Source organism: Mucilaginibacter sp. KACC 22773, from assembly GCF_028736215.1.
In the GTDB taxonomy this organism is placed as follows: domain Bacteria; phylum Bacteroidota; class Bacteroidia; order Sphingobacteriales; family Sphingobacteriaceae; genus Mucilaginibacter.
The window spans coordinates 4,267,694-4,325,364 of the sequence record NZ_CP117883.1 but is presented as its reverse complement, the minus strand read 5'-3'; the positions used below and the strand labels follow the sequence as shown (position 1 = coordinate 4,325,364).

Annotated in this window: 46 protein-coding genes (2 of these 46 running past the window's edge); 43 read left to right on the top strand and 3 right to left on the bottom strand. The window is 40.0% G+C overall.

What is annotated here, in order from left to right; genetic code table 11:
* The 11 genes from PQ469_RS17580 to PQ469_RS17530 all read left to right on the top strand — a co-directional run.
* Positions 1 to 224: the 3' end of a SusC/RagA family TonB-linked outer membrane protein gene (locus PQ469_RS17580; protein ID WP_274208839.1), read on the top strand. Its footprint begins 3,142 nt before the window's first position; only the last 224 of its 3,366 coding nucleotides appear in the window; its start codon lies beyond the left edge, outside the window; its stop codon occupies positions 222 to 224.
* A gap of 11 nt (positions 225 to 235) precedes the next feature.
* Complete coding sequence (locus PQ469_RS17575) at positions 236 to 1,945, top strand: RagB/SusD family nutrient uptake outer membrane protein (RefSeq protein WP_274208838.1); 1,710 nt, start codon at positions 236 to 238, stop codon at positions 1,943 to 1,945.
* A gap of 174 nt (positions 1,946 to 2,119) precedes the next feature.
* A complete protein-coding gene (locus PQ469_RS17570; protein WP_274208837.1) occupies positions 2,120 to 3,676 on the top strand; it encodes a rhamnogalacturonidase in 1,557 nt (518 codons plus the stop codon).
* 16 nt (positions 3,677 to 3,692) lie between these two features.
* On the top strand, positions 3,693 to 4,976 hold the full coding sequence (locus PQ469_RS17565) for a PQQ-dependent sugar dehydrogenase (protein ID WP_274208836.1): 1,284 nt from the start codon (positions 3,693 to 3,695) through the stop codon (positions 4,974 to 4,976).
* 8 nt (positions 4,977 to 4,984) lie between these two features.
* Positions 4,985 to 5,428 (top strand): c-type cytochrome, encoded by a 444-nt coding sequence (locus tag PQ469_RS17560; RefSeq protein ID WP_274208835.1) that lies wholly within the window; start codon positions 4,985 to 4,987, stop codon positions 5,426 to 5,428.
* Positions 5,429 to 5,454: 26 nt separating this feature from the next.
* Positions 5,455 to 6,675, top strand: coding sequence for a glycoside hydrolase family 88/105 protein (locus tag PQ469_RS17555; protein WP_274208834.1), 1,221 nt, complete (start codon positions 5,455 to 5,457; stop codon positions 6,673 to 6,675).
* A gap of 146 nt (positions 6,676 to 6,821) precedes the next feature.
* Positions 6,822 to 8,495: a glycoside hydrolase family 28 protein gene (locus PQ469_RS17550; protein ID WP_274208833.1), complete on the top strand. Its 1,674-nt coding sequence runs from the start codon at positions 6,822 to 6,824 to the stop codon at positions 8,493 to 8,495.
* Between the two features lie 26 nt (positions 8,496 to 8,521).
* Positions 8,522 to 10,576 (top strand): glucosidase family protein, encoded by a 2,055-nt coding sequence (locus PQ469_RS17545; RefSeq protein WP_274208832.1) that lies wholly within the window; start codon positions 8,522 to 8,524, stop codon positions 10,574 to 10,576.
* 28 nt (positions 10,577 to 10,604) lie between these two features.
* Positions 10,605 to 11,450: an SMP-30/gluconolactonase/LRE family protein gene (locus tag PQ469_RS17540; protein ID WP_274208831.1), complete on the top strand. Its 846-nt coding sequence runs from the start codon at positions 10,605 to 10,607 to the stop codon at positions 11,448 to 11,450.
* 1 nt (position 11,451) lies between these two features.
* Positions 11,452 to 14,031, top strand: coding sequence for a glycoside hydrolase family 95 protein (locus PQ469_RS17535; RefSeq protein WP_274208830.1), 2,580 nt, complete (start codon positions 11,452 to 11,454; stop codon positions 14,029 to 14,031).
* 1 nt (position 14,032) lies between these two features.
* Positions 14,033 to 16,186: a glycoside hydrolase family 31 protein gene (locus PQ469_RS17530; RefSeq protein ID WP_274208829.1), complete on the top strand. Its 2,154-nt coding sequence runs from the start codon at positions 14,033 to 14,035 to the stop codon at positions 16,184 to 16,186.
* Between the two features lie 287 nt (positions 16,187 to 16,473).
* Here the strand turns inward: PQ469_RS17530 and PQ469_RS17525 are convergent, their stop codons facing one another.
* The 3 genes from PQ469_RS17525 to PQ469_RS17515 form a co-directional block, all read right to left on the bottom strand.
* Positions 16,474 to 17,277 carry a phytanoyl-CoA dioxygenase family protein gene (locus PQ469_RS17525; RefSeq protein WP_274208828.1) on the bottom strand — a complete coding sequence of 268 codons (804 nt, stop codon included), beginning with the start codon at positions 17,275 to 17,277 and terminating at the stop codon, positions 16,474 to 16,476.
* Positions 17,278 to 17,298: 21 nt separating this feature from the next.
* On the bottom strand, positions 17,299 to 18,375 hold the full coding sequence (locus tag PQ469_RS17520) for a GNAT family N-acetyltransferase (RefSeq protein ID WP_274208827.1): 1,077 nt from the start codon (positions 18,373 to 18,375) through the stop codon (positions 17,299 to 17,301).
* A 627-nt stretch (positions 18,376 to 19,002) separates the two neighbouring features.
* A complete protein-coding gene (locus PQ469_RS17515; protein ID WP_090652513.1) occupies positions 19,003 to 19,860 on the bottom strand; it encodes a glycosyltransferase family 2 protein in 858 nt (285 codons plus the stop codon).
* A 678-nt stretch (positions 19,861 to 20,538) separates the two neighbouring features.
* On the opposite strand from PQ469_RS17515, the gene glmS reads away from it, so the two are divergent.
* The 32 genes from glmS to PQ469_RS17355 all read left to right on the top strand — a co-directional run.
* Entirely contained in the window at positions 20,539 to 22,377 is a 1,839-nt protein-coding gene (gene glmS / locus PQ469_RS17510) for a glutamine--fructose-6-phosphate transaminase (isomerizing) (RefSeq protein ID WP_274208826.1), read from the top strand.
* A gap of 484 nt (positions 22,378 to 22,861) precedes the next feature.
* Positions 22,862 to 23,608 (top strand): polysaccharide biosynthesis/export family protein, encoded by a 747-nt coding sequence (locus PQ469_RS17505; RefSeq protein WP_255369918.1) that lies wholly within the window; start codon positions 22,862 to 22,864, stop codon positions 23,606 to 23,608.
* An 18-nt stretch (positions 23,609 to 23,626) separates the two neighbouring features.
* Positions 23,627 to 25,954, top strand: a complete 2,328-nt coding sequence (locus tag PQ469_RS17500; protein WP_274208824.1) for a GumC family protein — start codon at positions 23,627 to 23,629, stop codon at positions 25,952 to 25,954.
* 285 nt (positions 25,955 to 26,239) lie between these two features.
* Positions 26,240 to 26,803, top strand: coding sequence for a UpxY family transcription antiterminator (locus tag PQ469_RS17495; protein WP_090652509.1), 564 nt, complete (start codon positions 26,240 to 26,242; stop codon positions 26,801 to 26,803).
* Complete coding sequence (locus PQ469_RS17490; protein ID WP_274208823.1) at positions 26,793 to 28,091, top strand: nucleotide sugar dehydrogenase; 1,299 nt, start codon at positions 26,793 to 26,795, stop codon at positions 28,089 to 28,091. Before PQ469_RS17495 ends, PQ469_RS17490 begins: the two co-directional genes overlap by 11 nt.
* Positions 28,092 to 28,101: 10 nt before the next feature.
* Positions 28,102 to 29,541: a lipopolysaccharide biosynthesis protein gene (locus tag PQ469_RS17485; protein WP_090652507.1), complete on the top strand. Its 1,440-nt coding sequence runs from the start codon at positions 28,102 to 28,104 to the stop codon at positions 29,539 to 29,541.
* On the top strand, positions 29,538 to 30,707 hold the full coding sequence (locus PQ469_RS17480) for a DegT/DnrJ/EryC1/StrS family aminotransferase (RefSeq protein ID WP_274208822.1): 1,170 nt from the start codon (positions 29,538 to 29,540) through the stop codon (positions 30,705 to 30,707). Before PQ469_RS17485 ends, PQ469_RS17480 begins: the two co-directional genes overlap by 4 nt.
* Positions 30,704 to 31,561 carry a glycosyltransferase family 2 protein gene (locus PQ469_RS17475; protein ID WP_274208820.1) on the top strand — a complete coding sequence of 286 codons (858 nt, stop codon included), beginning with the start codon at positions 30,704 to 30,706 and terminating at the stop codon, positions 31,559 to 31,561. Before PQ469_RS17480 ends, PQ469_RS17475 begins: the two co-directional genes overlap by 4 nt.
* A gap of 24 nt (positions 31,562 to 31,585) precedes the next feature.
* Positions 31,586 to 32,728 (top strand): glycosyltransferase, encoded by a 1,143-nt coding sequence (locus tag PQ469_RS17470; protein ID WP_274208819.1) that lies wholly within the window; start codon positions 31,586 to 31,588, stop codon positions 32,726 to 32,728.
* Positions 32,729 to 32,737: 9 nt separating this feature from the next.
* On the top strand, positions 32,738 to 33,541 hold the full coding sequence (locus PQ469_RS17465) for a DUF2334 domain-containing protein (protein WP_337993739.1): 804 nt from the start codon (positions 32,738 to 32,740) through the stop codon (positions 33,539 to 33,541).
* Between the two features lie 67 nt (positions 33,542 to 33,608).
* A complete protein-coding gene (locus PQ469_RS17460) occupies positions 33,609 to 34,853 on the top strand; it encodes a DegT/DnrJ/EryC1/StrS family aminotransferase (RefSeq protein WP_090652502.1) in 1,245 nt (414 codons plus the stop codon).
* A 1-nt stretch (position 34,854) separates the two neighbouring features.
* A complete protein-coding gene (locus tag PQ469_RS17455) occupies positions 34,855 to 35,448 on the top strand; it encodes a sugar transferase (RefSeq protein ID WP_274208817.1) in 594 nt (197 codons plus the stop codon).
* A gap of 13 nt (positions 35,449 to 35,461) precedes the next feature.
* Positions 35,462 to 36,673 (top strand): O-antigen ligase family protein, encoded by a 1,212-nt coding sequence (locus tag PQ469_RS17450; protein ID WP_274208816.1) that lies wholly within the window; start codon positions 35,462 to 35,464, stop codon positions 36,671 to 36,673.
* A gap of 35 nt (positions 36,674 to 36,708) precedes the next feature.
* Positions 36,709 to 37,770 carry a glycosyltransferase gene (locus PQ469_RS17445; RefSeq protein ID WP_274208815.1) on the top strand — a complete coding sequence of 354 codons (1,062 nt, stop codon included), beginning with the start codon at positions 36,709 to 36,711 and terminating at the stop codon, positions 37,768 to 37,770.
* Positions 37,771 to 37,802: 32 nt separating this feature from the next.
* On the top strand, positions 37,803 to 39,644 hold the full coding sequence (gene asnB, locus PQ469_RS17440; protein WP_274208814.1) for an asparagine synthase (glutamine-hydrolyzing): 1,842 nt from the start codon (positions 37,803 to 37,805) through the stop codon (positions 39,642 to 39,644).
* Positions 39,645 to 39,659: 15 nt separating this feature from the next.
* Positions 39,660 to 40,391: a hypothetical protein gene (locus tag PQ469_RS17435; RefSeq protein WP_090652497.1), complete on the top strand. Its 732-nt coding sequence runs from the start codon at positions 39,660 to 39,662 to the stop codon at positions 40,389 to 40,391.
* Complete coding sequence (locus PQ469_RS17430) at positions 40,388 to 41,323, top strand: glucosamine inositolphosphorylceramide transferase family protein (protein WP_274208813.1); 936 nt, start codon at positions 40,388 to 40,390, stop codon at positions 41,321 to 41,323. Before PQ469_RS17435 ends, PQ469_RS17430 begins: the two co-directional genes overlap by 4 nt.
* Positions 41,299 to 42,372, top strand: coding sequence for a glycosyltransferase (locus PQ469_RS17425; protein ID WP_090652495.1), 1,074 nt, complete (start codon positions 41,299 to 41,301; stop codon positions 42,370 to 42,372). Before PQ469_RS17430 ends, PQ469_RS17425 begins: the two co-directional genes overlap by 25 nt.
* Positions 42,373 to 42,413: 41 nt before the next feature.
* Positions 42,414 to 42,890 carry a hypothetical protein gene (locus PQ469_RS17420; RefSeq protein ID WP_090652494.1) on the top strand — a complete coding sequence of 159 codons (477 nt, stop codon included), beginning with the start codon at positions 42,414 to 42,416 and terminating at the stop codon, positions 42,888 to 42,890.
* 233 nt (positions 42,891 to 43,123) lie between these two features.
* Entirely contained in the window at positions 43,124 to 44,206 is a 1,083-nt protein-coding gene (locus PQ469_RS17415) for an NAD-dependent epimerase (protein ID WP_090652493.1), read from the top strand.
* A gap of 205 nt (positions 44,207 to 44,411) precedes the next feature.
* On the top strand, positions 44,412 to 45,842 hold the full coding sequence (locus PQ469_RS17410; RefSeq protein ID WP_090652492.1) for a pectate lyase family protein: 1,431 nt from the start codon (positions 44,412 to 44,414) through the stop codon (positions 45,840 to 45,842).
* A 189-nt stretch (positions 45,843 to 46,031) separates the two neighbouring features.
* The gene (locus PQ469_RS17405; protein ID WP_274208812.1) at positions 46,032 to 47,186 is read left to right on the top strand and encodes a glycosyltransferase family 4 protein; all 1,155 of its coding nucleotides are present in this window, start codon (positions 46,032 to 46,034) and stop codon (positions 47,184 to 47,186) included.
* Between the two features lie 16 nt (positions 47,187 to 47,202).
* Positions 47,203 to 48,006 (top strand): phytanoyl-CoA dioxygenase family protein, encoded by an 804-nt coding sequence (locus tag PQ469_RS17400; protein WP_090652490.1) that lies wholly within the window; start codon positions 47,203 to 47,205, stop codon positions 48,004 to 48,006.
* A 31-nt stretch (positions 48,007 to 48,037) separates the two neighbouring features.
* Positions 48,038 to 49,009, top strand: coding sequence for a hypothetical protein (locus PQ469_RS17395; protein ID WP_090652489.1), 972 nt, complete (start codon positions 48,038 to 48,040; stop codon positions 49,007 to 49,009).
* Positions 49,006 to 49,512 carry a GNAT family N-acetyltransferase gene (locus tag PQ469_RS17390; protein WP_090652488.1) on the top strand — a complete coding sequence of 169 codons (507 nt, stop codon included), beginning with the start codon at positions 49,006 to 49,008 and terminating at the stop codon, positions 49,510 to 49,512. The genes PQ469_RS17395 and PQ469_RS17390 overlap by 4 nt, the downstream gene beginning before the upstream one ends.
* Positions 49,513 to 49,538: 26 nt before the next feature.
* Positions 49,539 to 50,576 (top strand): GNAT family N-acetyltransferase, encoded by a 1,038-nt coding sequence (locus tag PQ469_RS17385; protein WP_090652487.1) that lies wholly within the window; start codon positions 49,539 to 49,541, stop codon positions 50,574 to 50,576.
* A gap of 26 nt (positions 50,577 to 50,602) precedes the next feature.
* Positions 50,603 to 52,558 carry a polysaccharide biosynthesis protein gene (locus tag PQ469_RS17380; RefSeq protein WP_274208811.1) on the top strand — a complete coding sequence of 652 codons (1,956 nt, stop codon included), beginning with the start codon at positions 50,603 to 50,605 and terminating at the stop codon, positions 52,556 to 52,558.
* Between the two features lie 150 nt (positions 52,559 to 52,708).
* Complete coding sequence (locus PQ469_RS17375; RefSeq protein WP_274208810.1) at positions 52,709 to 54,184, top strand: PAS domain-containing protein; 1,476 nt, start codon at positions 52,709 to 52,711, stop codon at positions 54,182 to 54,184.
* 64 nt (positions 54,185 to 54,248) lie between these two features.
* Positions 54,249 to 54,629: a response regulator gene (locus tag PQ469_RS17370; RefSeq protein WP_274208809.1), complete on the top strand. Its 381-nt coding sequence runs from the start codon at positions 54,249 to 54,251 to the stop codon at positions 54,627 to 54,629.
* Between the two features lie 315 nt (positions 54,630 to 54,944).
* A complete protein-coding gene (locus tag PQ469_RS17365) occupies positions 54,945 to 55,373 on the top strand; it encodes a helix-turn-helix domain-containing protein (RefSeq protein WP_177183913.1) in 429 nt (142 codons plus the stop codon).
* A 581-nt stretch (positions 55,374 to 55,954) separates the two neighbouring features.
* Complete coding sequence (locus PQ469_RS17360; RefSeq protein ID WP_274208808.1) at positions 55,955 to 57,235, top strand: MBOAT family O-acyltransferase; 1,281 nt, start codon at positions 55,955 to 55,957, stop codon at positions 57,233 to 57,235.
* 3 nt (positions 57,236 to 57,238) lie between these two features.
* Positions 57,239 to 57,671 carry the 5' end (the start) of a hypothetical protein gene (locus tag PQ469_RS17355; RefSeq protein ID WP_274208807.1) on the top strand. The gene runs 527 nt beyond the window's last position, so only the first 433 of its 960 coding nucleotides appear in the window; its start codon is at positions 57,239 to 57,241; its stop codon lies beyond the right edge, outside the window.

Below are 57,671 nucleotides of genomic sequence, written 5' to 3'. Positions count from 1 at the left end.
TTAAAATAAGGAGCGCTACACTGGGTTATTATATGCCCGAATCAATAACAAAGCGTATTAAGGCAAAGTCATTAAGAATATATGCAACGGCGCAAAATCCATTTATACTTTTTTCGCCGTATCGCAATACTTTTCACGGTCTTGACCCTGAAACAGCCGGAAGCTTAGCCATTGATACTCCTCCCACAAAGTCATTTATATTCGGTATTAACATGACACTTTAAATTAAAATAAGATGAAAAGAATATCTATATATTTATACAGCTGTTTATTTTTAGGTCTGATTGTTACCTCGTGTAAAAAAACATTGGTAGAAGCTCCTAAATCAACCTTAACCCCAGCTTTTTTTACAACAACACAGGGTTTCATGTCGGGGCTTACGGCAGCCTATGCCGGTTTCAGGACCATTTGGGGACCTGATACCTATTTTGAAATGACCGTGCCCGGTACCGACGAATTTATTGCCGGTAACGATGGCAATAACGGCCTGGTTAAATACAACAGTAACTTCAATACCGCCGATGGCATAGTAGCCGGCATTTGGAAAAACTGTTACACCTATATCAATACCTGTAACGGGCTAATTGATAATGCTCCGGCCGGGCTGGATGATGCAACAAAAGCAAGTTTAATTGGCGAGGCTAAGTTTCTGCGCGCCAACTATTACTTTATATTAGTTCAGTTTTGGGGCGATGTTACTTTAAACAAAAGTTTTCAGGCAACCCCAACAACTTCTGCCACGCGCGCGCCGATGGCCGATGTATATGCTTTTATAATTCAGGATCTTAAAGATGCCATAGCTGCTTTGCCTGTGGGGCCGTTAACCAATGGCGTACAGCCGGGCAGGGCTACCAAAGCAGCTGCAGAGCATATGCTTGCAAAAGTTTACTTAACAAGGGCGGGCTCATCGGTCAAACAAGCTGATGATTATAAAAACGCCTATACCAACGCTATTGATTTAATTACCAATATTGCTCCTGGTGCCGGCATTAAGCTGCAACAGGATTTTGGAAAAGTATTTGCCGAAGGCAATGAAAGCAACAGCGAAATATTATGGACAGTACAGCACACTACAACACTGGCCTACAATGGTTCGCCAACTCAAAATAATAGCGGCCCCGATAATTTACTGTGCCATTTATTTGCGCCAAAATATGAAGTGCAGCCAGGTATGCAGCGCAGCACCCTTTATGGCCGCCCTTATATACGTGCTGTACCTACCCATTGGCTTACCGATACTGTGTTTAAAGAAAGGATAAACGACCAGCGGTATAATAAAACATTTCAAACCATGTGGTTGTGTAACAATGCTGCATCTATACCAAACTGGCCCAATCCTTTACCGGCAGGCGCTCCGGCAGGCGCACAACCGGGTGCACCTAAATTTACTGTAGGCGATACAGCTATATGGATGCCAGGCTACGCCATGACCTCCAGTCAAATTGCAGGTTACCGTTACCAGGTTATTCCGCCCAGCAAATACAGTATTGCCCTGTCGCCGGCCATGATCAAATATTTTGATACCAAACGGCCCGATCAAAATTCACCATCCAGCAGGCCTATCATCATATACAGGCTGGCCGAAACCTATTTAATTGCCGCCGAGGCGTTATATATGGATGGCCGGGCGGCTGATGCGGTACCGTATATCAATGCGGTGCGCGAAAGAGCTGCTTACCCATCGGGCAATGCGGCTGCAATGGATATCACTGCTGATAAAATCACACTGGATTTTATTTTGGATGAGCGCTCAAGAGAGCTATGCGGCGAACTGGTACGCTGGCTTGACCTGGCCCGCACAGGTAAGTTACTGGAAAGGGTAAAGCTGCATAACACCGATGGTAAAAGTAACATTAAGCCATTTCACGTGCTGCGCCCAATTCCGCAAACACAAATTGATGCCACTATTACCGGCACCCCTTATCCTCAAAACCCTGGTTGGTAAGTTAGTGTCTTGTCATACTTAAATTGTCGGTTAGTCTTAAGTCGAAAGTCTTAAGTTCTGAGTAAGAAACAAGCAAAATACGACTTGAGACTACCGACTAAAAACTGGTGACTTAATACAGGGTTCACTTAACATCTATTTATAACAAACAGAACGCAATAATTAAAACTATATATGAAAAAGCATAACCCGGCTCCTGGTATTCTTTTTACTTTTCTTTTGTTTTTTTATGGCCTTACAGCTTTTGCCGGCGTTTATCCGGCACCCGAAACATCACCCTATAACGTAAAACTCTACGGGGTAAAAGGGGATGGTAAAACCATTGATACCAAAGGGATTAATAAAGCAATAGATGCAGCGGCAACAGCTGGTGGGGGCACTGTTTACTTTCCGGCAGGCAATTACTTATGCGGATCTATCCATCTTCAAAGCAATATCTCTTTATATATTGATCAGGGGGCCACTATCATTGCGGCCCCCATTACCGATGAATCCGGTTATGATTTACCCGAGGATAAGATCGACAACAAATACCAGGATTTTGGGCACAGGCATTGGCATAACAGTTTGATATGGGGCGAAAACCTGCATGATATTTCCATATTAGGTCCTGGCACCCTTTGGGGAAAAGACCTGGTACGGAGTAATAAAGGAGAGGACGACAAGCGCCCGAACAAAACAATCAGCCTTTATTTATGCCGCAATGTAATCATTAAAGACATATCCATATTGCATGGCGGCTGGTTTGGCATCCTGGCTACCGGGATAGATAACTTTACTATTGATAATGTGAAGATGGATACCAACCGCGACGGGATGGATATTGACTGTTGCCGTAATGTGCGTATTTCTAACTGCAGCGTTAACTCTCCCTATGATGATGGTATATGTTTGAAAAGCACCTTTGGCCTTGGCTTTGCCCGCGCTACAGAAAACGTTACCATTACCAACTGCCAGGTAAGCGGTTATGATGAAGGTTCGTTTTTAGACGGCACTTTTAAACGGAACGAAAAGAAATACTCCGATGGTAATCCTACAGGCCGTATAAAAATGGGCACCGAATCAAATGGCGGATTTAAGAATGTCACTATTTCAAATTGCGTATTTGATTATTGCCGTGGCTTGGCTCTTGAAACTGTTGATGGCGCGCTTTTAGAAGATGTTACCATTACTAACATTACTATGCGCGATATTGTAAACGCACCCATTTTTGTTCGCCTTGGGGCACGTATGCGCGGACCCGAAGGTACACCTGTTGGCGCACTCAGACGGGTTATCATCAGTAATGTGGTATGTTATAATGCTGATAATAAGCATGGCGCAATCATAAGCGGAATCCCCGGCCATGATATTGAAGACTTACGGTTAAGCAATATCCGGATCTATTATAAAGGCGGCGGTACTAAAGAGCAATCAACACGTGAAGTGCCTGATTTAGAAAAAGAGTATCCCGAACCATATCGTTTTGGTACAATGCCGTCCTACGGTTTCTTTATTCGTAATGTTAAAGGTCTTAAAATGAACGATGTGGAGGTAAGTTATATTGATGAGGATCTTCGCCCCGCATTTATACTTGACCATGTAACCGGTGCCGATTTTCAGCACATCAAAGCGCAGAAAGCAGCCAATGCACCGGCATTTGTTTTAAATGAAGTAAAAGATTTTAACATATATAACAGCCTGCCGATTGCAAACACCAGGATGGCAGATGTGAATAAAAAGGAACTTTAATAAAATAAATAATTGCATGAAAAGTAAACTATCCAGGTCAATAATAATACTTACAGCACTTGCTGTAAGCGTAACACTTTATGCCCTAAAACCGGCAGCCGATGTAGTACCCGATGCCGATAATGCCGGTTTAAAATTGCCCGCCGGATTTGGCGCCTTAAAAGTTGCCGAAACAGGTGCCAAGGCAAGGCACTTGGTGGTTACACCCCAAGGCGATATTTATGTAAAGCTGGCAAAGATCAACAAAGAAGGTAAAGGTATTTTAGTATTTCATGAGGGCCCAAACGGCAAGGCCGAACTTAAATCGGGCTTTGGTACTTACGGTGGTACCGAAGTTTATTTAAAAAACGGTTACCTGTATGCTTCATCCAATACCGAGGTATTCAGGTATAAGGTGAATGATAAAAATGAAGTTATTAACCCCGATCAGCCCGAAAAAATAGTTACCGGTTTAAAGGCGGGCCGCCAGCACGAAACCAAATCGTTTGCATTGGATAACGATGGCAATATTTATGTAAACATAGGCGCCTGGTTTAATGCATGCCAGGAAAAAGACCGTGGGTTACATTCACCCGGAATACCGGGCTGCCCTATTCTTGATTCGATGGGTGGGGTGTGGCAGTTTAAGGCCGACAAATTAAACCAAACCTATGGCGATGGTGTGCGGTATGCGACCGGGCTAAGAAATATGGTTGGTATGGACTGGAACCAGCAGGACAACCAGCTTTTTGTAATGCAACATGGCAGGGATAACCTCAACAGCTCGTGGCCCGAACTATATACCACCAAACAATCTGCTGAGTTACCAGCCGAATGTTTATACGTTCTTAAAAAGGGTGACAATGCAGGCTGGCCGTTTATGTACTATGACCAGATTCAGCATAAGAAGATACAAGCCCCTGAGTATGGCGGCGATGGAAAAAAAGAAGCTGATGCTAAATTTCTCGATCCGGCTGCCGCCTATCCTGGCCATATGGCGCCCAATGGTTTGCTGTTTTATACCGGCAATCAATTTCCGGCAAAGTATAAAAACGGGGCTTTTATAGCATTTCATGGTTCATGGAACAGGGCTCCCGAACCACAGGCCGGATACTTCGTAGTTTTTCAGCCATTTAAAAATGGAAAGCCCGACGGTGATTGGGAAGTATTTGCAGATGGTTTTTCGGGCTCGCCGGAAAAAACGGCGGCTGGTCGTGCCGATCATCGCCCCTGCGGGCTTGCCCAGGGTGCCGATGGCTCTTTGTATGTAACTGATGATTCAAAAGGTACCATATACCGTATTATCTACACTAAAAAGTAATTGCCACAATGAGAAAATATTTGATAGTTATAACTCTTGTTTTTAGCTGCTTTCAGTTAATAGCCCAGGTTAAAACTCCGGCAAAAGCCAGGGTTAAACCCCGGACAGACTTAGCTAACCCGGTGGTTGATGGTAAAGTGGTATACACAAAATATTGCTTAACCTGCCACCAGGCTGATGGGGGCGGGGTACCTAATATGAATCCACCGTTAATCAAAACATCTTATGTGCTGGGCGATAAAAGCCGCCTGATTAAAGTAGTACTTAACGGGTTTTCGGAAAACGTTGATATTGATGGTGAATCATACTCAAACGTGATGCCTGCACATGATTTTTTGAAAGACCAGGAAATTGCAGCGGTGTTAACCTATGTCAGGAAAAACTTTACCAATAAAGCGGGCGCAATAAGTACGGCGCAGGTAAAGGCCGTAAGGGCAGTAAATAAAAAATAAATCCTTTTTAAAACAGATACCTCAATATGATGAAATCATTTTTATACTTATTACTAATGGTTTGCCCGGCGATAGCATTTGGGCAGGAGACCAATACCGAGGCAGTTGTTCGCAAAGTTGCCGACAATATAATTCAGAACACCTCTTTTAAATTTATCAATTCCACTACCAAAGAAAAATACGATTCTACCAAAGGGCTGGCATCATCGGCTGATATTAAAGCTGATAGCAAATACAACAAATGGGCCTATGTAAACGGTGTTTTAGCCATTGGTATGGTGCAAACTGCCGATGTGCTTAATGATAAAAAGTACTCGAAGTATTCCCAGCACAATTTTGCGTTCATTTTTGATAATCTTAATTATTTTGAAACGCTTCAAAAAGCTAAAACACCAAGGGTAGAATATGGGTCTGTATTTAACATCACCAACCTTGATGCTTGCGGGGCAATGTCGGCAGGGTTGTTTGATGTAAATGCGCTGGCACAAAGAAAAGATTACCAGGCCTATTTAGAAAGATCCGCAGCTTATATTTTAACTAAACAGATGCGTTTGTCTGATGGCACACTTGCACGCCCGCAACCACGTTTTGGTACCCTTTGGGCCGATGATATGTTTATGAGTATCCCGTTTTTAGCGCGTATGGGAAAACTTACCGGCGACAGCAAATATTTTGATGACGCTATAAAACAGGTGGAGAATTTTAACAAATATTTGTATGATCCGGCCACCGGTCTTTTCTTTCACAATTATTATTCTGACGATCAAACCAATGGTGTAGGTCATTGGGGGCGCAGCAATGGCTGGATAGCCATGGCACAGGTTGAGTTGTTAAACAATTTGCCGGCAAACCATCCCAAACGCCCCGAACTGATCAAATTGCTGTTGAGGCAAATTGTAGGTTACTCCCGCTACCAGGACCCAACCGGTTTATGGCACCAGTTATTGGATAAACCCGATTCGTACCTGGAAACATCAGTTACTGCTATGTACACATATGCTGTAGCCCGTGCAGTAAATGAGGGCTGGATCAATGAAAAATATTTAGCTATAGCCCGAGAAGGATGGGATGGGTTAAAAACCAAAATTACAGCCGCCGGCGAATTGCAGGATGTTTGCATTGGTACCAACATGGATACCGACATTAAATTTTACTACACCAGGCCAACTGAGCTAAACGATACGCATGGCTTAGGCGCACTGTTACTGGCTGGAACCGAAATGCTTAAAGCAGAAAGGAAAAAATAACCATGTACAAGCTAACCAGGCTATTGCTCAGGGAAATCAGTTTTAAAATCAAGAAAAAAACAAGAGGTACCTACGGAGCCAAAAAACGAGACATGGTTCACTATAAACACATAATTCTGTTGGAGTTGAAAATAGTCGGTGAATCCATGACTCCAGCGGAGTCACGTGTTTATAGCAAAGGAAACCTAAAAGCCAGGCTCCGTAGGTGCCTCCTCTTTAAAAGCGATTTCGCCGGGCTATTTCTGGGTATTATTCTTACAGCGGCGTGTAATTTAAGTTTGTTTGCTGCCAATGTGGATATCACGGCTTACGGTGCCGTAGGTAACGGCACCATTTTAAACACCAACGCTATTCAAAAAGCAATTGACGCTTGTTATAAAAGCGGTGGTGGTAAAGTTATTATTCCTTCGGGAGTGTTTTTAACAGGCACAATCGCACTGAATGATAACATTACCCTGCAGCTAAACAAAGGCGCTGTTTTATTAGGCAGCACCGATGTTAACGATTATAAAAATCTTGATCCGTTTGTAGATGGGCTGGGCATAAGTGTTGGCTGGGCCCTGGTTGTAGCCGTTGATAAAAAAAATATAGGAATAGCGGGCGAGGGTACCATTGATGGCCAGGGATCAAAACTCAAAGCGCAGCAAATATTAACTGATATACGCGCCGAATCGCAACGCTGGGGCAGGCGTCCATTTTTATTGCGTATTGTGCGCTGCCAAAACGTTGCTTTAAATGGTGTTACCCTAAATTATGCCGCAGCCTGGACATCTCATTACTTTCAATGCAAACAGGTAAGCATTAAAAATGTAAAAATTGTAAGCAGGGGCGTAGCGCACAATGATGGTATGGATATAGATGGCTGCCAGGATGTTACTATTAAAAATTGTGATGTAGAAAGCGGCGATGACGCTTTGTGTTTTAAAACAACATCAAGCAAAATGGCCTGTAAAAACATTGTTGTTTCGGGCCTGCGGTTAAAAAGCGGCCAGGGAGCTATCAAAATCGGAACGGAATCCATGGCGGCATTTGAGAACATCAACATATCGCAATGTTATATTTACGATACAGCCAATGGCGGTATAAAGCTGCTTTCGGTTGACGGTGCAAATATCAGGAACGTCCAAATCAGCGATATTACCATGGTTGAGGTAAAAACGCCTATACTCATTCGTTTAGGTGCCAGGTTAAGTGTATTCCGTAAAGATCAGGATAGTAAGCAACCTATAGGGACGCTTGAGAACGTAATCATCAAAAATGTAAAAGCAAAAGCGGCCGATAACGCACAGCTGATGCCGCCATCGGGTGTCCTGATAACAGGTATCCCTGGGCATAACATTAAAAACCTGGTATTAGAAAACATAGAGATAAACCTTGCAGGCGGCGGAAATAATGAAAATGCCAGGCAGGTTGTACCCGAGGCCATTGATAAATATCCCGAAGTAAAAACATTTGGTCCGCTGGTGCCGGCCTACGGTGTTTGGGCCAGGCATGTGGATGGACTAAAGGTGAGCAATGTAAAATTTACCCTAAGCCATAATGATCTTCGGCCAGCCATTATCTGCGAAGATGGGAAAAATATAGCGCTTAATTCCTGCATCATTCCAGAGACTACCGGCGCCCAGGCTGTAATAAGGTTAAAGAATGTTGCCGGGGCGCGCGTAACGAACACTACTGCAACCGGGTCTGCAGATTCATTTGTGCGTGTTGAAGGCAATGCAAGCCGTGATGTACATATCCTGGAAAATAAAATCCCTGGCATACAAAAAAAGCTTGAACTATCTGCCGATCTGAAAGCCGGAGCAGCTGTTTTGGATTAGAATAACACATTGATGATCAATATAAAATGAAGGCAAATGTTTGCAAAGTATTTTTAGGCTTAGTTTTTCTGCTGCCCTGCAGGCTTTATGCCCAGCAGAGCGCTTTACCAAAACAAACCGACCGTTGGGCCATACAACCAGATGGAAGTATCAAATGGACTATTAATGGCAGGTTACCGCATACAGATCATATAGAAATGTCGGGAGAGAAAGTATCGGTTTGGGTTCAGTATGGGTTAGATAGCGCTGGCAGATCATCTGTTTTGCGAACGGTAGTGTTCCCCACATTCAGGATGCTGCCCGATGGTACCCGTACCCATATTGATTATTCTTTTCAGGATAGCGGACTGCCACGGTTTTATATTAATAATCGTCAGCTGAAAACCGATTTAGCAAACGGGAAAAAATCGGGCGATCTTTCGTACAATATCAAAAGCATCAGCCACAAAGGCATTATGCGGATTGAGGCGACAACAAGCAATCCGGCGCCGGTAAAAATTGAACGGAGTATTTTTCCATCGGTGGATAAACCGATGGTTATTGAAAAGTTTGTATTTACTAATATTACCGATAAGCCGGTCACCATTTCCATGGAGTATTTGCGGCATGAGGTGAGGACGGATAGTCTTAAAAGTAAAGTAAGGCCCCATTCCATTATCATGGGATCTGCCAATAGTGGCAGCCGTATAGTGCAAGCCGGTGAGCATACAACTTTCGCGGTTTATTATTTGGCAACAGATTTTCCTGGTCAGCCTATTATGGTTAACGCAGATGCGGAAGAAAAAGCCCGCGAAAACCGTGTAAATACAATCTTATCACCGCTGCAATTAAAAACACCCGATACTTTATTAAATACTGCGTTCGCCTTTGCCAAAATCAGGGGGACAGAGAGTATTTACAAAACCAAAGCAGGCTACCTGCATGGGCCGGGCGGGCTGGCATACTATGCTGCGATCTGGGCAAATGACCAGGCCGAGTATATTAGTCCCTTCTTCGCGTTTTCGGGAGATAGTATCGGTAACCTGTCGGCCATGACGTGCTACCGCTTATTTGCCAGGTATATGAACCCGGAGTACAAACCCATACCCAGCTCCATAGTTGCCGAAGGCGACGCCGTATGGAAAGGCGCGGGTGACCGTGGCGACCAGGCCATGATTGCCTATGGCGCTTCGCGGTATGCATTAACCTATGGTCACCCCGATTCTGCAAAAGTATTGTGGCCACTCATTACCTGGTGCCTGGAATATAGTCACCGGAAACTAAACGACCGGGGCGTGGTTACTTCAGATCATGATGAGTTGGAAGGTCGCTTTCCATCTGGTAAAGCCAACCTGTCAACCAATAGCCTTTATTATGATGCGTTGATATCGGCGGCTTACCTTGGCAAACAATTGCATCAGCCAAAAGCACAAACAGACGAATATTTAAAACAAGCGGCAACGCTTAAAAGTAATATCGAAAAATACTTCGGGACAACCATAGAAGGCTTTAAAACCTACAAATACTACGAAACCAATGATGTACTGCGTGCCTGGATCTGCCTGCCCCTTACCATGGGTATTTTAGATAGGAGCGAAGGAACCATCCAAGCCCTGTTTTCGCCCCGCTTATGGACGGCTGATGGATTGGCTACCGAGGCAGGCAAAGAAACTTTTTGGGACCGCTCAACCCTGTATGCACTTCGCGGTGTATTGCAGGCTGGTAAAACAGAAAAAGCAATGGAATACCTGCGCTATTATTCGCGCAGGCGACTATTGGGAGAGCATGTGCCCTACCCGGTAGAAGCCTATCCCGAAGGTAACCAAAGACATCTATCTGCCGAGAGCGGACTTTACTGCAGAATATTCACCGAAGGCTTATTTGGTATGCGGCCAACAGGCTTTAATAGCTTTGATTGCACGCCAAGGCTGCCAAATGGCTGGAATGAAATGGCATTGAATAACATCCATTCCTTCGGGCACGTGTTCAACCTTAAAATATCGAGGGTGAATAAGGAGAAGTTAAATATTACCATAACCGAGGGTAGCAAAACCATCAAATACAAAGTAAATGACGGGGGTACACAAGCGGTCAGTTTATAAGTATCAATACCAAACAAATAATATAACTATGAAGAGCAAACTTTTTAAATACATATTGCCTGTTTTAATGGTAGTTACTGTTTATGACAGTAATGCCCAAACACATCAACTGGAAAAGCTTTGGGAAACGGATACAGTTATAAGGGTTCCCGAATCAGTTTTGCCGGATTTTAAAAAAGGTATATTATATGTATCAGAGATAGATGGAAACCCCAACGCTGTTGATGGTAAAGGTGGCGTAGCCAAAATTACTATTGACGGAAAGATCATTAACCTTGATTTTACAACCGGTTTAAATGCACCTAAAGGACTGGGGCGGTTTGGTAATGAGTTATACGCCGCAGATCTGTCGGACGTGGTAGTTATTGATATGAATACGGGTAAGGTTAAAAATAAGATTGCTATTGATAGTGCCAAAGCCTTAAATGACATTACTGTTAATGATAAAGGCGTTGTTTATGTATCAGATAGTAAAACAAAAAAAATACACCGTATTGAAAACGGTCATGCAAGCACGTTTTTAACAAACGTAAGCGGTGTAAACGGGCTTAAAGCTATCGGTACCGATCTTTATATACTGGGTGGCCAAAAATTTATGAAAGCAGATAGCCAGGGTAATTTAACACAAATAACCATGCTAAGCTGCGGAGGCGATGGCCTTGAGCCTGTTGGTAACGGCGATTTCCTGATCACCTGCTGGTCGGGACATATATTTTATGTAACCGCCGATGGTAAAATAGAAACCCTGCTTGATACACAGGAGCAAAAAGTAAATACCGCCGACCTGGCCTATGATACCGTGAAACACATTTTGTATGTGCCTACCTTTTGGGCTAAAAAGGTAATAGCCTTTAAGTTAACAACAGTTAAATAATATGAGGTTTTGTAAAATACGTTTTCCAAAAATATATTTGGTTGTTGCAGGTTTGGTAAGTACTCAACTTGCAACAGCGCAAACACACAACACCGATGCCTATTTAAAACTGTGGTATACCAAACCGGCTGTTACCTGGGAAGAGGCCTTGCCCCTGGGTAATGCCACCACCGGAGCTATGGTATTTGGCGGTATTAACCACGAGCATTACCAGCTTAACGACCATAACCTGTGGTCGGGCTACCCCGAAGCCGGGAATAACCCACAGGCATCAGCGCATTTGCCCGAAGTACGAAAGGCTGTGTTTGATAACGATTTTGATAAGGCGGCGGAGATATGGAAAAAGTATTTACAAGGGCCATACACAGCCAGGTATCTGCCCTTGGGCGATCTGCTGCTTAACTTTAACCTGAAAGATAGTATTCATTACTACCGCGACCTGAACTTAAATAACGCGGTTGCTACCGTGCGGTTTGAGGCTGGCGGCGTGCATTATCAACGGGAAACATTTATAAGCTACCCGGATAAAGTAATGGTGGTACGCATCACCGCGGATAAAAAAGGCGCTATTAATTTCACAGCCAATTTGCAAAGCAAGCTGCACTTCGGCATCGAAATGGATGGTAGCAATAAGCTGATTTTAAAGGGTAAAGCCCCAAGTTATGTGGCCAACCGGGAATCCGAGCCACGGCAGGTAATTTATGATGAGCCCAAAGGCGAGGGCATGAGTTTCCAGATCAACCTCAAAATAAAAAATAATGGCGGGCGGGTGATGGCCGATAACAACGCATTACAAGTTACAGGCGCTAACCAGGTTATACTTTATTTAACCGAGGCAACCAGCTTTAACGGTTTTAATAAATCGCCGGGTCTGCGGGGGAAAGATCCGGCCGTTGAAGCTAATGCCAGCCTTTTTGCCGCATTGCAAAAAACGTACGAACAGCTCAAACAAAGGCACATTGCCGATTATCAACGCCTTTTTAAACGGGTCGATTTTAATTTGGGTGCAGATACGGTGATGGTAAAACAACCTACGGACGAACGGCTCAGGAGTTTCAGTGTAGCTAATCCCGATAAGCAATTACAAACCCTGTATTACCAGTTTGGGCGTTATTTGCTGATTGCCAGTTCAAGGCCTGGCAGCGCGCCTGCCAACCTGCAGGGCATCTGGAACGACCAGGTGATACCGCCATGGGGCAGTAATTATACTACCAACATCAATATCGAAATGAATTACTGGCTGGCCGAAAACACCAATCTTTCGGAGTGCCACCAACCTTTATTTGATTTTCTGAAAGAGCTTGCCGTGAACGGCGCAATTACAGCCAAAGTAAATTATAACATTGATGAAGGCTGGGTACAACATCATAACACCGATATCTGGGCTAAAACATCAACCGTTGGTAATTTTGACCACGACCCCAGGAGCGCGGTGCGCTGGACAGCCTGGCCAATGGGCGGCGCCTGGATGAGTCTTCATTTATATGATCATTACCTTTTTACCGGCGATAAGTTTTTTTTGAGCAAAACCGCGTACCCTATTATTAAAGGCGCTGCACAGTTTATGCTGCACTGGCTGGTAACCGATCCTAAAACAGGTTACCTGGTAACAAACCCCTCCACCTCGCCCGAAAATACTATTAAAATCAGTGGTAAGGAATACCAGGTAAGTATGGCTTCTACTATGGATATGTCTATCATCCGCGAGTTGTTCCAGGATTGTATAAGCAGCGCGGAGATATTGGGTACCGATAAAATGTTTGCAGCCGAGGTAAAAGCCGCTTATGATAAGCTTTATCCATTTCATATAGGTAAACATGGACAGATACAGGAGTGGTTCCAGGATTGGGACGATACCACGGATACACACCGGCATATATCGCATTTGTTTAGTTTGTTTCCAGGCAGGCAGATCTCTGTGTTTAATACGTCCCAGTTGGCTGCCGCGGCAAAACAATCAATGATTTACAGGGGCGATGTAAGCACAGGCTGGTCAATGGCCTGGAAAGTGAACTGGTGGTCGAGGATGCACGATGGCAACCATGCCTATAAAATATTGGGCGCTGCATTTAACTATATGGACCCATTGCAAAAAAAAGGACAAATGAGCGGCGGTGGCACTTATCCTAATTTGTTTGACGCCCATCCGCCCTTCCAGATCGACGGAAATTTTGGAGGAACGGCCGGTATGACCGAAATGCTGTTGCAAAGCCAGGATGGTGAAATAGAATTGTTACCCGCCCTGCCCGATGCCTGGGCCGATGGCAGCATTAAAGGCATCAAAGCCCGTGGAAACTTTGAGGTAGCGATTAACTGGAAAAAGGGAAAGTTGAGTAAAGCGCTGATCAAGTCAATTGTTGGGGGCAATTGCCGCTTACGAACCCCGATACCTGTAAAAGTGGTTGAGGTAGGCAGCAAAGCGGCTACAGGTATCAACAAAAATATTTTAGATACACAGCCGGTAACACCGGTTTACCAGCAGGCAGATGATGCCAAACTACCGGATGTATCCTTTAATAAAGGTTATATAATTGACTTTGCTACAGAAAAAGGTAAAACCTATACCATTATACCTAACTAACATGATGAAAAAATTGAAATGCTTTTGGCTGATTTGTTTGTTTGGGAGTTTCATCGCGGAGCTTCACGCGCAATCCATCGCCTGGACGGAAATAGAACCCGGAATATGGAAAGGCATTATAGGTAAGCCCGAAGAATTTGACTTACTGAAAGTGGCCGGGGTACAACCCTATCATGCCGGTTTAGCGCAAATGCCAGGGGCCGCCTTCCCTTTGCCACAGCAGGAGATCACCGGTAGTGTACAGGGTGGTAAAACTTACCTGCGCTTTCCATTGGAAAAAAAAGAGCAGTTGTTTGGTTTCGGTTTAAATTTCCAGACAGTATTTCAGCGCGGCAAAGTGCTTACGCTGCATGTTGACAATTATGCCGGTAAGGATAATGGGCGCACCCATGCACCCACACCTTTTTATGTATCATCAAATGGTTATGGTGTGTTTATCAACTCGGCCAGGTATATCGACGTATATGCCGGTACAGCAGTAAGGCGCGACAGTAAAGTACCTCCCGAAGTAAAAGACAGGAATCTTGATAAAACATGGAGCTCGCACCCATATTCAGATGGTGTGGAAATGCTGGTGCCCGCTTCCGGGGTAGAGATCTATGTATTTGCTGGTCCAACTACTTTAGATGCCGTACGGCGTTATAATTTGCTAAACGGCGGCGGTTGTTTACCACCACGCTGGGGCCTGGGCTTTACACAGCGTATGCAGCGTTTAACCGATGCGCAGGGTGTTGCAGCCGAAGCAAAGGCATTTGAGGAAAAGGGTTATCCATTGGATTTTATCGGGCTTGAGCCAGGCTGGCAAAGTAAATCATACCCCTGTACTTTTGAGTGGGATGCAAGCCGGTTCCCTGATCCTAAAGGTTTTATACAGGATATGCTGAAAAAGAATATCAGGCTCAATTTATGGACTAATCCTTATGTATCTCCGGAGGCACCTGTTTATAAAAGTATTTTACCTTACAGTGGTACGCATACGGTTTGGAACGGCATTGTACCTGATATAAGTATGCCCGCAGCACGTAAGATCTTTTTTGGCGAACTGGAAAAAGGCAAAATAGATATTGGCATCAGCGGCTATAAAATGGATGAGGTTGATGGCGGGGATAATTATTTATGGCCCGACGTAGCAACTTTCCCGTCAGGCCACGATGCCGAACAAATGCGTCAGACGTATGGCTTGATGATGCAACGTTACACCAGCCAAATTTACCATGAACGTAATCAACGTACATTTGGCCTGGTTCGCGCCTCAAATGGCGGTGGTTCATCGTTCCCTTATGTTATCTATAACGACTATTACGATCACCGCGATTTTATAACAGCATTGGTAAACAGTGGTTTTGCAGGTGTGTTATGGACGCCCGAGGTACGTTCCTCCAAAACCGGCGAGGAATGGTTACGCCGGTTTCAGTCGAATGTTTTTTCGCCTATGGCGATGATTAATGCCTGGGCCAGCGGTACCAAGCCATGGTCGTTCCCGGAGGTTGCAGAGCAGGTAAAAACAATGGCCAACCTGCGCATGCAGATGATGCCTTACTGGTATAGCGAATTTGCCAAATATCACTTTGAAGGCATCCCGCCTTTCCGGGCCATGTACCTGGAAGATGGCTTTGTTGGAGGGGAAGCTAAAAATGAAAACAGAAAAGTAAACCTGGAGGAAAATCCTTATGAAGAGGCCATAACCAAAGAGGTTAAAGACCAGTACATGGCCGGCGAATATTTGCTGGTAGCACCAATATTTGCCGGGCAAACCAGCAGAAAAGTGATCTTGCCAAAGGGTAAATGGTACGATTTTTACACAGGGAAGTACGCAGGTGACGGAGAAGTCATCAACGTTACGCCGGGCCTGGATAAAATACCGGTTTATGTAAAGGACGGCGGTATTATCCCCATGATGCCCGTAATGCTGCACGCGCCCAAAGTAGGGCAGAAGGTTGACCTGGAGCTGAGGTATTATGGCAGCAAACCGGGTACTTATTCTTTATATGATGATGACGGAGAAACATATGATTATGAAAAGGGTAATTACAGCTTCCGGAAGATCATGGTGAGCAAAGTAAACGGGAAATTAAAAGGCACAATTACCCCGGCATTAAAAGGGAAACCAGATAATGTTGGTAAGGTAACTTTCAAAGCAATGACAGAGCTATAGCTTTGGTATCAAGCCCCCATTTTTTATAAAGGTTGTTGGTAACTGTTTCTTTTAGAAAATATCGACCGCAACTATATTTCGCATTTCATCACCGGATTGTGATTTTATTAGCACATTATAGGAGATACATATTTGGCTGTAATTCTCCTTCATAATTGACAATTACAACGTTATCTTAAATAGTGGAGTGTAATTTTCTATGAATCCATTTTTTATAACATTGTGCTTCAAACGCCCTTCCGATTATATTGGTTTTGAAGCTGGGTTACTTATAAGAAAACTATCAATTAACCCTGACCTGGTTGGTACATTCTTTTTTCTACAGGTTGATAATATTCATCCAGGTTTTCTGGTGTTCGTGCGTTATAACCTAAAACCTGTCGCAAACTTTCATTTAATCCTTCACCAAATGTGTAGCCTAATGCCCGGGGGTAATCCAATTGCTGTTTAAAAAATGGCCGCGTAAAAGCCATGGTAAGCGTACGCCTTTGTCCATTGGTATGGTTTTTTCCGCTGGCGTGCCACAGGTTGGAGTCAAATAAAATAATACTTCCTTTTTTTACAATCGCACGGTCAGAGTTTTTGTAAAAAAAGTCGGCTTCGGGTTTTTCTTTAGAATGGTGCGAGCCCGAAAGAAAATGAGTTGCTCCGTTTTCGAGGGTAAAATCATCCAGGATAACCATCATCTGAATCATTAGCTTAAAATTGCCGGTATAACTTCGAATATCCCGATGAATGTTTTGAACATAGGGGTTGTCGCCTTTTAAATTAATTACTGCGCCCAGGGAATTGAGGATATAGTTGCCGTCTAAAAAATGCCTTATTTGGCTGTCACAATATTTTTGATCCAGAAATTTTAGGGAGAATGCATCTTTTTCAACAAGATGATGTAATGTGCCGTTCATGACTGCCGCAATACCATTTTTTACCTGGATTTTTCTTCGCTCATCATAAGCATTAACTAACGAATTGGCAATCTCATCAACAAAATCCACATCCAACGCGTCTTCGTAAACAATCCAGCCGCAGTCAGCCATAATGGTGTCAAAAGTTGCCAGATCGGCTTCAGAATAATTAAATTTATTTTTCATAATATTTATTTTATCGAGGAATTAAATAATGGTTGTATTGATAATTGGGACTACTGTCTCTGCTTTAGGAGCCGGGCGGCGATACAACGGAAAATATGCCGACCCTGAACCGGCTTCCGACGAATTTTTTGCTACAAGGGCGTTATATGCTTCATGGTCGTTAACATAACACCATATCCGGTCGGTTATTTGTAAATCCGAAAAATACCTTTTGAATTCAAATAACGAATCTTCTTTTCCGCCTACTCCGCCACCCAGGTGAAAGATTTTTTTGCCAAGCCTGCGCCCAATCATACTTATCTCGTCGGTAAGTAATTTACTTGGCGATTCTTTTAAATAATCGGGCGACGTGGCTGAAAGATGATTTCTGATGATGTTTTCTGAAAGCAATAAAACCGCGCCGCAAATGAGTTCTGTGCCGTCATATATCAGGATAAGCTTGTTTTCATAGCCTTCCATGTTAATAATGTCAGAAAAGTATTTTTCGTCGAAGTAATAATTTGGCGAGGCATTTACCCGATCCATATTTTTATAGTACATATCTATAAAATATTTCACATCGTCGGGGCTGTTATTATCTTTTATGATATAGCCTTTTTCGCGCATTTTTCTTATTTGCCGGGAAAGTCTTTTTTCGTATTTATTTCTCTGATCCTCAATGGATATCGACAGATCGATGTATAAGGTTGTACCATTGCTTTTTAAGCCGCCAATGCTGTCAAGTACGTAATCCTGATTCAGGAAAGGATGAAGTCGGGTGAATATGCAAATCGCATTCTCACGTCTCATAAAATCAGTAAAAGCCTGCTTGAAAGCCGGGATTATGCTCGCCGGTACGGTGCGCAAATCGACATTTGACACCGGCCCGCCATAACCATAAACAGAGGTCATATCAAAAAAAAGAGAATTTTCTATCTTCCTTTTTATTACCGGGAGAGCAATAAAAAGATGGCCCTGTTCATAAACAAAAAGAAGTTGCTCGCCTTCTTTGTTTAAAGAGTGGTAGTGCCAGCTATGGAAAACATCGTGAGTATATGCACGATGTATATAGGCATCCCAGCCATCTTTATCCCGGATGGTAAATTGTTTGTAACCCATAATGATTTTAGTTAGAAAAAAAGAATTAATAGAAATGTAGTGCAGGTAAACTCAACTAAATAGTTAACGGCGATAAGCTGTTATTTAATAATAGCCCACGGAATAAGCTTATGGCGTGGGGAAGATATGAGCATAAAGGGATACCTTGTTTTATTGCCTGATCCTGGTTAAATGATGGAGTTACTCAAGTGACTTGTATTGGCCAACACCAGGCACAAATATTTGGAGGCGCTTAAATTGCGCAATCGGCTTAGTGTTAACCATGATAAAATATAAAACATTGATTATTAAATACTTGTAAATGTTTTATTTGAAATGTGTTAAGTTATGTTAACCCAATTAGATGCGTTTGCCCTGAAATGTAGGGTGTCGAGAAGGGGATTCTTCACCTTTAGTATATTTTTTGTGATTTAGCAACCCTCTGGTACCCGGGCCAATATAGGCTTGATTGAAAATGGTTAAATTAAGTTGACTTGTAGTTATTGAGGCAACAGGCCCCGGGTAATGCTTAAAGCCGGGCCTGTGGCATTAATTGTACTTAACTCTGTGAAGCAGTACGGATAAGGTGTATAGGCTTTTGGTAATTGGGATTTACCATTCCTATTAGGTCAATGGTGTATTTGCAGATTAAATCAGGAATTTTACCGTATTGTATATTTTTTGAAAACGGTGTCTCTTCAATTCAAATAACAGATACCTGTTAATATACAACAACAACAACTTTGCCCGTTGAATGCCATTATAGCTAAAATGTTTTATAATCAGGTTAAAATCGCTGATTACCATTTCCATCCTTGCCTCTGTTTTAATCATGCTCCAAATACCGCCAACATGATTACGGTAGCAACTCATTACCTCGGGCATTACATATATTTTACCGCCTGTAACAGAAGTTGAAAATATTTTAAAGAATTTGTCGGCTGCAAAACAACTAAAATACCAGGGTTGATGAAACAACTGGTTAATTTTTTTTAAGTTACGGTAAACCACAGTTGCAGTTTTTGTTTCAACCTGCTTGCCTGTGAGTAAATCATGATAGGTGTGTATTAGTGGTACCGGTTTTGGCGCAACGTATAAAGTATTTCCGTCGGTGTCAATTACGCGCGTGTAATGGCAGCAAATAATATATTCGGGGTTTTGCTCTAAAAAATCCACTTGTTTTTGTAGTTTCAGTGGGTTTGTCCAGTAGTCATCACCATCACAAAGGGCAATGTATTTTCCGGTACAAGCATCCAGCGTATCAATCATGTTTTGATGAGCACCAACATTTTTAATTGCAGTAACTACCTTTATTTTGCCGGGATATTTTTTTTTAAACGATTGCAATATGGCCGCGGTGTTATCAGTAGAGCAATCATTGCCCACTACAATCTCAAACGGGAAATTTGTCTGCTGCATTAAAAAGCTTTCAATTGTTTGAGTAATAAATTTATCCTGATTGTAAGTTGTGCAGGCGACACTTAGCATGAAATTCTCTTTAATCATTTTTGTATTTTTTAATCGGTATTGAAATAGGCCCAGGTACGTGTTGTTTTTGTTTTAAAATTGTATCAGGACAGAATTATAATAGTGGGAGTAAGGTTCTTTTACAATAAACATCATTGATAAATTAATGCTGGCAATAGCATTCGCAATGCCGGTTACATGAGCCGGATATTATAAACAAACCATTATTAAGAAACTGAGCGGTATATGTTTGTTATAATCGTTTTTGCATCTGAACAACAAACACGCGCTCATTTTGGGTTTTGATTTAACAAATGTATTCAATAGATTTTCAATTTTTTATCCGCGTGTTTATTTGAAAATAAATTGTAAAGGATAGTCAACCCTTTCACACAAATGGTAAAATTATTTCCATTTGTGTAAAAGGGTATTAGTTAGGTTGACGCTTAAATAGTTATGACAAAGTTTTATGCTGTCGTCATCGGTATTGGCACTGCTTATCTATTAAATCCGGTAGTTGCCATGGCTTTCTAATTAACACAAACTACATAGGTAATGTAAATTTTAACGATAAGGTATTTTACACCTTTTGTGTAATTTTTCATATAATTTACAATCGGTGTTCAATTCTTTTGTTTTGTAATATGCTGTTATACAATTAAATAAATTTGAGTTTGTAAATAATTACTTAAGAGTATTAAAATAAAACTCAAAATTATGTGTGGAATAGTAGCTTATATAGGATTTCGTGATGCCTGGCCAATTGTAATAAATGGCCTTAAAAGATTGGAATATCGTGGGTATGATAGCACCGGTATTGCCATTATAAATCAGGTAGGTTTTAGTATTTATAAAAAGATTGGCAAAGTGTCGTCGCTTGAAGCTTTTACTGAAGCTGAAGATAAAAGCGGACACGTAGCCATTGGCCACACCCGCTGGGCTACCCATGGTGCGCCGTCTGATGTTAACTCTCATCCCCACACGTCGAATGATAACAGGTTGCACATTATTCATAATGGTATCATCGAAAATTATGCCACGCTGAAAGAAGAGCTGATTAACCGCGGACATCATTTTAAAAGTGAAACGGATACCGAGGTGCTGATTCACCTGATTGAAGAAATTCAAAATATTGAACAAACTGATCTGATGGAGGCTGTTCGTTTGGCTTTGAATACCGTAATAGGTGCTTATGCCATTGTGATTTTGGACCGGGAAAATCCCGGGCAATTAGTTGCCGCGCGAAAGGGTAGCCCCCTGGTTATTGGGGTTGGCAAAGGCGAATATTTTATCGCGTCGGACGCAACACCGATTATTGCATATACAAAAAACGTTATCTATTTAAAAGATAATGAAATAGCGCTCATAAAGCGTGACGAACTATTGGTTAAGCAACTTGATAATGTTGTCCAGACACCATTGATACAAGAGCTTGAAATGAAGTTGGAGTCTCTTGAAAAAGGGGGCTTTGAACATTTTATGTTAAAGGAAATATTTGAGCAGCCACGCTCTGTAACAGATTGTATGAGGGGACGTATATTTCCGAAAATTGGCAGAGTGGAGTTAGGAGGGCTAAAAGAATACGCTGATAAGCTGAAAAATATTGACCGGATAATTATTGTTGCATGCGGTACTTCCTGGCATGCAGGTTTGGCGGGGGAGTACCTGATTGAAGAATATGGGCGTGTTTCTGTTGAGGTAGAATATGCTTCGGAATTTAGATACCGAAACCCGATAATAACTGAAAGGGACGTTGTATTGGCAATCTCTCAATCCGGTGAAACTGCAGATACGATGGCCGCGATAGAAATTGCGAAAGAAAAAGGTGCCACAATTTTAGGTATCTGCAATGTTGTTGGCGCTTCTATACCCCGAATTACCCACGCCGGAGTTTATACGCACGCGGGCCCCGAAATTGGAGTAGCCTCAACAAAAGCTTTTACGGCGCAAGTTACCGTACTTACAATATTGGCTTTGTATATAGCTCAACAAAAAGGTACTATCTCGTCGTCAAAACTTATTTATTTGTTATCTGAACTTGAAACAATTCCCGACAAAATTCAAACGCTTCTTCAGGATAATGATTTGATAAAAAATATTGCGTTGAAAATTAAAGACGCCTCCAATTGCTTGTTCCTTGGTCGTGGCAGCGGCTTCCCGGTGGCGTTAGAGGGAGCATTAAAGCTCAAGGAGATCTCCTATATCCACGCCGAAGGATACCCGGCGGCAGAAATGAAACATGGCCCTATAGCGTTGATTGACGAAGCTATGCCAGTGGTATTCATCGCTACTCAAAACTCATCATATGACAAGGTTATAAGTAATATCCAGGAGGTTAAAGCCCGAAAAGGGATTGTAATAGCTATTGTTACCCAGGGCGATGTGACGGTGAAAAACATGGCAGATTATTGTATAGAGATACCTGGCGCAGATGAAGCGTTTTTGCCACTATTGGCAACTATACCCTTGCAACTGCTGGCATACCATACCGCCGTGCTCAGGGGCTGTAATGTTGACCAGCCACGTAACCTTGCCAAATCAGTTACAGTAGAGTAAGATTATGATGAGCTGATATCAATGCTATTTTAAGACGATAGCATAGGTTCACAACCCAATATACTAAGATAAACATAGCAGGTGTAAGCCTGCTTTTTTTATGTGATACTGTTACTGCGAACAATACTCTTCATACGCCTTAAAACGCAAATTTGATAACGACAGCGTTTTTAGCGATCGGTTATTTAACAAACTGGTAAAAAAAAGACGAATTATTATAAAATCAGCAGCGGTTAGCATCTGAAACTATATAGCGCAGCGGTAATAAATAGCTCAAAAATGATAATTTTTTACAACGGGTTTACACGGCCTGCACATGACCACGACTTTTGTTTTACATGTTTTGTAAACTAAACCGGCCAGGTTTACAATTTATTTTCAATCATTAAAAATGCTATGTTGTTGAACCTCAATCGGGTAATTTTAGTTTATCAAACAGGAACAAATCATAAGCCTTTTGATAAACTAAAAGATGATAAGAATAATGATAATTAGCTGTATTGTGTCATTGATGATGTTATCTGGCTGTGCAGCCCGCCGCGATCTGGTTTACTTTAGTAATATGGCCGAGACTGCTACAGTAAACAAATCGCAGGATCAACAGGTGTTGATAAAAAGGGGTGATGTTGTAAATATTACGCTTAACAGCCTAAGCCCCGAATCGAATAACCTGTTTTATGGTAATAAAAATATGGGAACAAACCCAAGGCCAGGCTCTGAAGGCTACAAAGTAGATAAAAATGGCAATATTCAACTTCCGTTGATTGGTGAGATTAAAATTGGGGGCCTTAGCGTTGAAGATGCCCAAACAGCAATAGCGACGCAGTTAATGCAACATGTGAAATCGCCGGTTGTGGACTTAAGGTTGAGTAATTTCAAAATTACAGTTATCGGCGAAGTTAACAAACCAGCAACCTTCATTATTAACGACGAACAGGTAAATGTACTTGAAGCACTGGGCCTTGCCGGCGACATGACCGTTTATGGAAGGCGCGAAAACGTTTTGATCATCAGAAATGAAGACGGAAATAAAACCATGACAAGGTTGAACCTGAACAAACTCGAGTCGATGAAATCGCCCTATTTCAACCTGAAGCAAAATGATATAGTTTATATAGAGCCCGACCGGTCAAAAGCAGTTGAGTATAGTCAAAATACACGCCTGATGCCCCTGATAATCGCTTCTATATCTGCTGTAGCAGTATTAGCAGCTGTACTTTTAAAAAGATAATTGATACCCCTTTTCATAATGTTAAAAAAAGCCGACATGGACATTAACGCTAAACCAAAACAAACCTTGCCAGGAGGTGACTTCAAGACTAAAGCAATGCCATACTTAAAAAATTGGTACGCTTTTCTGGCAGGCCTGTTTGTTTGTTTGCTGGTTGCCTGGGGGTATCTTCATTATGTTACACCCAGGTATAAAATAACAAGTACGTTACTTATTCCCGACGATAAAAAAGGAGACGGCATACTCAAGGCAACAGCGTTTAGTGATTTGAATATGTTTCAGGAAGCAAAAACAGTAGATAATGAAATTGAAGTTTTGCGCTCAAAAGATTTGATTTATAATGTTTTTGAACGACTGAATCTTGAAGTTTCTTATTTTGATGAAGCTGCTTTTAAAACCAAAGAATATTATGGTGATGACCGCCCTTTTATTGTAACGGTAGTTAAATTGAGTAATGGGGCGTATTTGAAAAAACTTCACCTTCAAAATTATTCCGGAGATAAGTTTTTATTAACCGTCGAAAAGAAGAGTTGGTTATATCGTTACGGACAAGTTGTGAATCATAAGGATTGTGCATTCAAAGTTGAAAAAGGGCCTGGTTTTGCTACTACAGATAAACAGGTTACCATCAGGTTTAATAATTTAAAAACCCTGGCTGCCTTGTACAGTGCCGGATTACTGCAGGTAAACCCGGTAATTAAAGAGTCTAACACGCTATTGTTGAGCATTAATGATGCCGTGCCAGAGCGCGGGGTGGCAATACTTAACAATATTATTAGTACTTATAATGATGAAACTGTTAAGAAAAAGAATATAACAGCACTTAATACCATTTTATTTATCGATAAACGGCTCAAGACAATGGAGGATGATCTGTCAGCTGCCGAAAAAGACATCGAAACCTATAAACAACAAAGCGGAGCATCTGAAATTAATGCCGGTAATCAGGTCAATCTTACAAAGTCGGCAGAATATAACCAGTTACTTGAAGAATCAAATGTTCAACTTGGCATTGTAAAATCGATGGAATTTTATCTAAACCAATCCGGTAATCAATTTAACGCGGTTCCAAGCACTATGGGATTGAAAGACCCGGTTTTAAATTCACTTGTAAGCAGATTCAACGACCTTCAGTTGGAAAGGAACCGGATGTTAAACACCGCCAACCTCAGCAATCCGTTGGTACAGGATTTGAGCCGCCAGATTGCAAGTTTGCGTACCAACATAAAGGAGAATTTAACAAATATTAAAAAAGGGTTTATGATAGGACATACGCTTCTTAAGCAAAATTCGGCCCAATATGATTCGCGGATCCAGTCGGTACCCGCCATTGAAAGAGGGTTATTGCAGCGCAGTCGCGAGCAAGGCGTAAAAACAAACCTCTATCAATATTTATTGCAAAAGCGCGAGGAAACGGCCTTATCTCTTTCGGCAACTATTCCCTCATCACAAATTGTCGACAGACCGGCGTATGATCCTGTTCCTGAATTTCCAAAGGAGCAATTAACATATTTGCTTGGCGGAGTAATTGGCTTGTTAATTCCCGGGTTTTCAATTTTTTTCAGGCAAAAATTTAATGCAAAAGTTACAACTACAGCCAATTTATTAGAAATACCAGGAGTTAGGGTACTTGGCGAACTAAGCCATAATCAAGAACTTGCGGGCGCAATTGCTGTACATAAAGGGCGTACAACCGTCATTTCTGAATTGTTCAGATACATCCGTAGTAATATAGGTATTTTAAACCAGGGCCTGCCGCAAAAAACAATATTGGTTACATCTACCATGAAGGGCGAGGGCAAAACGTTCTTCAGCGTTAACCTTGGAATTACGCTCGCTTTATTAAGTAAACGAGTACTCATCATTGAATTTGATTTGCGAAGGCCAGATCTCCTGAAAAGCCTGAACCTGGCGCAAACAAAGGGGGTGGCCGATTATATAGAAGGTGATATAGACTCTTTGTATGAATACATTCAGCCCGTTGGTGAATCGGATAACCTGTTTGTTTTGGGTTGTGGTACACTTTCTGAAAGGCCATCGGAGTTATTGATGGACGCACGGGTTGAGCAGTTGTTCGACTGGTGCAAAGCCCAATTTGATTATATAATTGTTGATACTTCGCCGGTGGGCGCAGTTTCAGATGCGCTAAGTCTGGCCAGCTTTGCCGACTTAAGTATTTACCTGGTGCGTTATAACTATACCAGCACCCAACAATTAGACATACTGAAGGATATTTATGATAACGGGAAATTGAAAAATATTATGGTTGTCTTAAACGATGCAAAAAAGCAAAATCGTGATGCCTATGCGTACGGGGGCTATGGTTACGTTCCGTACGGCGTATAGTAATTATTCTTTACGTAATAATCTGTCCGCTAATAATCTTTTGTAGCATAATTTAAAAAATAGGCCCTGTAAGTGGATTGGCGAAGCTATATAAAGTAGTGAGCCAGCCAGGAACAGTGTTTTTCAAAAGCAACCCCAAGCTAAATAGGGCTGCATTTTCAGTTTGCTTGCTTTAAGCCCTTTGCTTAAACGCACATATCAAAAAACAAATAGCCGCATCATGTAAGTGAGATGGCGAAGCCGTAGCCAATCCTTAAATACTGCCTTTTACAAATAAATACCAACATGCAATCTTCATTAAATACCTCGAAAGTGTCGATATCAAATTTGCGCGAAAAAAAATGGCTTGTAATTTATACCAGGCCCCGCTGGGAAAAAAAGGTTGACAAATTGTTAAAGCAGCAAGGCGTCGAATCATATTGCCCTGTCAGGGAAGTTGTTAACCAATGGGCTGATAGGAAAAAAGAGGTAAGCCTGCCCTTGTTTAGTTCGTACGTGTTTGTAAGGGTTGATCTTTTTGAACAGGCCAAAGTACTGTACGTTTTAGGCGTAATGGGCTATGTGTATTATATGGGCAGACCAGCTGTGGTGAGAGATAATATTATCGACCAAATAAAGTACAACCTTGACAATTACAAAGACTTAGAGATGATAAGCCTGGAAGGATTAGCGATAGGCGATGTTGTGAAAATAAAGGCCGGTGTGCTTACCAATCAAACAGGCAAAGTGGTTGAAATTAAAGGCAAGCACGTTTTAATGGTGTTTGACAGTATTAACTGTGCTTTGGTAACGCGTGTTCTTATGCAAAATTTAACTATACAAAATTCAAATCAAAACCATGAAAATTGAACAGTACCAACCAAAAATTGGAATTATAGGTCTTGGGTATGTGGGCTTGCCCCTGGCCGTTGAGTTCGCAAAAAAGTATAAAGTATTTGGTTTCGATATAAATTTAGCCAGAATTAACCAGCTGAAAACCGGTATCGATCATACTTTAGAAATTAGCGAAGATGAATTGAATGCAGTGATAACGCCGGTGTGTACAACACAAACAGGGTTGTTTTTTACAGACGATATCGAAAAATTACGACCATGTACAAGATACATTGTAACAGTGCCAACACCCGTTGATAAGAACAATCGCCCCGATCTGACACCTTTAATAAACGCCAGCATGTTGATTGGGAAAGTACTTAAAAAAGGTGATATTGTGATTTATGAGTCGACGGTTTATCCGGGTGTTACCGAAGACGAATGCATGCCCATATTAGAGAAAGTATCTGGATTACGTTATAATGTCGATTTTTTTGCAGGCTACTCCCCCGAGCGAATTAATCCGGGAGATAAGTATCACACGGTAGCAAATATCCGGAAGATCACTTCGGGCTCAACGGCCGAAACTGCAGACATCGTAGATAAACTTTACAACTCCGTTATTACAGCTGGTACCTTTAAGGCCGATTCGATAAAAGTGGCCGAGGCCGCAAAGGTAATTGAAAATGCCCAGCGCGACATCAACATAGCTTTCGTAAATGAGCTTGCCATGATTTTTAATAAACTTGGGATTGACACAAATAAGGTATTGGAAGCTGCTGGTACAAAATGGAATTTTTTAAATTTCAGACCGGGTTTGGTTGGCGGGCATTGTATTGGGGTCGATCCATATTACCTTGCTCAAAAGGCCCAGGAAGCTGGGTATCACCCTGAGATTATTTTAGCCGGACGCCGCATAAACGATTCAATGGGCGCTTACGTTGCCGATCAGTTTATAAAGCAAATAACGCGCAAAGGAACATCGCTGATAGATGCCGAAGTGCTGGTACTTGGCTTTACTTTTAAAGAAAACTGCCCCGATGTAAGAAACACCCGGGTAATAGATATTGTTAAACGGTTAGAAGAATATAAGATAAAGGTGCATGTTCATGACCCTTGGGCTAATGCCGAGCAGGCAAACCGGATTTACGGCATAACCTGCGAAAACGGCGAATCGAAAGAAAGAAAATACGACGGTATTTTACTCGCGGTTGCTCATAATGAGTTTAAAGACCTCAATTTAGCCAGCCTTTGTAAACCTCACACTGTGCTGTATGATCTGAAAGCTTTTTTACCGGATGGCCTGGTAAACGCACGCCTGTAATATCACTCAGATGAATTATAAAGAAAAAACCGTATCGGGCATTCTATGGTCCTTATGGCAGCAGGTGAGTTCAAAAATTGTTGGGTTCCTGATCTCCTTATTTCTGGCCCGTATGCTTGACCCCGCTCAGTTTGGCCTGATAGCCATGTTGGCAATTTTTATAGCAATTGGTAATTCGCTGTTAGATAGTGGTTTAACAGCTTCGCTGATACGCACCCCGGATGCAGATGAGCGCGATTTTTCGACAATTTTCTATTTTAACCTGTTGGGCAGTTGTTTTTTATATGGTGTATTATTTTTTGCTGCCCCTTTCATTGCCGATTTTTATAAACAGCCACTTTTAACAGCCATTGTACGTGTATACGGACTTATTTTAATTATCAATGCCTTTTTTGGTGTTCAAAGTACTTTACTGGTAAAAGATATGAAGTTTAAACTGCAAACAAACATTCAGATTCCGGCAGCCATTGGGGGAGGGCTTTTGGGCATCCTGCTTGCAAGGTTAGGTTATGGGGTATGGAGCCTGGTTTGGATGGGACTATGTACATCTTTTTTATCAACAGCTATGCATTGGATCTATTCGCCGTGGCGGCCGGCTTTATTGTTTGACAAGGAGTGTTTCAAAAAACATTTCTCGTTTGGTTATAAAATGACTTTATCTGGTTTGTTGGATACTGTTTATCAAAATCTTTACTTAATAATTATTGGCAAATATTTTTCTGCAAGCCTGCTTGGTTTTTATTGGCGTGCAGATACTATTAGTCAGCTGCCTATAAGTAATATTTCTACCGCGGTTAATAAGGTTGCTTACCCAATGTTTGCACAAATAGCCCATGATCCGGTGCGTTTAAAAGATGTTTATAAAAAGCTAATGCAACAGGTTGTGTTTTGGAATGCACCGGCGCTAATATTTCTGAGTTTAATTGCTAAGCCGCTTTTTCATATTTTATTAACAGATAAGTGGTTACCCGCTGTGCCTTTTTTTAAGATATTATGTCTTTGCGGTATTATGTACCCACTTCATGTATATAATCTGAATATTTTAAAAGTATTGGGTAAAAGCGCTCTGTTTTTTAAGTTGGAGGTGCTAAAAAAAATATTAAGCGTTGCCGGAATTTTGCTTTTCATCCCCTTTGGGATATACGGTCTGTTGTATTTTCAGCTATTTTTTAACCTTATTGCTTATTACATCAATTCAGTTTATAGTGGCAGGCTAATAGCCTACCCGGTAAGGGAACAAATTGAGGATATTTTTCCCATTTTGGCTATAGCCGGTACGTTAGGTTTTACTTGTTACTTTCTCGATATGTTACTAACCAGCCTTTATACCCCCGCAATTATGCAAATTGGCATTGTTTTCATAATTTATTTTGGTGTTTATTTTGGTGCAGGCTTATTAGTGAAACTTTCGGCGATTAAAGATTTTAACCAATTAATTCTTAAAAAATGATACCTGTAACCAAGCCGTTTCTGCCTACAGAAACAGAATTTTGCGATTATGTGAAAAGTATTTGGGAACGCCAGTGGCTCACAAATAATGGTCCGTTGGTAAATACGCTTGAACTGAAGCTTAAAGAATACCTGGGTGTTAATCATTTGTTATATGTTGCAAACGGTACAATTGCGTTACAGCTTGCAATTAAAGCATTGTCATTACATGGCGAGATTATTACCACGCCATTTTCTTTTGTGGCAACAACAAGCGCAATTGTTTGGCAAGAATGCACTCCCGTTTTTGTTGATATTGATCCGGAAACCTATAATATCGATCCCGCTAAAATTGAAGCTGCAATTACCTCAAAAACAACAGCAATATTGGCTACGCATGTTTTTGGTAACCCTTGCGATATTGCGGCTATACAGGACATTGCCGACAGGTATGGTTTAAAAGTTATTTACGATGCAGCACATTGCTTTGGTACCTTGTATAAAAACCGGTCGGTATTCGAATATGGCGATATCAGCACAACCAGTTTTCATTCAACAAAGTTATTTCATACCATAGAAGGGGGCGCAGTATTTACCCAGGATCCGGAAATTCTAAGAAAATTGGCGTTGATGCGCAATTTCGGTTTTTCTGGAGTTGATTGCTTTTCAGAACAAGGCATCAATGCAAAAAACTGCGAATTTCATGCAGCTATGGGCCTTTGTAATTTACGCTATGCCGATGAGATATTGAAAAAAAGAAGGTATTTAACCGAGCAATATATGCTGCGGTTAACTAACCTGGATGTTCAATTTCAAAAAGTTGAAAATGCCGACGATTATAATTACGCGTATTTCCCGGTTTTGTTTAGTTCGGAGGAGCTAATGTTGGAGAGCAAGGCCAAACTTGAATTGGCGCAAATATACAGTCGTAGGTATTTTTTTCCTTCTTTATCAAGTTTACCGTATGTAAACAGTTCGGAAATGCCTATTTGCGACAGTATAGCGTCCCGCATTTTGTGTCTTCCTTTATATCATACTTTAGGATTGTCAGATTTGGATCTGATTTGCCGTTTGTTACTACGAACTCAAAATTTTACCGAGGGAAGCCAACCGAGGCCAGATCGCTTTGGTAAGCTGGTAACGGATAAAATTGAATGGGAATTAAATGTAAAAAACGGCAAAATATGAATGGAACTGAAATTACAGTTAGTATTTGCTGTATTACGTATAATCACGAAAAATTTATTGCGCAGGCTATCGATAATTTCGTGATGCAGCAAACAAATTTCAAATTCGAAATAATTATTGGCGACGATTGTTCTACTGATAATACATTGCTCATTATCAATCAGTTTTCGGTTAAATACCCGGGGAAGATCAAGGTGCTTACATCTCCTGAAAACATAGGTTTTCACCGTAATTTTATTAGGTGTGTTGAAGCGTGTAAAGGTACATATATAGCACTTTGCGAGGGCGACGATTATTGGACAGATAACTATAAGTTGCAAAAACAGGTAGATTTTTTAAAATCTAATCCTGGCTATATTATGTGTTGCCATTATACCCGTGTTATTACTGCCGATAACCAAACAATATATGCACACCCTAAGCCGGTGCCACTAACGCATACCTATTATGATTTGCTTGCCGGCAAACAAGATGAAACAAAAACAGCAACGGTACTTTACCGTAACCTGCCAATAGTACATAGCTTATTTTTAAGTAAGTTGTTTTTTAATTGTTATGCCGGCGATAAGATTTTTAAACTTTATGCCACCTTTCATACGGGTAAAAAAGTATATGTAATGCCCGAAGTAATGAGTTGTTACCGTAACCACCAAGGCGGAATTTGGAGCATGATAAACGCTAATACAAGGATGAAAAGGATGATAAGCGACTTTGATTTAATTATAAGGAATTTTTCCTATCCAACGTTACTGAGAAGAAAACTACTTGGTTTGTATATTAAAAGGTATTTGTTTTTTGAACTGAGTAATCTGCAAATAAAAAGGGCCTACAACACTGTTAAATACTTGCTTTAATTCATCCGGGAAAAACAAACCTTCATGAAAATAAAACCCGATTTACAAGTAAAACCCCGCTTGTTTTTTATTATTCCTACCCTGATGGGCGGCGGAGCCGAAAGAGTATTAATATCATTAGCAAACCATTTTAATAAGCTAAATTTTAAATCAATAATCGTTTCGCTAAATCAGGATGTTCCAGCTTATGCTATTGACAAAGATGTAAAAGTAGTTCAAATATTAAGCCGAAGACGGCATAGCCTGGGATACCGGTTGTACTATTTTTTAAAAACCTTTTATGTGCTGATTAAATTGTTGAGAGCCGAAAAACCTGTTTGTGCTATATCGTTTATAACATCGGCCAATATATGGGCGGGCATAACCTGCTATTTTACCAATACCCCGTATATCGTATCCGAACGAACATCGCCAAACCGGAGTGTAAATCAGTTTGGTTATCTGCATAAGAAGCTTGCCGCATTAATATATCGCAAATCGGCATCCGTGGTTGTTAGCGCAAAGGGTGTAGGAGACTGCCTGTTAGGGATAACAGCTTTTAAACATCTGGATAATATAAACAGGATAATGAACGCAGTAACAACCTTTGATAGGATAGCTACGAGTAAGGTACACGTTCGGAAATTTATATTGGGCGTTGGACGATTAGCCTTTGTTAAAGGTTTTGACATGCTGATTGCCGCGTTCGGCCTCGCCAATCTTGACGATACTGATTTATTAATAATAGGCGAAGGCGAAGAAAGATCAAATCTTCTTTGCCAGATCCATCGCCTCGGACTACAGGAAAAAGTATTGCTTCCCGGATCAAAAACTAACCTACAGGATTATTATAGCCAGGCCGAAATGTTTGTGTTGCCTTCCCGCAATGAAGGCTATCCTAATGCATTGGTCGAGGCAATGAGTTTAAGTTGTCCTTGTATAGCGGTAAACTGTGACTTTGGGCCTGCGGAGATTATCAGAGATGGCGATAACGGTATTTTAGTAGCTAAGGAGTCGATTGTTGAGTTGGCGGACGCGATGGTTTGTCTACACAACGATAATGGCCTCAGGGAACGGATAGGGGGAGCAGCACAAAATATTTGTGAAAGCAACAGTGCACAAAAAATTTTAGGCGAGTGGGCGGGTTTAATAAACAAGCATGCCAGGTATACGCCTAATGTACCCTGAACTTAAAACATGATGCCGGCAAATTTTTCATTCGAATTTAATCTTAATCATATGTTACAATATTTAATCCGTTTGGACGATTTGTGTCCAACTAATGATATAGATAAATGGCAGCGTTTTTTTAGGTTGTTTGACAAGTATAAAATTAAACCAATAATTGCTGTAATACCTGATAACAAGGACCCCAAACTAAAAAGCCGCGGAAAATTCAATTCAAATTATTGGCCGATGGTACGCGGGCTTCAAAGTAAAGGGTATATTATGGGGATGCACGGATATAATCACTGTTACGTAAATCGAAACTCTGGAATCCTAAAAATGAACAAGCGATCAGAATTCGCAGGCTTACCATCACAGATACAAGAGCAGAAGATTAAAGCTGCCGCTGCAATATTTCGTCGTGAAAAGGTTCGCCCTTCATTGTTTATAGCACCGGCACATACATTTGACAGGAACACACTTATGGCGCTGGAGAAGTATACCGATATTAAGGTAATAAGTGATGGGCTATTAAAATCGCCCTACGTCCGGTTCGGGTTTAACTGGATCCCTGTACAACTATCTGAAGTTGAACCCAAAACAGAAAATACCTGGACTTTTAACTATCACCCCGAAACCTGCACTGATAGTGCCTTTGATGAACTCGAAGACTTTATTGTAAAGTATCATAAGCACTTTGTTTCGCTTGACGATTTATCATTTATAAACTATGGTTGGGTAGATTTCATAAAAGAGAAGTTCTGCATATACAAACGCCTGATTCGGGGCTACATAAGTTTTCTGCTTGTTGAGGCCGAAAAAATCCCAACCTAACCTGCAGAGGGCAGAAACCTGAGCATTTTTCTGAAATTAATTTATTCACTCCATTTCTATCTCTTATATGAAAATTCCGTTTTCACCTCCTTTTATCGACCAATCTGTTATAAAAGAGGTTATTGATGCACTTGTTTCTAAATGGATAACTACCGGCCCTAAGGTAGCCGAACTTGAAAACGAGATAGTAAATTTAACAACAGCCAAAGCGGCTGTGTGTGTAAATTCATGGACGTCGGGCGCTATACTGATGTTAAAATGGTTTGGCGTAAAAGAGGGAGATGAGGTTATTGTACCCGCTTATACTTACTGCGCTACTGCTTTATGCGTGCTGCATTGCGGGGCAACTCCCGTAATGGTTGATGTTGATAACGATTGTTGTATATCTACACAAGCCGTTTTGAAAGCCATTACCAGCAAAACAAAGGCGATTATTGCAGTTGATGTTGCCGGCTGGCCATGCGATTACGGGGCTTTAAATGAGATTATAGGCAGGCCCGAAATTGTAAACTTATTTGAGCCGACAAATGACAAGCAAACGACACTGGGCAGAATACTGCTAATTGCCGATGCTGCGCATTCCCTGGGAGCTACGATACATGGAGTTGCAGCCTCAAGGGAAGCCGATATTGCTATTTTCTCATTTCACGCCGTTAAAAATATAACAACAGCAGAGGGGGGGGCCATATGTTTGAATTTGCCGGCAACCTTCAATATTGAAAATGAGTATAGGTATTTGAAAATGTTTACCCTGAATGGGCAAACTAAAGATGCATTCACTAAATCGAACGGTGGGGGGTGGAAGTATGATATATTATTTCAGGGCCTTAAAATAAATATGCCCGATGTATGCGCCGCAATTGGCCTGGCCCAAATAAAAATATATACGCAGTTATTGCTTCCTTTAAGAAAGCTGATTGCAATAAAATATTTCAAAAGCTTTAGGCAAATGAACTGGTTTATGGCGCCCTCACTTATTGATGGGAACCGCGAGTCTTCGTATCATCTTTACTCTTTAAGAATCAGGGGAATATCTGAGTCGCAGCGAGACCAGATTATAGAAGATATTACAGAGCAAGGCGTAAGTGTTAACGTTCATTTTATACCATTACCTATGTTAACTTTATTTAAATCATTAGGTTACAACATTGCAGACTACCCAGTAGCTTACGCTCAGTACGCAAATGAAATTTCACTCCCCATTTACCCCCAATTATCTAATACAGAAGTGGATTTTATAATACAAACTGTAAAAAATGCTGTAAACAAGCAAATTAGCCAATTGAAAACTTCCTCAATAACAGATTTTTGAAATGATTTTAAAAAGAATTTTCGATTTGATTTTTGCTTCGATTTTATTGATAACCTTAACCCCGTTATTAATTATAATAGCTATGGCTGTTAAATTCAATTCAAAAGGAAGCGTATTTTACGTACAGCGCAGAATCGGCAAAAATGGTTCGGATTTTAACCTCTTTAAATTCAGAACCATGTATGAGTTTTCAGATAGGGCAGGCTTGTTAACCATTGGATACGCCGATTTTAGGATTACCACCGTGGGGTATTGGCTTCGCAAATATAAACTGGATGAACTGCCACAATTGATAAATATTATTATTGGCAATATGAGTTTTGTTGGCCCCAGGCCAGAAGTAAGTAAGTACGTTGCAATTTACAGCGTTCAGCAATTAAGGGTACTTAGTGTAAAGCCAGGTTTAACCGACTGGGCCTCTATCAAATACTTTAATGAGAATGAGCTTTTGGCAACTGCCGAAGACCCGGAGAGGCTTTATGTAAATACAATTTTGCCGTCAAAAATATTTCAAAACCTTGAATATATTGACAATCGAAATTTCCTGATGGACATCAGAATTATATTAAGCACCCTTAAAAGATTACTTAAATAAGCTGCGATCTTTTATGGAACTTAAAAAGCTTTTGGTTTATTGTTTTGTCATTTTCTATCTATATGTCCTTGCATTTGGCATATTCATGACAGAGACAGTGAAAATACCCGCGCCTGCTGTATTTGGTTTGCCCCTTATTTTTTTTGCAGGGCAACCTGCAACACGGTTTTTATACTATAAAGAGATGCTTTTTTTTATCACTGCCTTGTTTTTATACAATATAGTGGGAATGAATGATTATCGCTCTTTTTTTGCCACCTTAATTACAATTTTTATATGTGCGCTATATTTTAATTATTTTGTCGGCTCCAGCAGAAGCAGGTTCGTTGCATCGATAGTATTGTTTTTTTTACTGTTGATGGTGTCAATGATCATCATGATACTTGACCACAACTATGCATCGATTATTGATCCTATAAGGATTGCAATGCTTGATGAACAGGTTAAACAAAGCCCTTCAGGACTGTCAATAACTCAGTTTACTTTTGGTTACCAGGTTGCGGCTTTTACCACAATGATTTTGGTGGCAGCATTTACTTTTAAGCAAAATTTACTCATTAAATTAGTTGTGCTGTGTTCTTGTTTGATTTGTATTTATCTTGGCATGAACAGGTCGGCATTTATAAGTTTTTGTGCAGCAACAGCAATATTTTTGATTATTTACTACCGATACAAGGCTGTTTTTTTGCTCATAATTACCATTCTGGTATGTTTTGCAGCTTATACATACATGTTAAAAGGCAATTTCGACAATAAGAATAACATATTGTCAAAAAATGCTGCAAAGGAAGCAAATGATTTTAATCGTGCAGATCTGGCAGCAGAAAATCTTAAAATAGTAGCAAATTATCCCTTTGGGCTAATATTTTATGGAAAAACCTGGGATGAAGTTACATATCGAAATCCTTCTTTCCCTTTTGGTTTGTCATCGCATAACGCTTATTTGATGTTTGTTACCTTATTGGGGCCATTTTTAGGTTTGGGATTATTAGGGGCAATTTATTATCGTATACTTTCCCTTTTTTGGAATACAGTTAAAAATATTCATAAAAAAAATCAGCCTCTATATCTGGCTTTATTTTTCTCTTTTTTTGCTATTTCAATAAATGCACTATCGCATAATGGTTGGCTGTTAAGCGTAGATGGGCCAACAATATTTTTGTATTTCGCAATACTTCAATACAACGTTACATCAGATACCGGTAACGATATTTTACTTGCCTGATAGAAAATCACCTTAAATTTTAACACGGCCCCTGTATGAGAAAGAAAATTTTCCTGGTAGTTGGTTCCCTTGGAGCCGGCGGTTCTGAACGCGTTTATTGGCTGCTTTCCCAGTATTTTAACAACGAAAAGTATGATGTATCGGTTGTTTATTTGAGCGGTCATCATCAATGTTTTTCTGCTGATATAAAAGGGATCCGTTTTATCAACTTGAATACCATTAAGGCGTCAAAGTCATTTTTTAAGCTATTAAAATTGCTTCGAGATGAAAAGCCAGATGCTGTTTTTTCAACAACCGACCATATAAACATTTTGATCGCAATGGTGGGTTGCTTTGTAAAGGTACCTAACTTAATAGCCAGGGCCTCAAATAACCCCTTTCAAATGCGTCAGTACTATGATTTTAAAGCCAGGTTTTATAATTTTTTCACCAGGTTTTTGTTTTTTCGTTTCGATTTTATTGTATGCCAATCGGAGGAGATGCTTCGCGAAATGGCTGTGTGTTACAACATTCCCGTTAAAAAATTAACTGTAATTCATAACCCGATTCTTCCGTCACATTTGCTCAAAAATGGCCGTAGCATATCGGGATTAAAACGCCTGGTGGTTGTAAGCCGGTTAAGAAAAGAAAAAGGACTGCTTCGTTTGCTTGAAATTGTTAAAGACCTCCCAACAAATTATGTGTTAACAATAGTTGGTGACGGGCCTTTAATGAAAGAGCTAAAAACACTTGTTTGCCAAAACAATCTTTGCAACCGGGTAACTTTTACTGGCGAAATAAGCAACGTTGCGCTGCAAATTGCCAGGAACGACCTGTTGGTTTTGAGCTCTTTTACTGAGGGCTTTCCAAACGTAGTGCTCGAATCGCTCTCAGTTGGAGTTCCTGTAGTTACTTTCCGTGTTGGAGGTATTAGCAAATTAATAAGGGAGGGCTTTAATGGATTTGTTGCTGAGCAAAACGACGTAGTGAATTTAAAAAGACATATTATCCGTGCCTGCAATCAAACCTGGCATCATGAACAGATAAAAGCCGATATCTATAATCGCTTTGCCCTTGATAAAATTGGTAAATCATACGAAATGCTTATACTAAACTAAGCTTATTTACCTTATAACCTAATCATTTATATATGTGTGGAATTTATGGGGCAACTACCCAATACCCAGACGAGGTAATTGTTGCCAAACTACAAAGGGTGGGTTTTCGCGGTCCGGATTACTCTGCTTTTGAACGTGTTGGCCCGGTTGTTTTAGGCCATAACCGTCTCGCAATTGTAGATTTGGACCACAGGTCAAACCAGCCCTTTAGCTACAGGCATATTAAAGTTGTATTTAATGGCGAAATATATAATTACAAGGATTTAAAAGTAAAGCTACAAAATTTAGGCCACCAGTTTTTTACCAATTCGGATACCGAGGTACTGGCCGCTGCCTATCTTGAGTACAGTGAGCGTTGTGTTTATCAGTTTATTGGCATGTTTGCCTTCGTAATTTACGATACCCTTTCTGGTAAGTTGTTTGGAGCAAGGGACCGTTTGGGTAAAAAACCCTTTTATTATACACACAGAGGCCTTGATTTTGAATTTGGAAGCCAGCCGTCGCAAATTTGCATAGGCAGAAATACCCGCCTGGATGAAGAGGCAGTTAAGGAGTATCTGATATGGGGCTATGTGCCGGAACCCAAATCGGCATGGAAACAGATAAAGAAGCTTGAAGCCGGACATTCTTTTACTTTCACAATAGGTACGGGTACGTTTAAGATGAATAAATATTGGGATCTTGATCTCAATTTTGTAAACAAATATGAAGGTTCCTATTTTGATGCCAGGTCCTCGCTCAAGAGTCTTTTAACCAGTGCAGTAGACATCAGGATGCAGGCAGATGTTAATGTTGGTGTTTTTCTTTCCGGAGGAATAGATTCTTCATTAATAACGGCACTTGCGGTACAGCATAACAAACAAGTAAAAACCTTTTGCATAAAATTTAACGAAAAGGGGTTTGACGAGAGCATATTCGCAAAAAAAATTGCCAATTATTTACAAACAGACCATCATGAAATTGAATGCAGCAGTGGGGAAGGTATTGAGTTAATTAAAAACTTTGGCGAATATTACGATGAACCATTTGCAGATTCAAGTGCAATACCAACGTTATTGTTGAGCAAATACACTAAAAAATACGTTACCGTTGCTTTAAGCGGAGATGGGGGCGACGAAAGCTTTATGGGGTATAGCCGGTATAAGTGGTTTAATATGGTTAACCATTTATTTAGCTGCCCGCTTTCGGTGCGAAAGCAGTTAGCCCGGGTTATAAGTTTATCGCCAAACTATCGTCACCAATTGATTGCCTTGGGGCTTTGTAGTTCAAAAATTAGCTCATTATATGGTTTGATGCTCGGTGGCTTAGAATATTCCTGGCTTGACCACCCTGAAAAGGGATTGGAAGTGCCATTTATGGATATCTGGTCAATGAAATCTCTTAGTATTTTGCAACAAATGTCGGCTTTCGACACTAAGACCTATTTGAATGGCGATATCAATACAAAAGTAGATCGTGCGTCAATGGCGTTTGCAATTGAAGCGCGCGCCCCATTAATGGATCATAGGGTAGTTACTTTCGCGCAAAATCTGCCCGATGACTATAAGTTTAAGTACGGACATCAAAAAAGGATTTTAAAGGATATTTTATATCAACATGTCCCCCCCGAATTTTTTAACAGATCAAAGTCAGGTTTTACTGTACCACTACAGTGGTGGTTTAGAAACGAGCTAAAAGATTATGTAATGGATCACCTCACGTTAAACGAGCTCAAAAATATTCCGGGGGTTAACGCTCCAAAGGCATTGGCAATGGTCAATCAACACATGGATGGCAAGTGGAATCGGTTTCCACAGATATGGAAGTTGTTAGTTTTTACGCAATGGTTAAAAAGCCAAACAGCCTCCAAGTCTTTTAAATATCAACCGGTTTAAAAAAGATATATTTTCATGGTACAAGTTAAAAGTTCCTTAATTAGGGTTATACCGTACAACGTAATATGGTTTGCCCACAAGCCCAACTTTTGGAATTGTTTGTGTAGCTCTTATAAACAAAGTTCATATAGCGGCTTTATCCCGGGATATTTAAAAGAATCATTTTATACCAAAATAATTGATCTAAGGGTTTCAAAAGAAACTTTTGAAGCTGGCTTTGAACAGAATACAACATACGAAATAAGACGTGCCATTAAAGATGGCGTTATTACCGTGATGGAAACAGGTTTAAGGCGTTTCATAGAATTCTATAATTCCTTTGCCGAAACAAAACAGCTTAAAAAACTAACAAAAGATTTTTATAAATATCAATCGTCCCTGGTAATTACAAAAGCAATTTATAATGGACAGGATGTTGTAATGCACGCCTACCTACGCGATAATACATTGAAAAGGGTACGGCTGTTACACTCTGCGTCGCTTTTCAGAAACGAATCAGACAAGCAATCAAGAGCGGTTATCGGCCGCGCCAACAGGCTATTACACTTTAAAGACATGTGTTTTTTTAAACAGCAAGGTTTTGAGAGCTACGATCTCGGCGGCTACGCTTATCAAACTTCGGATGAGTCGCTTGCGAAGATTAATCAATTCAAAGACAGCTTTGGAGGCACCCTGGTTCTTGAAAACGACTACTTACCAATATTGGTTGTTGTTTACTCATTTATAAAAAAAATAGTAAGGGTATGAAAATAACCGAAACGATAAGCAAACTTTTGGATAAAATATTTTTATACGATAGGTGGAATATTGGTTATCTACGCCAAACTCCGGAAAATCTCATTCTTACGCAAAAACTCAATGGAGATGTTAACTGGCTTACTGAGGATACTGTTGATTATGCGGCAGATCCTTTTGTAATACAGGTAAACGGTAAAACACATCTTTATTATGAAGAGCTGAATTTTTGGAAAGGCAAGGGCGAAATCATGATGACGGACGATATGCTTTTTAAAAACAAAAAAAAGGTCAAAGGCATCGTTAACGATGCTATACATTTGTCATATCCTTACTTGTTTACAGTTCAGAATCAACTTTATTGCATCCCTGAAACGGCAACGGCCAGGCAAGTTGCTTTATACCAGATTGACGAAAAAGACCCCTGCAGGTTTAAAAAAATAAGATTATTGTTAGAGGGGGAGGCTTTTGTTGATAGTTCAATAGTTTATTTCAAAAATAAATACTGGCTGTTTAGCAGTATGTCCCGTAAGCCCGGAAAACTTTATATTTTTCATGCCGATGGCCTGGATGCTCCTTTTAAACCACATAGCCTAAACCCAATAAATGTTGCTTTTAATGTTAACCGATCAGCCGGCAGGTTGTTTATAGTTGACCAAAGACTCTACATGCCCACTCAAAACCCCGAAAAATGTTATGGCGGGTCGGTAATGATAAATGAAATAACCAATATAAGCGAAACAGAATTTCAATATCAAACAGCGTTTGAATTACTGCCGCAGCCGCCATATGATAAGGGGTTGCATACTATAAATTTTGCGGGCGGCTTAATGGTTATTGATGGAAAACGAAAAGTATTCAGTGCCCTGGGACCGTTAAAAAAAATTATCGGAAAAATAAGGAACCTCAAATTTTGGCAATGGAACCCAATACATACAAGTTAGTTTTTGTGTCCATGTCTGACCAGGCAAACGGGGCAGAAAATATTTTGCTAATGTGCGCAGCAACCAGTAAAGCCCCCCTTATATTTTTAAAAAAAGTAGCTAAAGGAGGCCTTAAAATTCCTTTCGGACTAAACGTTACGTACGTTACAAAAAACAGCCTAATTATTGGCTTTCTGGGTGTTATAAAGGCATTAAAAGCATTCAGAACAGGTCATGTAATTGTTAGCACACACCCTTATTTAAATGCTTATCTGGGTTTGTTGAAGCGTATAGGATTTTTAAAATCAAAAGTAATTGTAAGAGAGTGCACTTCTGTTTTTACACGGTTCAGCGGCCTTAAAAAGTGGAGTTATCAACTATCTTATCGTTTAGGATACCCTGCTGTTGATTTGGTTGTTTGCCAAACAAAACAAATGCGCTGTGATTTTATAAAAAATGTTTCGTTTGTTATTCCCGAATCGCTAATAGTACAGCCAAATCCGCTTGATATAAAGCAAAATATTGTTAATGCAAAGGCTGCATTAAATGACGCAGATGCCGAAACTGAATTTATTTGTGCGGCCGGGCGATTGATTCCCGAAAAAGGCTTTTTAATATTAATAGCTGCTTTCAATATATTGAAGGCAGAATTCCCCGGCTTGAAATTGCTGATTTTTGGCGATGGCCCTCAAAGGAGCCTTCTCGAAAAATTAATTGCCCAATACCAATTGAGCGGGCGCGTAATTTTGAAGGGGTGGGTTGAAAACCCAATGCCATATTTTAAACTTTCCAGGGCGTGTGTTGTGTCATCTATCAAAGAAGGTTTTCCTAACGTTTTGCTGCAAATGATGAGCCTGAATCCCAAAGTTGTATGCACCAAATGTGCCGGCGGGATTGAGGATATAGAGGGTGTTTTTAAGGCCGATATAAACAGCGAAAGCGAACTCACAAATGCAATCAGAACAGCATTGAATTCAACAGCTCATTACCAGGAGCAAAATCAGCATTATTTAGATGGCAGAAGCCCACAGGTTTTTATCCATTCCATAATGACGTCCCTTATAAAATAGATTTCTTTAAAGTAACAAATATTCATCTTAATTAAACGATCATGAAACCACAAATCAAACCTTTTTTGAAAGTATTAGTCCTGTTTGCGCTGGCAATAGGTAATACATTATTTGGCGGCTGCAAAAAAGCAGCTTTATCACCATCATCTGTCTTACATGATACGGTAAGGTTAGTACACGACTCTATCATATACGTTAAAGATACCTCGAATACGGTAACGGATACAGCTGCTTTAATACCAATAAGTTTAATAGGTTTGAGATCCGACTCGGGGTATTGCTATAAAATTGGATATCACCTTCCGGTTATCGGCGATTCAAATGACAAACCAAACACTTCAACATTGCGCCTTTTTGAAAATGGTGTCGAATTATCTCCTGCACATTCTAACCACAAGTCTATTAGGGTGTATGGGCTCGGACAGTTTAGTCACTGGGGCGATGAACTATATTTCTCAACTTCAGATAACACCAGCCCACTCAATAACGGCAGAAAATATAGCTATAAGATGAAATAAGCTGGCAATATTCTATACTATACGGTATTTGCAAATGCAAAAAAGCATTTCGTGATCGCAACACCAAACATCTTCTTCACAATACATTTTATTGGGTTTTATTATAGCAACTACAATAAAACCCAATAAAATCAGGGCCAGAATCGACTCCAGTCGGAAAGCATAAGGGCCATAAAATCTGCCAGGCACCTGGTTCAACAGCAAGCATTCTTCCAAAACTTAAACTCATACTCATGAAAATTTTAATTACCGGTACAGCTGGTTTTATTGGCTATCATTTGGCCCAAAAAATGCTCGAAAGAGGGGACACCGTGGTTGGTGTAGATAATTTAAACGATTATTACGATGTAAAGCTTAAATATGCCCGGCTTGAAAATACCGGTATTTATGCAGCAAACATTGAGTATGGCAAACCGATTAAAAGCATAAAACATCCAAACTACACGTTTATAAAAGCAGATTTGATGGATCGCGAATTATTGGAAGACATCTTTAAAGCCGGTGAATTTGATACGGTATGCAACCTTGCTGCGCAGGCAGGCGTTCGTTATAGCTTAACAAACCCCGAAGTTTATATCGATTCAAATATTAAAGGGTTTCTTAACATCCTGGAATGTTGCCGGCATTTTAAAATAGGGCACCTGGTTTATGCAAGCTCGTCAAGCGTTTACGGGTTGAACAAAAAAATGCCATTCAGTGAACACGATATTGCCGATCACCCGGTGTCGTTATATGCTGCATCAAAAAAAGCAAATGAAATGATGGCACATACCTATAGCCATTTGTTTGGTTTAAAAACAACAGGATTGCGTTTTTTTACAGTTTATGGCCCGTGGGGAAGGCCCGATATGGCGTTATTTATTTTTACAAAGGCTATATTGGCAGGCGAACCAATTGAGGTTTTTAACAATGGTAATATGAAACGTGATTTTACTTACATTGATGATATTGTTGAAGGTATCGTCCATGTAGTTGACGGGCCGGCCAAAGCAAATCCCACCTGGGATGCCTGCCATCCCGATCCTGCCACATCAGCGGCGCCATTCAGGGTTTTCAACATAGGCAGGGGCGCACCTGTTAAACTACTTGATTTTGTAAGTGAGATTGAAAGCCAGGTTGGTATTAAGGCGGTAAAGATACTAAAGCCCATGCAAGACGGCGATGTAGGCGAAACCTGTGCCGATGTTTCCAATTTGGATGAAGTTTTAAAATATAAACCCCAGGTTTCCGTTTCGGTAGGAGTAGCCCGTTTTATTTCCTGGTATAAACAGTTTTACGAAGTTGAAATTGGTGCCCAATCGGCGATATTGTCCTGAAAAAAAATAGTTTTGTCATTTTAATGTCACGAAGTGTGCAATTTATACACTTTCTTTACAATTAAGTTTTACACTTTTTTATAGCCTCAGGTTGTAATAAACCCCCTTTTTGTACTTTTAATTAACCCAGTCTATTCATCGCGGAAAATTTTTAATCGTAATTTTTCAAACACAGTCTCGTTTGAAAAGCCAAAATTAAAAACGCATGAAAAAAACACAAAAACACTACAACAAAATGGCTGTATTCAGCTTGGTACTAAGTACAATTATTTTTTTTGGCAGTTGTAAACGAACGCAGGATACTCCTGATAATTTGTCGCAAGACCAGTTAACAGCAAGTTCGGCTTCATTTGCTACAACAGCAACTACAGGAACAAGTTATGCTGTAAATTTAACCGGTATTAAGTCGGATGGTGGGTATGCCTATAAAACTACTTACCCGTTAAGTAGCTCTGGTGATTCCAATACGGCACCTACAGCATCAACACTGAGATTGTTTGAAAATGGGGTTGAGCTAAGTCCCGCGCACTCGTTACATGACGATATACGTAACCTTGGTAAAGGGCGTTTTAGCCATTGGGGCACCAGTTTATATTTCTCGGCGTCTGATAATACAAACCCGGCAACAAATGGACGCAAGTACACTTACACTTTTGGCGGATCTGCAAGTGGCACAACAACAACTACTACCCCAACAACAACTACTACTACCACTGGTTCGGCAACTAAAACAGGTGTAACATCGGCATTAATGGGTTATGCAATGTATAATGGCACAACAACAGGAGGTGCCGGAGGTGCCACCGTAACAGTATCGACACTGGCGGCTTTAAAAACAGCACTATCGGGCAGTGCTCCTAAAATAGTATACGTAAGTGGTACAATTGCAGGCTCGGGTGATGATCCGGTGTATGTATCATCCAACAAATCAATTATCGGTCAGCCAGGAGCAACAATAACAGGTATATCACTGTACATGTTTACAGTTAACAATATAATTGTTCAAAATATAACCTTTAAAAATTATGTAACAGATGCCGCTTTGATGATCAAGTTTTCAACTACGCATGTTTGGGTTGATCATTGCGACTTTTCTACGGATCGTAGTCATGGATGGGATTATTGGGGTAAAGACATAGCGATAACAAGGGCTTCAGATTTTGTTACAGTTTCCTGGAGCCGGTTTCACGATACAAATTTGTCGCTCCTGATAAGTGGTGGTATTGCCGGACATGAGTCAGATATTGGTCATTTACATGTTACGCTGCACCACAATTTTTGGTATAATGTTAGCGAACGGGAGCCCGATATGAACTATGGCCGTGTACATGTATTCAATAACTATCACTTGAATAACAGTAGCTATAGTTTGGGTGCAAGGGCTAACGGAATTGTCCGTACAGATAACGAATATTTTTCAGGCTGCCATAAACCAATAAGTACCAACCTTGCCGGCGACCCTCCGGGATACTTTAGCGGGGTAAGCACCAACATTTATTCAAATTGTGGTGCAAACGATATAACAACCGCATTATCTACATGGGTACCCGAATATAGTTACAGCGCAGTGCTCGACGCTGCTGCAAACGTGCCTGCTATAGTTCAAAAAGGAGCTGGGGCAATACTTTCTAACTAATAATTTTTTTTAATCTAATTATAAAATGTCCGGATTACGGTTTAGTAGTCCGGACATTATTTCAGTTTCTTCCGTGTCACTTTTTTAATCTTTAAACCGTATGTTTTAAAACTCTACTCCCTATAAAAAATACGCTTGCTTTAATAGGCCAACATTAATATCCAATCTAAACCACATCACACCATTTTTATGATAGTTACCAGGCAAAAAATACTAATAGCCTGTGATTCGGCTAAATCATTAATCGATTTTAGAGGAAAACTCATCGAGGATTTAGCTAAACAACACCAGGTATATGTTTTTACCCCAGCGTTACCGCTGGCCATGCGCAAAAAACTTAATGTGCTTAACGTGATTATTCACGAGAATAAGTTAAAAGGCAGTACCGTTGCTATCATCGAAGATGTAAAATATGCCATCGCGCTTTATAAACTAATTAAACGTGTGCGGCCCGATATTTTTTTCCCCTATACGCTAAAACCTGTTATTTATGGTACTTTAGCGGCAAAACTAAACCATGTAAAACTAATAACGCCAATGCTATCGGGGCTTGGGTATAGTTTTGTGCCTGGCAGCCAAAAGTCGCTGGTGAGTCGCATGGCGCAACAAATGCTCAAATTTAGCCTAAGGGCAAGTCCGTCATTAAGAATCATTTTTCAAAATAAGGACGACTATCAAACACTAATCAGTAAGAAAATATTAACACCTAAACACCGGGCTTTTGTAGTTAACGGTTCGGGGGTTGATTTGAGCCATTACCGGCGCTCATTGCCGGATACCAGTGCCATTAGTTTCCTGATGATTTCGCGGCTTATAAATGCAAAGGGCATTTATGAATATTATGAAGCGGCCCGAATCACCCGTTTAGCGTATCCCGAAGTGAAATTCAAGCTTATAGGCTCGTCTGATAAAAATATTGATTCAATTAACGCCGACCTTCTATTCAAAATTCAATATGGCGATACCGTAGAATATATTGGGGAAGTTGATGACGTAAGGCCTTATATTTCAGAAGCCTCTGTTGTTGTTCTTCCGTCCTATTACGGCGAGGGGATCCCACGTTGCTTGCTGGAAGCTATGGCTACCGGGCGGGCAATTATCACCTGCGATTCTGTTGGCTGCCGCGAAACTGTCATCTCTGGCGCTGCTTCAAATGGTTTTTTGGTGCCTGTTAAAAATGTTGCCGAGCTGATCTTTAAAATTCAACATTATATTCAGCACCCCGGAGATATTGTTGAACATGGATTAAATGGATTAACGCTGGCTAAAGAAAAATTTGATGTGAAACTTATTAATGCTTGCATGATGGAAATTATGCAGCTAAAAACAAGATCATTAATATAAAACGGATTAAACAGATATGAAAAATAGATTTAAGTATAACGAGAAGGAATTTAGCACTTTTCCGGAATCTATGCGCCAATATGGTTGGGTAGTGTATGAAAATGCGATTGATAACTTTTTTTTGGATGTAATAAATGCCGACCTTGAAGTAGCATACAAAGTTAGAAGAGCTATCCAGGAAAAAAATAATATAAGTGCCAACATGCAGGGTACACTGCATCACTTGTTAGAGAGAAATAATTTTAGTATTCCTTTTCTTCAAAAAATGTATTGTGATGATGAAATAGCACAATTTTTAGGGGGCAAATACATATTAAACGGTATTAACGCGGTGATACACTCCAAACATGCGCACCCTTACCTGAGCAACATGCATCGCGATACGCGAACTTTTGTATCTGATGCCAAGTTGTTGCTACAAATGATTGTTACACTGGATGATTTTACCGAAGCTAATGGCGCTACGCATTTTCTTTCAGGTTCGCACAAATCGGCGTTGCAGCCTAACGAAAATTATTTTTTTGACACTGCAGACAGAGCTATTGTACCCAAGGGCAGTATAATATTGTTTGATTCAAACATTTGGCATGCAGCCGGCGAAAATACTACAAATGATGTACGCCGGGCATTAACTTTAGGGTTTACCCGCCCGTGTTTTAAACAGCAAATGGATTACCCAAGATTATTAGGTTACGACTTTGTTGCGCAGCTTAATCCCGGCTTACGCCAGGTAATAGGTTATAATGCCCGGGTACCCGAAAGCCTGGAAGAGTACTATCAGCCCTCGCACCTAAGAATGTATCAACGGGATCAGGGCTAAACAGCCTTTAAATCGCAACTAATTTACGGCTATGCAAAATAATAGAGCCGCTTTAAAATCCATCGGTGGATATTTAGAGCTGGAATTGCCTGTGGGAAATGAATTTTATCCAAACCTGATTCATTTAAACACCGGACGGAATGCCCTTGAGTATATTTTAAGGCAAAAAGGATATACTAAAATATATATCCCATATTTTACGTGCGATGTTTTACTTGAGCCCATCGATAAACTGGGCATCAGATACCAATTTTATTCAATTGACAAAAATCTTGATCCGATAATTAATTTCGATATCGAACATGATGCCTGTTTTTTGTATACCAACTACTTCGGGCTAAAGCAAGAGACTGTTACAGCATTAAGCTACAAAATTAGTAACCTGATAATTGATAACTCACAGGCGTTTTTTTCAGAGCCGTTGCCCAAAATAGATACCTTCTATTCGTGCCGCAAATTTTTTGGTGTTTCGGACGGGGCATATTTGCAAATTAAAAGAAAGCTGGCAAAGAAACTACCCATAGATAAATCCATTCACCGGTTTTCCTACCTTATTAAAAGTATTGATTGTGGAATAGAGGAAGGTTATGAAGCTTTTAAAGAAAGTAATAAAGATTTGGAAAACAACGAGATAAGATCAATGTCTGCGGTTACTAAAAAAATACTTTCGGGTATTGATTATGATGCCTGTGCGAAGATAAGAGAGCGGAATTTTCATTTTTTACATAAGCACCTGCATGAGTATAATTTGTTGAAATTTGAAGTCCCCGAGGATTGTGCGCCCATGGTTTACCCCTTTTTGTGCAACGACAAATACTTGAAGGTTCATTTAATTCAAAAAAAAATATACGTAGCTACTTATTGGCCAAACGTTTTTAAATGGACTAAAAAAAGTATGTATGAAAATTACCTTGCCCGCTGCTTGGTTCCGTTACCAATAGATCAGCGCTATAATTTGCAGGATATGTATTATATGTTAAACACCTTACGCGTTTTTTTATGACAATATCAATATACATACGGCCATTGGTTGTAGAAGATGCACTGGTTTCTTACGCCTGGCGCAACGATCCGTTAATTTGGATTTACACAGGCTACAAACCAGTTAATTACATTACTGCAGTGATTGAAACCGCCTGGCTGCAGGGCGAATTACTTAAAGAAAATCAGGCACGATTTGCAATTTGCGTTAAAGAACTTAATACCTATATAGGTAACGTTCAGTTGTTAGATTTAACCGCTCATGATGCCGAACTACATCTTTTTATCGGCAACAGGCTTTATTGGGGTAAAGGCATTGGTTACCAGGCAACTATGAAAATTCTAAATTATGGTTTCCTGATAAAAGAACTGGACCTTATCTATCTTAAGGTTCACCCCTCAAATATATCGGCCATAACAGTATATGAAAAGGCTGGCTTTGAAATTAAGGGTAAACAAGATGACCTTATTTGTATGAATATTACCAAAAGTAAGTTCATAGCTGCACAAAACTGTAAGAATTAACATACAACAATAGGACCATACCAATTATGACAAAAGTACTAACCATTCTTAATAGGGAAGAGTGGACAAACTACATTCGGGGGGCGGCCGAATATGATTTTTATCATACCTGGCATTATCACACTATCGAAAATTCACTTGAAAGTAAATCCCGGCCGCTTTTATTTGTATACCAGCAGGGCGATGACTATATCGTATTCCCGTTAATTGAACGTAATATACCTGGAACGGATTTTTTTGACCTTACTTGTGTTTATGGATTCTCGGGCCCGGTTTCGAACAAAAAGATGGAAAACCTTGAGGACAGCTTTATTGAGAATTTTAGGGGTGCATTTATTTCCTTTCTTTCCGGCAGCAATTACATTTCGCTATTTATTCGAATGCATCCCTTTTACAAGCAGCAAAAGCTGCTTGATAAATTTGGAGGGGTACATTCAAATGGCAAAACGGTAGTGATTGATTTGTTTAAAAGCATTGACGACCAGCGTGAGGATTACCGGCAAAGCACTATGGATGCCATTAAACATGCCTGGAAAAAGGGGTTCAGGGTAGTAGAAGAAAAGGGCCCAAAGGCCCTGGAGATTTTTGCCGGTATTTATAGGGAGAGCATGAAAAGGGTAGGAGCAGCCGATTCTTATTTATTCAATGATCAATATTTTAACAACATATGCAATACAAATGAATATGATGCACGGGTGCTAATGGTTTATGACGGTGCCACTGTTATGTCAAGCACCATTATAACTTTTACCAACGATATTATACAGGCTCATTTGGTTGGCACGCGGGCCGAATATCTGCACGAAAGCCCCACAAAGTTTCTGGTTGACGAAATTACGCTCATTGGCAGGCGCGAGGGGATGAGATATTATAATTTGGGTGGTGGCCTTGGCTACAAACACGATAAACTTTTTGAATGGAAAGCCGCATTTTCGAAATTACATTTTGAATTTAACACCTGGCGTTATATTGCAAACCCTGCCGTTTATCAAAATTTACTTGCTCAAAAAGGAATTAACAATAACCCGGAAATAGATTTTTTCCCACTCTATCGCTACGCATAATTTTTTTACCTAAACAACTAACTGCTATGATATACCTCAGGAATTTATTGTTTCAGGACAAATTTCATTCAAGGTGGCTAATACTATTAACCGATCTTGGTATTGTCCTCATATCCTTATGCTTGTCGTTTTCGGTAAAAGGTAAACTCGATCTGGAACAGAACAACCTTTACTATATAGCATTTTATTGCAGTAACGCCGTGTTTATCTTTTTAGTAATGCGGGTACACACGCATATTATAAGGCATTCAAACACCCGCGACATGCTGCGCATTCTTACAGCTGTTTTTGTAAGCACTGTTGCCTTCGTGATAATTTATCATTTGGTGTTCGCAACATATCTTAACATAAATTTGCAAGGCTTAGGGGATGTTTTGTTTATCAATTTTTTTATCTCCTCATCGCTGCTGATGGGCATGCGTATTGTTATCAAAGACGTTTTTAAATACTTTGATGAACCCGGGTATAAAATAGAAAAAGAAAATGTTTTGATATATGGTTCGGGTACATCTTCTATCCTGATAAAGAATACTTTGGAAGGCCAGCGGGGGTTTATGATAAATGTTCAGGGCTTTATCGACACAGGCGACGACAAAGTTTATAAGTGCCTTGAGCAAAAGCGGGTTTATCCTATTACAGCTATTACCAGGTTGAACAATAAATACGGTATCAAAAAAATGTTCATAACGTCTGAAGATATACAAACCGAAGGTAAAAGAACGGCAATAGCAAAGTGTGTTGAATTAGGTATCAAGGTAATTACAGTTCCGCCATCAAATGAATGGATAAACGGCCAACCTAATTTAAAGCAGTTTAAGGATCTGAAAATTGAAGATTTGCTTGAACGTAAGCCCATTAAACTCTCGTGTAAGCATATTTTTGATGATATACAGGGTAAAAGAGTTTTAGTAACGGGTGCAGCAGGTTCAATAGGATCTGAACTGGTAAGGCAAATTTTAGGATATGAACCCGAATTTGTGGTGTTGTGCGACCAGGCCGAAACCCCATTGCACGAAATTCAATTAGAGATTGAAGAGGGAATACATGCCGACAAAGCGCGTATTTTTATTGCCAATATCCAAAACGAAACCCGTATTAAAAGCTTGTTTGAATTGTACAGGCCGCAAATTGTTTTCCACGCGGCGGCTTACAAGCATGTGCCCATGATGGAAAATAATCCCACAGAAGCGGTGCTGACAAATATAGGAGGTACTAAGAACTTAGCCGATATATCGGTCTTGTTTGGTGTAGAAAAGTTTGTGATGATATCGACAGATAAGGCAGTAAGGCCAACTAATGTTATGGGTGCTTCAAAACGCATTGCCGAAATGTATATTCAATCGTTAAACAGCAAAACATTTGACAACCGTTTTTTTTGTAGCGATTTATGTAATGGAGTGCTAAATCAAACTAAATTTATTACGACGCGTTTTGGCAACGTAATGGGGTCAAACGGATCGGTAATACCACGGTTCAAAGCACAAATTGAAAAAGGGGGACCGGTTACCGTAACCCATCCCGAAATTACGCGGTATTTTATGACTATACCCGAAGCTGTGCAACTTGTAATTGAAGCCGCGATAATGGGCAACGGCGGCGAAATATTTTTATTTGATATGGGACTGCCTGTTAAAATTGCCGATCTGGCTGCCAACATGATAAAATTAGTGGGAATGGTGCCTGGCGAAGACATAAAAATTGTTTATACCGGCCTAAGGCCCGGCGAGAAGCTTTACGAGGAGCTGCTAAACATTGAAGAGGAAGTTATACCCACGTACAACAAGGACATAAAAATTTCAAAAACCATCCCTGTAAAATACGCCGATGTTAATAAGGTTGTAAATGAACTACTTGAACTTAATTTATGCAGGGATATTGATTTAATGGTAGCCAAAATGAAAAATATTTTGCCTGACTTTATTAGCAATAATTCGCGATATGAAAAATTGGATGCCGGGATACCGGTGAGCATACGGTGCTAAAGGCCAAAAAAAATGACATGTATCATATTTTTACAACTTTTATATCTCTTTAAGACAATAACTTAATTTGTTATTTGCACTTTTGGTAACCTGATTTTTTTCATGAATTAATGGGTTTATGAAAATTGCTACATTTATATCCTTGCACAAATGCCGCTTTTAGTTAAACTGTCTCTAATTGAAATTATCACCGGGCTATTAAAGCACAGCGATGCGATGCTTGGGTATTGGGATAAAAATCTTATCTGCCGTTTTGCGAATGATGCCTACAGAAATTGGTTTGGCATTGAACCTGAAGCAATGATAAATAAAATGTATTTGTGGGAGTTACTCGGACAATCACTATATCAAAATAACTTAAAGTATATAGATGGCGCTTTAAACGGACATGTGCAGGTTTTTGAACGGTTTTTGCAGGATCGTAGCGGGCAAATGATGAATACACGTGCCACTTATACACCAAATTTTGTAGAAGGGCAGGTTGATGGCTTTTTTGTACAGGTTGTAATACTAAACCCAATGGAAAAGAAGATAGTTGATAACGAACATTTGCCGCAGAAAAAGGCCTTTCTGAATCCAACCGATCATAATCTTGATGAGGTTATTCAAACCCTGAGATCCTGGATTTTTACGGGGTTCCCGAGTATAGCTGCGCTTGCAAAAAAACATTTTATATCCGAATCAAAGCTGAAACGGGATTTTAAAGAAAAATACAACGATACTATTTTTTCATACTATCGCATGCTTCAAATGGAGTTTGCCGAGCGCTACATTGCCGAAAAAAGGTACAATAAATCGCAAATGGCATCTTTATTAAATTTTTCAAACCCTTCTAATTTTTCAAAATGTTACCAAAAATATTTAAAAGATAAATCTTCAAATCATCATTCTGCAGGCCCCCAGGTTATAAATTACAAGGCTTTTATCGAGCAAGAGCCAATAGCCATTGCCATGTTTGATATAGATATGCATTTTATAGCTGCATCATTGAAATGGATTGAAGATTATGATTTGCAAGATAAAGATATTACCGGATGTAATTTATATGAGCTATTGCCTGAGTTTCCGTCACAATTTCAAGACCTGCTACCCACCTGCCTCAAGGGCGAGATTTATTTTGATGATGGCATCGTCGAAAAAAAGGATGGAACCTTATCATGGATGCACTGGGATATCAGACCCTGGTATGATGATTCAAAGGAAGTAGGCGGGTTTATGATTATGACGCAAAACTACGTGCCTTTTAGGCTTAGCATCAATGAAAATAAAGAAGTTTTAGAAATACTTAATAAAACACAAAAGATAGCGCGTATAGGCGCCTGGAGCCGGAATTTTAAAGACAATACAACTGTTTGGAGCAAGGTATTAAAGGAAATGCTTGAGGTACCGGCTGATTTTGCGCCCGATCTTGAAACTGCCATTAGCTTTTATAAAGAGGGCGAGAATCGTGACAGGGCAGCCATCGGTTTAAAAAATGCCATGTTAAACGCAAAACCTTTTGGCGGCGATTTTGAAATGATTACGGCCAAAGGACACCTGCTGAAGGTGAAAGTAGCCGGTTATCCGGAGTTTAAAGATGGCAAATGCGAGAAACTATCGGGTATTCTTATAGATATAACTTTCTAAAATAATGCCGCCAATTTCCCCAAAGCTGGCATAACATTTTTTTATTATCAAAACCAGGTTGTTTATGAACAATATTTTGCTCATTGAGGATAATGATGTGACCAGAAAAAATATCGCTGATCTTCTTTCGGTTGAAGGATATACAATTTTAGAGGCCAGTGACGGTTTTAGTGCGATTGGTTACCTGGAAGAGTATTTGCCTGATTTGGTTATATGCGAAATTATTATGCCAGGTATGAATGGGTTTGATGTTTACAAAACAATGTTTAGCTATTTGTACACAAACAAAATTCCATTTATTCAATTTACGGCAAAATCAGGTGATGCTGAGCATTATTTTAAAATAATTAATGTAAAAAACTGCACCTTCCAGGCCGGCAATGATCGTGATTTAATAAGTTTTATAACAACCCGTTTCTCCGGATTTGGCATAAAAATTGAATGATTTCAGCTACGGAATAACGATATTTGCTTATTATGAAATTTTACGTAATTGGCTGTAATTTAAAGTTAAATATCTCTTTTTCAGACCTTTTGTAGTTATTAATTGGACTTTAAAAGGTTGGTTTATTGTTCTAATGTCTCTAAATTTAATAAAAAAATCAATTGTAAAGACCGACCAATATTTTCAATTGAACGCCTAAATTATTATTAAAAAAATCAATTAGCACTCGCCCCTGGTGCTGTTATTCATGTTCAACAAATTTTATTTGATGTACAAAATTCTTATAATATAATTTTCACCTAAACGATGTATTTTATGATCAGCACTAAAGATTACTCGGTAAATGACTATTTCGATAATGGTGGCACCACAATCGAGGCAACGGTGTGCAATGATTTGCACTATGGACAAATAGTTGAACGTATTGTGAGGAGAGATCATATGGGAATTAGTGAAATTGCGCGCAAACTAAATGTTAGTCGTCGTACATTATATAATTGGTTTGAAACAAAAAAATTGAGTTTGGATGTTATCTGCCAGATTGGTTTTGTGATAGACCACGATTTTTCAAAGGAGTTTCCAGATGCCTTTGCCAGGAAAATCAATTCTGTAAATGCAGATAGTGGTTTTGAGCGCCTGGTAGGTAAAGAGCAACCACGTGACGCCACCTACTATTGGATGGATAAATATATTAAGCTGCTTGAAAAATTTAACGAGGTGTTGAGCCACGAAGGTAAAAATTGAATATTCAATCAGCTCGTTATTATAAATAAAAAACTACTCTTTAATAAAAGAAGCATTTTTGGGCACATACTTAAAAACTATTAAGTATGTGCAGCTTTATTGAATTTTTGTTCGTGATGTTGTTTACGAACAAAAAGGATGCGTTTAGGGATTTAAGCGTTAAGAAGGCCAAATGCAATAAAAACCAAGCAATTAGTAAACCGGCAAATCAGCAATAGCAATACATGGTATTGTCGCTATCCAATTGAATTTTTCATCTGGAGTAATTTAATATTGCCGGTTACTTTAACTACTTAAGCCAAAGCCTCAATCAAAAATTCAGGGGCTTGTTAAACCTGCTTTTCAATCTTGAGCACACGTTTAATTGAGTTTTACAATTCCTTATCATTTAAAATATCAATTCTTGTTTTATGCTTTTTAACTCCATTGGCTTTGCAATTTTTTTACCCGTTGTATTTGGCCTCTATTGGTTATTATTTAACAAAAGCTTAAGAACGCAAAACTTGTTACTGCTTTTTGCCAGTTACTTTTTTTATGCCTGCTGGGATTGGCGTTTTCTCTTCCTATTAATCTTTTCAACCTTGTTAGACTATTTTACCGGGCTTAAAATGGCGGGTTCTGATGGTAATAGACGAAAAAAAATGTGGTTTTGGCTTAGTGTAATAATAAACCTGGGTTTTCTGTGTGTTTTTAAATACTATAATTTTTTTGCTTCGTCATTTGCACAGTTCTCTGCAAACATTGGCTTGCACGTAAGCCCCTGGACTTTAAAGGTAATTTTACCGGTTGGTATCTCTTTTTATACCTTCCATGGTTTATCCTATGTAATAGATATTTATAAAAATAGGATACAGGCCGAAAGAAACTTTGTTGACTATTCGCTATTCGTCAGTTTCTTTCCGCTGTTGGTGGCCGGGCCCATTGAAAGGGCAACACATTTGCTGCCGCAAATAAAAACAAAACGTTCATTTGATTATTACAAAGCGGCGGATGGCTTACGCCAGATATTATGGGGTTTATTTAAAAAAATAGTTATAGCAGATCAGTGCGCAGAGTATGCAAATATGATTTTTGCAAATTCCTCCGCTTATACCGGTAGTACCTTGGTATTGGGCGCTTTGTTTTTTTCATTCCAAATTTATTGCGATTTCTCCGGTTACTCAGATATAGCACTCGGCGTAGCAAGATTGTTAGGGATTGAACTGCTAAGGAATTTTGCCTTCCCGTATTTTTCAAGAGACGTAGCGGAGTTTTGGAGAAGATGGCATATCTCACTGTCAACCTGGTTTCGCGATTATTTGTACGTGCCTTTGGGCGGTAGTAAGGGAGGCACCTGGATGAAAATAAGGAATACCTTTATCATTTTTTTAATAAGTGGTTTTTGGCACGGCGCCAATTGGACATTTATTGTTTGGGGCTTTTTAAATGCTTTATTCATAATGCCCTCAATCATCTTAAAAACAAACAGAAATAACCTGGAAATTGTGGCCAAAGGTAAACTTTTACCCACCGTTGCAGAGTTAGCTCATATCGTTTTAACTTTCATGATGGTGGTATTTGCCTGGATATTTTTTAGAGCAAATAGCGTAACACATGCACTAAGCTATATTTCAAAAATATTTTCTGCCTCTCTGTTTTCGGGCTTCAATCTTGATGTTAACCGAAGCCAGTTATTTGAAACCATTTTGCTGGTAATACTGTTCCTGGTAGTTGAATGGCTCGGCCGCGAAAACCCCTACGCAATTTCGGCATTGCCTAAATTGCAAAAACGCTCCTACAGGATGGCTTTTTACTACCTTTTAGTCTTTTTGATTTTCCTTTTTACCGGCAAAGAACAACAATTTATTTACTTTCAATTTTAAGCAATGAAGCTTTTTCTGAAAAATACTTTGCTTTTTATTTTTACCAGTTTAACGCTGTTATGTGGTATAGTTGCTATACCAGCCTGCCTGGTCGATAGATTTTCGGATTTTAAGATTAATAAAAAAAATAAAATTGTATTGTTTGGCCATTCGCATCCCGAATGCGCTTTTAATGATTCTTTGATAACCGGTTTAAAAAACCTGTCGCACTCGGCAGAGCCCTATTTTTATACCTATCAAAAAGTTAAAAAAGTAATAACTCAAAATCCCCAAATTGAAACGGTATTGATTGAGTTTTCAAACAATCAGATTGATGAAAAAATGAACGGCTGGACCTGGGATTATAAATACATGTCTAATATGTTCCCGTTATACTCATCATTTATGGATGCCTCAGATATCAAAGTTTTATTTAAACATGATCGTGGAGTTTTTT

Excerpts from the sequence above, each read along its gene's own strand:
- PQ469_RS17545 (WP_274208832.1), top strand. The coding sequence starts at position 8,522 with ATGAAGGCAAATGTTTGCAAAGTATTTTTAGGCTTAGTTTTTCTGCTG.
- PQ469_RS17490 (WP_274208823.1), top strand. The coding sequence starts at position 26,793 with ATGAAAATTGAACAGTACCAACCAAAAATTGGAATTATAGGTCTTGGG.
- PQ469_RS17485 (WP_090652507.1), top strand. The coding sequence starts at position 28,102 with ATGAATTATAAAGAAAAAACCGTATCGGGCATTCTATGGTCCTTATGG.
- PQ469_RS17520 (WP_274208827.1), bottom strand. The coding sequence starts at position 18,375 with ATGGGTTACAAACAATTTACCATCCGGGATAAAGATGGCTGGGATGCC.
- PQ469_RS17470 (WP_274208819.1), top strand. The coding sequence starts at position 31,586 with ATGAAAATAAAACCCGATTTACAAGTAAAACCCCGCTTGTTTTTTATT.
- PQ469_RS17435 (WP_090652497.1), top strand. The coding sequence starts at position 39,660 with ATGGTACAAGTTAAAAGTTCCTTAATTAGGGTTATACCGTACAACGTA.
- PQ469_RS17500 (WP_274208824.1), top strand. The coding sequence starts at position 23,627 with ATGTTAAAAAAAGCCGACATGGACATTAACGCTAAACCAAAACAAACC.
- PQ469_RS17405 (WP_274208812.1), top strand. The coding sequence starts at position 46,032 with ATGATAGTTACCAGGCAAAAAATACTAATAGCCTGTGATTCGGCTAAA.
- PQ469_RS17555 (WP_274208834.1), top strand. The coding sequence starts at position 5,455 with ATGATGAAATCATTTTTATACTTATTACTAATGGTTTGCCCGGCGATA.
- PQ469_RS17430 (WP_274208813.1), top strand. The coding sequence starts at position 40,388 with ATGAAAATAACCGAAACGATAAGCAAACTTTTGGATAAAATATTTTTA.
- PQ469_RS17420 (WP_090652494.1), top strand. The coding sequence starts at position 42,414 with ATGAAACCACAAATCAAACCTTTTTTGAAAGTATTAGTCCTGTTTGCG.
- PQ469_RS17445 (WP_274208815.1), top strand. The coding sequence starts at position 36,709 with ATGAGAAAGAAAATTTTCCTGGTAGTTGGTTCCCTTGGAGCCGGCGGT.
- PQ469_RS17375 (WP_274208810.1), top strand. The coding sequence starts at position 52,709 with ATGCCGCTTTTAGTTAAACTGTCTCTAATTGAAATTATCACCGGGCTA.
- PQ469_RS17450 (WP_274208816.1), top strand. The coding sequence starts at position 35,462 with ATGGAACTTAAAAAGCTTTTGGTTTATTGTTTTGTCATTTTCTATCTA.
- PQ469_RS17460 (WP_090652502.1), top strand. The coding sequence starts at position 33,609 with ATGAAAATTCCGTTTTCACCTCCTTTTATCGACCAATCTGTTATAAAA.
- PQ469_RS17455 (WP_274208817.1), top strand. The coding sequence starts at position 34,855 with ATGATTTTAAAAAGAATTTTCGATTTGATTTTTGCTTCGATTTTATTG.
- PQ469_RS17390 (WP_090652488.1), top strand. The coding sequence starts at position 49,006 with ATGACAATATCAATATACATACGGCCATTGGTTGTAGAAGATGCACTG.
- PQ469_RS17575 (WP_274208838.1), top strand. The coding sequence starts at position 236 with ATGAAAAGAATATCTATATATTTATACAGCTGTTTATTTTTAGGTCTG.
- PQ469_RS17495 (WP_090652509.1), top strand. The coding sequence starts at position 26,240 with ATGCAATCTTCATTAAATACCTCGAAAGTGTCGATATCAAATTTGCGC.
- PQ469_RS17480 (WP_274208822.1), top strand. The coding sequence starts at position 29,538 with ATGATACCTGTAACCAAGCCGTTTCTGCCTACAGAAACAGAATTTTGC.
- PQ469_RS17565 (WP_274208836.1), top strand. The coding sequence starts at position 3,693 with ATGAAAAGTAAACTATCCAGGTCAATAATAATACTTACAGCACTTGCT.
- PQ469_RS17395 (WP_090652489.1), top strand. The coding sequence starts at position 48,038 with ATGCAAAATAATAGAGCCGCTTTAAAATCCATCGGTGGATATTTAGAG.
- PQ469_RS17535 (WP_274208830.1), top strand. The coding sequence starts at position 11,452 with ATGAGGTTTTGTAAAATACGTTTTCCAAAAATATATTTGGTTGTTGCA.
- PQ469_RS17570 (WP_274208837.1), top strand. The coding sequence starts at position 2,120 with ATGAAAAAGCATAACCCGGCTCCTGGTATTCTTTTTACTTTTCTTTTG.
- PQ469_RS17560 (WP_274208835.1), top strand. The coding sequence starts at position 4,985 with ATGAGAAAATATTTGATAGTTATAACTCTTGTTTTTAGCTGCTTTCAG.
- PQ469_RS17550 (WP_274208833.1), top strand. The coding sequence starts at position 6,822 with ATGACTCCAGCGGAGTCACGTGTTTATAGCAAAGGAAACCTAAAAGCC.
- PQ469_RS17465 (WP_337993739.1), top strand. The coding sequence starts at position 32,738 with ATGATGCCGGCAAATTTTTCATTCGAATTTAATCTTAATCATATGTTA.
- PQ469_RS17515 (WP_090652513.1), bottom strand. The coding sequence starts at position 19,860 with ATGATTAAAGAGAATTTCATGCTAAGTGTCGCCTGCACAACTTACAAT.
- PQ469_RS17540 (WP_274208831.1), top strand. The coding sequence starts at position 10,605 with ATGAAGAGCAAACTTTTTAAATACATATTGCCTGTTTTAATGGTAGTT.
- PQ469_RS17400 (WP_090652490.1), top strand. The coding sequence starts at position 47,203 with ATGAAAAATAGATTTAAGTATAACGAGAAGGAATTTAGCACTTTTCCG.
- PQ469_RS17425 (WP_090652495.1), top strand. The coding sequence starts at position 41,299 with ATGGAACCCAATACATACAAGTTAGTTTTTGTGTCCATGTCTGACCAG.
- PQ469_RS17385 (WP_090652487.1), top strand. The coding sequence starts at position 49,539 with ATGACAAAAGTACTAACCATTCTTAATAGGGAAGAGTGGACAAACTAC.
- PQ469_RS17475 (WP_274208820.1), top strand. The coding sequence starts at position 30,704 with ATGAATGGAACTGAAATTACAGTTAGTATTTGCTGTATTACGTATAAT.
- PQ469_RS17505 (WP_255369918.1), top strand. The coding sequence starts at position 22,862 with ATGATAATTAGCTGTATTGTGTCATTGATGATGTTATCTGGCTGTGCA.
- PQ469_RS17415 (WP_090652493.1), top strand. The coding sequence starts at position 43,124 with ATGAAAATTTTAATTACCGGTACAGCTGGTTTTATTGGCTATCATTTG.
- PQ469_RS17365 (WP_177183913.1), top strand. The coding sequence starts at position 54,945 with ATGATCAGCACTAAAGATTACTCGGTAAATGACTATTTCGATAATGGT.
- PQ469_RS17380 (WP_274208811.1), top strand. The coding sequence starts at position 50,603 with ATGATATACCTCAGGAATTTATTGTTTCAGGACAAATTTCATTCAAGG.
- asnB (WP_274208814.1), top strand. The coding sequence starts at position 37,803 with ATGTGTGGAATTTATGGGGCAACTACCCAATACCCAGACGAGGTAATT.
- glmS (WP_274208826.1), top strand. The coding sequence starts at position 20,539 with ATGTGTGGAATAGTAGCTTATATAGGATTTCGTGATGCCTGGCCAATT.
- PQ469_RS17525 (WP_274208828.1), bottom strand. The coding sequence starts at position 17,277 with ATGAAAAATAAATTTAATTATTCTGAAGCCGATCTGGCAACTTTTGAC.
- PQ469_RS17370 (WP_274208809.1), top strand. The coding sequence starts at position 54,249 with ATGAACAATATTTTGCTCATTGAGGATAATGATGTGACCAGAAAAAAT.
- PQ469_RS17530 (WP_274208829.1), top strand. The coding sequence starts at position 14,033 with ATGATGAAAAAATTGAAATGCTTTTGGCTGATTTGTTTGTTTGGGAGT.
- PQ469_RS17410 (WP_090652492.1), top strand. The coding sequence starts at position 44,412 with ATGAAAAAAACACAAAAACACTACAACAAAATGGCTGTATTCAGCTTG.